Source organism: Helicobacter sp. 10-6591 (genome assembly GCF_003288805.1).
Lineage (GTDB): Bacteria > Campylobacterota > Campylobacteria > Campylobacterales > Helicobacteraceae > Helicobacter_F.
Map to the genome: position 1 here is coordinate 57,672 of NZ_NHYK01000004.1, position 42,555 is coordinate 100,226.

At 38.3% G+C, this 42,555-nt stretch carries 42 protein-coding genes (1 of these 42 cut by a window edge); 26 read left to right on the forward strand and 16 right to left on the reverse strand.

Going from position 1 to position 42,555, the window contains the following annotated elements; translation table 11 throughout:
* The 6 genes from CCY97_RS08550 to efp all read left to right on the forward strand — a co-directional run.
* Window positions 1-1,450, forward strand: partial view of a methyl-accepting chemotaxis protein gene (locus CCY97_RS08550; RefSeq protein ID WP_112063852.1) — the 3' portion only. The gene continues 80 nt to the left of window position 1, outside the view; only the last 1,450 of its 1,530 coding nucleotides appear in the window; the start codon falls outside the window, past its left edge; its stop codon occupies window positions 1,448-1,450.
* Window positions 1,451-1,526: 76 nt separating this feature from the next.
* Entirely contained in the window at window positions 1,527-2,045 is a 519-nt protein-coding gene (locus CCY97_RS02175) for a DUF308 domain-containing protein (RefSeq protein ID WP_112063853.1), read from the forward strand.
* Window positions 2,042-2,710 carry a uroporphyrinogen-III synthase gene (locus CCY97_RS02180; protein ID WP_112063854.1) on the forward strand — a complete coding sequence of 223 codons (669 nt, stop codon included), beginning with the start codon at window positions 2,042-2,044 and terminating at the stop codon, window positions 2,708-2,710. The genes CCY97_RS02175 and CCY97_RS02180 overlap by 4 nt, the downstream gene beginning before the upstream one ends.
* A gap of 62 nt (window positions 2,711-2,772) precedes the next feature.
* Window positions 2,773-3,603 (forward strand): peptidyl-prolyl cis-trans isomerase, encoded by an 831-nt coding sequence (locus tag CCY97_RS02185; RefSeq protein WP_112063855.1) that lies wholly within the window; start codon window positions 2,773-2,775, stop codon window positions 3,601-3,603.
* 26 nt (window positions 3,604-3,629) lie between these two features.
* On the forward strand, window positions 3,630-4,553 hold the full coding sequence (locus tag CCY97_RS02190) for a class II fructose-bisphosphate aldolase (protein WP_112063856.1): 924 nt from the start codon (window positions 3,630-3,632) through the stop codon (window positions 4,551-4,553).
* 23 nt (window positions 4,554-4,576) lie between these two features.
* The gene (gene efp / locus CCY97_RS02195; RefSeq protein WP_112063857.1) at window positions 4,577-5,140 is read left to right on the forward strand and encodes an elongation factor P; all 564 of its coding nucleotides are present in this window, start codon (window positions 4,577-4,579) and stop codon (window positions 5,138-5,140) included.
* 130 nt (window positions 5,141-5,270) lie between these two features.
* Here efp and CCY97_RS02200 read toward each other — a convergent pair whose 3' ends face one another.
* The 9 genes from CCY97_RS02200 to tatB form a co-directional block, all read right to left on the reverse strand.
* Window positions 5,271-8,762 carry a glycosyltransferase gene (locus CCY97_RS02200; RefSeq protein ID WP_112063858.1) on the reverse strand — a complete coding sequence of 1,164 codons (3,492 nt, stop codon included), beginning with the start codon at window positions 8,760-8,762 and terminating at the stop codon, window positions 5,271-5,273.
* Between the two features lie 30 nt (window positions 8,763-8,792).
* Window positions 8,793-9,776: a nucleotide sugar dehydrogenase gene (locus CCY97_RS02205; protein ID WP_258456865.1), complete on the reverse strand. Its 984-nt coding sequence runs from the start codon at window positions 9,774-9,776 to the stop codon at window positions 8,793-8,795.
* A complete protein-coding gene (locus CCY97_RS08440; RefSeq protein ID WP_258456867.1) occupies window positions 9,706-10,083 on the reverse strand; it encodes a 3-hydroxyacyl-CoA dehydrogenase NAD-binding domain-containing protein in 378 nt (125 codons plus the stop codon). The genes CCY97_RS02205 and CCY97_RS08440 overlap by 71 nt, the downstream gene beginning before the upstream one ends.
* Window positions 10,084-10,300: 217 nt before the next feature.
* Entirely contained in the window at window positions 10,301-10,684 is a 384-nt protein-coding gene (locus CCY97_RS02210) for a hypothetical protein (RefSeq protein WP_112063859.1), read from the reverse strand.
* A gap of 8 nt (window positions 10,685-10,692) precedes the next feature.
* Window positions 10,693-10,914 (reverse strand): PP0621 family protein, encoded by a 222-nt coding sequence (locus CCY97_RS02215; protein ID WP_112063860.1) that lies wholly within the window; start codon window positions 10,912-10,914, stop codon window positions 10,693-10,695.
* A 24-nt stretch (window positions 10,915-10,938) separates the two neighbouring features.
* Window positions 10,939-11,523 (reverse strand): 16S rRNA (guanine(527)-N(7))-methyltransferase RsmG, encoded by a 585-nt coding sequence (gene rsmG / locus CCY97_RS02220; protein ID WP_112063861.1) that lies wholly within the window; start codon window positions 11,521-11,523, stop codon window positions 10,939-10,941.
* Complete coding sequence (gene queA, locus CCY97_RS02225; RefSeq protein WP_112063862.1) at window positions 11,520-12,575, reverse strand: tRNA preQ1(34) S-adenosylmethionine ribosyltransferase-isomerase QueA; 1,056 nt, start codon at window positions 12,573-12,575, stop codon at window positions 11,520-11,522. Before queA ends, rsmG begins: the two co-directional genes overlap by 4 nt.
* A gap of 8 nt (window positions 12,576-12,583) precedes the next feature.
* Window positions 12,584-13,336: a twin-arginine translocase subunit TatC gene (gene tatC / locus CCY97_RS02230; protein WP_112063863.1), complete on the reverse strand. Its 753-nt coding sequence runs from the start codon at window positions 13,334-13,336 to the stop codon at window positions 12,584-12,586.
* 12 nt (window positions 13,337-13,348) lie between these two features.
* A complete protein-coding gene (gene tatB, locus CCY97_RS02235; protein ID WP_112063864.1) occupies window positions 13,349-13,891 on the reverse strand; it encodes a Sec-independent protein translocase protein TatB in 543 nt (180 codons plus the stop codon).
* 132 nt (window positions 13,892-14,023) lie between these two features.
* Between tatB and serS the strand changes: the two genes are divergently transcribed.
* Window positions 14,024-15,295, forward strand: coding sequence for a serine--tRNA ligase (gene serS, locus CCY97_RS02240; protein ID WP_112063865.1), 1,272 nt, complete (start codon window positions 14,024-14,026; stop codon window positions 15,293-15,295).
* Window positions 15,296-15,311: 16 nt separating this feature from the next.
* Window positions 15,312-17,726, forward strand: a complete 2,415-nt coding sequence (locus CCY97_RS02245) for a tetratricopeptide repeat protein (RefSeq protein ID WP_112063866.1) — start codon at window positions 15,312-15,314, stop codon at window positions 17,724-17,726.
* A 325-nt stretch (window positions 17,727-18,051) separates the two neighbouring features.
* Here the strand turns inward: CCY97_RS02245 and CCY97_RS02250 are convergent, their stop codons facing one another.
* Window positions 18,052-18,813 carry a pseudouridine synthase gene (locus CCY97_RS02250; protein WP_112063867.1) on the reverse strand — a complete coding sequence of 254 codons (762 nt, stop codon included), beginning with the start codon at window positions 18,811-18,813 and terminating at the stop codon, window positions 18,052-18,054.
* 91 nt (window positions 18,814-18,904) lie between these two features.
* On the opposite strand from CCY97_RS02250, the gene CCY97_RS02255 reads away from it, so the two are divergent.
* The 3 genes from CCY97_RS02255 to tsf all read left to right on the forward strand — a co-directional run bounded on the left by CCY97_RS02255 (window position 18,905) and on the right by tsf (window position 21,124).
* On the forward strand, window positions 18,905-19,108 hold the full coding sequence (locus CCY97_RS02255) for a hypothetical protein (RefSeq protein ID WP_112063868.1): 204 nt from the start codon (window positions 18,905-18,907) through the stop codon (window positions 19,106-19,108).
* A gap of 178 nt (window positions 19,109-19,286) precedes the next feature.
* Window positions 19,287-20,057: a 30S ribosomal protein S2 gene (gene rpsB / locus CCY97_RS02260; protein ID WP_112063869.1), complete on the forward strand. Its 771-nt coding sequence runs from the start codon at window positions 19,287-19,289 to the stop codon at window positions 20,055-20,057.
* Between the two features lie 2 nt (window positions 20,058-20,059).
* The gene (gene tsf, locus CCY97_RS02265) at window positions 20,060-21,124 is read left to right on the forward strand and encodes a translation elongation factor Ts (protein ID WP_112063870.1); all 1,065 of its coding nucleotides are present in this window, start codon (window positions 20,060-20,062) and stop codon (window positions 21,122-21,124) included.
* A gap of 73 nt (window positions 21,125-21,197) precedes the next feature.
* Here tsf and hemE read toward each other — a convergent pair whose 3' ends face one another.
* A complete protein-coding gene (gene hemE / locus CCY97_RS02270) occupies window positions 21,198-22,223 on the reverse strand; it encodes a uroporphyrinogen decarboxylase (protein WP_112063871.1) in 1,026 nt (341 codons plus the stop codon).
* Window positions 22,220-23,242 carry an aspartate-semialdehyde dehydrogenase gene (locus CCY97_RS02275; RefSeq protein WP_112063872.1) on the reverse strand — a complete coding sequence of 341 codons (1,023 nt, stop codon included), beginning with the start codon at window positions 23,240-23,242 and terminating at the stop codon, window positions 22,220-22,222. The genes hemE and CCY97_RS02275 overlap by 4 nt, the downstream gene beginning before the upstream one ends.
* Window positions 23,243-23,398: 156 nt before the next feature.
* Between CCY97_RS02275 and trmD the strand changes: the two genes are divergently transcribed.
* The 6 genes from trmD to CCY97_RS02305 all read left to right on the forward strand — a co-directional run bounded on the left by trmD (window position 23,399) and on the right by CCY97_RS02305 (window position 27,642).
* The gene (gene trmD, locus CCY97_RS02280; RefSeq protein ID WP_112063873.1) at window positions 23,399-24,145 is read left to right on the forward strand and encodes a tRNA (guanosine(37)-N1)-methyltransferase TrmD; all 747 of its coding nucleotides are present in this window, start codon (window positions 23,399-23,401) and stop codon (window positions 24,143-24,145) included.
* The gene (gene rplS, locus CCY97_RS02285; protein ID WP_112063874.1) at window positions 24,135-24,521 is read left to right on the forward strand and encodes a 50S ribosomal protein L19; all 387 of its coding nucleotides are present in this window, start codon (window positions 24,135-24,137) and stop codon (window positions 24,519-24,521) included. The genes trmD and rplS overlap by 11 nt, the downstream gene beginning before the upstream one ends.
* 101 nt (window positions 24,522-24,622) lie before the next feature.
* Window positions 24,623-25,618 (forward strand): UDP-3-O-(3-hydroxymyristoyl)glucosamine N-acyltransferase, encoded by a 996-nt coding sequence (gene lpxD / locus CCY97_RS02290; RefSeq protein ID WP_112063875.1) that lies wholly within the window; start codon window positions 24,623-24,625, stop codon window positions 25,616-25,618.
* Complete coding sequence (locus CCY97_RS02295; RefSeq protein ID WP_112063876.1) at window positions 25,618-26,604, forward strand: hypothetical protein; 987 nt, start codon at window positions 25,618-25,620, stop codon at window positions 26,602-26,604. Before lpxD ends, CCY97_RS02295 begins: the two co-directional genes overlap by 1 nt.
* Window positions 26,591-27,016, forward strand: coding sequence for a diacylglycerol kinase (locus CCY97_RS02300; RefSeq protein WP_112063877.1), 426 nt, complete (start codon window positions 26,591-26,593; stop codon window positions 27,014-27,016). The genes CCY97_RS02295 and CCY97_RS02300 overlap by 14 nt, the downstream gene beginning before the upstream one ends.
* An 80-nt stretch (window positions 27,017-27,096) precedes the next feature.
* The gene (locus CCY97_RS02305; RefSeq protein WP_112063878.1) at window positions 27,097-27,642 is read left to right on the forward strand and encodes a YceI family protein; all 546 of its coding nucleotides are present in this window, start codon (window positions 27,097-27,099) and stop codon (window positions 27,640-27,642) included.
* 64 nt (window positions 27,643-27,706) lie between these two features.
* Here the strand turns inward: CCY97_RS02305 and CCY97_RS02310 are convergent, their stop codons facing one another.
* On the reverse strand, window positions 27,707-28,624 hold the full coding sequence (locus CCY97_RS02310; RefSeq protein WP_146744490.1) for a hypothetical protein: 918 nt from the start codon (window positions 28,622-28,624) through the stop codon (window positions 27,707-27,709).
* 328 nt (window positions 28,625-28,952) lie between these two features.
* Here CCY97_RS02310 and CCY97_RS02315 point away from each other — a divergent pair, with 328 nt between their 5' ends.
* The 6 genes from CCY97_RS02315 to CCY97_RS02340 all read left to right on the forward strand — a co-directional run bounded on the left by CCY97_RS02315 (window position 28,953) and on the right by CCY97_RS02340 (window position 34,366).
* Window positions 28,953-30,119: a NifS family cysteine desulfurase gene (locus tag CCY97_RS02315; RefSeq protein ID WP_112063880.1), complete on the forward strand. Its 1,167-nt coding sequence runs from the start codon at window positions 28,953-28,955 to the stop codon at window positions 30,117-30,119.
* Between the two features lie 21 nt (window positions 30,120-30,140).
* Window positions 30,141-31,121 (forward strand): iron-sulfur cluster assembly scaffold protein, encoded by a 981-nt coding sequence (locus tag CCY97_RS02320; RefSeq protein ID WP_112063881.1) that lies wholly within the window; start codon window positions 30,141-30,143, stop codon window positions 31,119-31,121.
* An 8-nt stretch (window positions 31,122-31,129) separates the two neighbouring features.
* Window positions 31,130-31,858 carry an RluA family pseudouridine synthase gene (locus CCY97_RS02325; RefSeq protein WP_112063882.1) on the forward strand — a complete coding sequence of 243 codons (729 nt, stop codon included), beginning with the start codon at window positions 31,130-31,132 and terminating at the stop codon, window positions 31,856-31,858.
* Between the two features lie 116 nt (window positions 31,859-31,974).
* Complete coding sequence (locus CCY97_RS02330; protein ID WP_112063883.1) at window positions 31,975-32,994, forward strand: flagellar basal body P-ring protein FlgI; 1,020 nt, start codon at window positions 31,975-31,977, stop codon at window positions 32,992-32,994.
* Window positions 32,991-33,299, forward strand: coding sequence for a rod-binding protein (locus CCY97_RS02335; RefSeq protein WP_112063884.1), 309 nt, complete (start codon window positions 32,991-32,993; stop codon window positions 33,297-33,299). The genes CCY97_RS02330 and CCY97_RS02335 overlap by 4 nt, the downstream gene beginning before the upstream one ends.
* Window positions 33,299-34,366 carry an ATP-binding protein gene (locus tag CCY97_RS02340; protein WP_112063885.1) on the forward strand — a complete coding sequence of 356 codons (1,068 nt, stop codon included), beginning with the start codon at window positions 33,299-33,301 and terminating at the stop codon, window positions 34,364-34,366. Before CCY97_RS02335 ends, CCY97_RS02340 begins: the two co-directional genes overlap by 1 nt.
* An 8-nt stretch (window positions 34,367-34,374) precedes the next feature.
* Here CCY97_RS02340 and CCY97_RS02345 read toward each other — a convergent pair whose 3' ends face one another.
* Window positions 34,375-35,019, reverse strand: coding sequence for a tetratricopeptide repeat protein (locus CCY97_RS02345; protein ID WP_112063886.1), 645 nt, complete (start codon window positions 35,017-35,019; stop codon window positions 34,375-34,377).
* Window positions 35,020-35,148: 129 nt separating this feature from the next.
* Here CCY97_RS02345 and traF point away from each other — a divergent pair, with 129 nt between their 5' ends.
* The 3 genes from traF to CCY97_RS02360 are packed head-to-tail and all read left to right on the forward strand — an operon-like array spanning window position 35,149 to window position 39,417.
* On the forward strand, window positions 35,149-37,032 hold the full coding sequence (gene traF / locus CCY97_RS02350) for a conjugal transfer protein TraF (protein ID WP_112063887.1): 1,884 nt from the start codon (window positions 35,149-35,151) through the stop codon (window positions 37,030-37,032).
* Between the two features lies 1 nt (window position 37,033).
* The gene (locus tag CCY97_RS02355) at window positions 37,034-38,764 is read left to right on the forward strand and encodes an AAA domain-containing protein (RefSeq protein WP_112063896.1); all 1,731 of its coding nucleotides are present in this window, start codon (window positions 37,034-37,036) and stop codon (window positions 38,762-38,764) included.
* Window positions 38,765-38,766: 2 nt separating this feature from the next.
* Window positions 38,767-39,417 (forward strand): hypothetical protein, encoded by a 651-nt coding sequence (locus CCY97_RS02360; RefSeq protein WP_112063888.1) that lies wholly within the window; start codon window positions 38,767-38,769, stop codon window positions 39,415-39,417.
* Here the strand turns inward: CCY97_RS02360 and CCY97_RS02365 are convergent.
* Both CCY97_RS02365 and CCY97_RS02370 read right to left on the reverse strand, forming a co-directional pair.
* Window positions 39,414-41,303, reverse strand: coding sequence for a menaquinone biosynthesis decarboxylase (locus CCY97_RS02365; protein WP_112063889.1), 1,890 nt, complete (start codon window positions 41,301-41,303; stop codon window positions 39,414-39,416). The two genes, CCY97_RS02360 and CCY97_RS02365, sit on opposite strands and share 4 nt — an antisense overlap.
* A gap of 98 nt (window positions 41,304-41,401) precedes the next feature.
* On the reverse strand, window positions 41,402-41,938 hold the full coding sequence (locus CCY97_RS02370; protein WP_112063890.1) for a hypothetical protein: 537 nt from the start codon (window positions 41,936-41,938) through the stop codon (window positions 41,402-41,404).
* Window positions 41,939-42,555 lie beyond the last annotated feature (617 nt).

Sequence of the window (42,555 nt, forward strand, 5' to 3'; positions counted from 1 at the left end):
ACGCGAACGCACACTCTTAAAAGATAATCTACAAACAGCTCAGGGGATCTTGCATGAGATTAGCAATGACACAAAGTTCTCAGATTCTCTTGCTTATAGTCAAGACTTGCTTGACCAACTTGATTTTTTAGGGCAGATAGACAAACATCTCTCAGCTCTCTTACTTCAGCCAAATGATAAGCGAAGTCTTGCATTAGTCGTTGCTATGACAAGAAGTTGGAATGAAAGTTTTGTAAAAAGTGATATAGATGCAAAAGCTTATCATGCACAAATAGCAAATTTGCTTGAGAAAAATCCCAAAATGCTTGCAAAAGGCTTACAAGATGTATTTATGAAAATACATGCGCTTTTGCTTAATAGAATATATGAGCATTTCAATCTGCTAATAGCAGATTCCCAAGAAAGTATCTTTGATACATCTTTACAGCAAATAAAACAAGACAATCGATTGTTACATTTCATTTTTATAGCTCTTATGGGATTTCTAGGGTTTTTTATCGTAGGGCTTATGGTGAGTGTGATAAAACATCTCAAAACTTTCACACAAACTATTGACTGGACTACAAACAAACTTACTGAGATTGTACAATCAACTCAAAGCCCACGATCTCTAAGTTCTCAAAATACACAGTCTGCACATGTTTCTAATCCATCCAAACATATCCAATCCTTGCTGCAAGCCATAGATACAAACATACAAGCACAACGATGTACAGATAAAGAAAAGACACAAAAGCTCACACAGCTCTCCAGCCAAATCATGCAATTAGAATCTCAACTACAAGGTATTTACAAACAGACAAAAACCAATATAACCAAAAATACAAATCGTATAAGAGATATAGAATCTGCGACAACTAAACTGAAAGATTCTTACAATCAACTCACTAACGAACATTTCAACAATACACATAGCACTTTAGAAAGCTTATTAAATAAGCTTGATTCAAACTTTCAGAACCAAAATGAGCTTAGTATAAAACTCCATAGCCTCTCATCAAGCATTGAGCAAATAAAAGGCGTGCTTATGTTCATTAACAATATCGCGGGTGAGACAAATCTCTTAGCGCTTAATGCTACTATTGAAGCTGCTAGAGCTGGAGAGCATGGACGGGGCTTTGCAGTAGTAGCTTCTGAAGTAAATAAGCTAGCCCAGTCTACACAAAAGAGCCTCAAAGAGATTGAAGTAAGCATCAAGCTCCTTACAACAAATATCGATGAGATAATGGTTTTATACGGTGATCATACAGACATGTCAAATAATCTCATCCAAGATAGCAGACAGTCACAAGAAAGCTTGCAGACTATGAAGGATTATATAAACACGACTAGGAAAAACCTCAATATACAAAGCGAAGATACTTTAGAGATTTGCAAAATAAGTCAGGAATTGTGCCAAGAGTTTGATAGCATTACTTTCCAACTAGAATCCAGTCTGCAAAAATTCTGAAAAGACGCTACAGTTTGTAAAAAATCCAACAAAGCTTTTCACAAGTATGCTAGGTTTATTGCAAGGAGGCTTATAAATGACGAAATATTTTTCACTCTTAGGATTTGTGTTTGGTTGTTTTCTTGTAGGGTTAGGAATAGTCTGCATGCTATATCCGACCAAGACAATGCTTACCATCAGTCTTTTTGCAGCATTTTTGGTGTTTCTTGTTGGTATAGGATATGTCTATTATTATTTCCATAGCTTTAGACGCTTATATTGGATTCTTATCGATGGGATAGTTTCTATTGTCTTAGGGTTTGTCCTTATGGTTACATTGTTTTTTGGCGGTGATTTTGGTGAAAATCTGCTTTGCATTGTACTTGGATTCTGGAGTATTTTTAAAGGTGTTGTATGGATATTGGTAGCTCTAAATTTACGATACTCTACTGGATTTATCCCATCCCTTAGTGTGGGAATAATTTTGAGTGTCTTAGGATTAATTTTTGTGGTATTTCCTGAGATTTTGGCATTTTTGCTTAGCGTCGTGATTGGCTTGAGCTTGATTATTTTTGGTAGCGTGGTATTTGGATTCAGTTTTAGGAGAAAAATTTGAGAGAAATAGTGCTTGTAGGAACAAGATCTAGCCAAGAGATAAAAAGCCTTGTTGTGAGTGAGATTGCTCTCAATGAAATACCACCAAATGCTTTACAAAATATCGATAGCTTAATTTTCACTTCCAAATATGCAATCACAAGCTTGATAGAGTCTGCAAAGAAACATCCAGATTTGCAAGTTTGGAAAGATCTGCCAAGCTATGTAATTGGTGGTGCTAGCGCAAAAGAATTAGAACTTGTTGGTGCGAATATTGCATATATTGGCAGTGATGGATATGGGACGAGTTTCGCACAAGAGCTTACTGCTTTGCTTGAGAATAAATCTCCATTATACTTGCGGGCGCAACATATCGTCTCAAAGCTTGACGAAAAACTTCTTGGTGCAGGTGTTAGGCTTAGGCAAATCATTGCTTATATTAATCAACCAAAAAAATTGCCCCCTTCTCTGAGGCCTAAAAGTCATAGTGTGCTTATTTTTGTTTCACCCAGTGCATTTGTATTTTTTAAACAGATATTCGGGTGGGATGCAAATTACATCGCAGTGGCTATTGGGATGACGACTTTTAGCACATTTGATTCTGATATCATGGCTTTTGTAAGTTCGCGTAGAAGCATTGATGCCTGTATAGAGATGGCCAAGGATTTAGCCCAGAGGATACCTTAAAGCCTTATTAAGATTCATAAGAATACAATTTGCCCCTACACTTTAAAATCCGGAGCAAATCAATGAAAAAGATACTTGTAAGTTTGGTACTGGTCGGGATTCTCTCTCCTGTATTGCTTGAAGCAAAAACATATGCGACTATAAATGGCAAAGCAATTACAGAGAAAGATTTTGAATCGATCAAAGAAGAGTTTCCAGGGTTTGATTTTGAGAAACTCTCCACACAGGAACAACAAACAATAATCAACCAACTTATCGAAGAGCGTTTGGTAGTCAATGCTGCAAAGGCAGAAAAACTCGACACAACTAAAGATTTCACCAATAAACTTGAAATCTTTAAGAAACGCCTACTTTTGGATACATGGATGCAAAAACAAGCGCAGACTATCCAGATGCCAACTCCTAGTGAGGAACAACTCCGCCAAATATACAAAGAGAATGAATCACGATTTATTGACCAAGAAGGCAAAGCAAGACATATTGTGGTGGAGAGTGAAAATGAGGCAAAAGAGATTGTTACTGCACTCAACAAAGTGAGAGGTAAGATCGAGCCAAAATTTATCGACCTAGCAAACCAAAAAACAATCGATCCTGTTGGTAAGCAACAACAAAATGGTGGGGATTTGGGTACATTCCATCGGGCTCGCATGGTGCCAGAATTTTCAAAAGCAGCTTTTGATCTTAAGCCTGGCACATACACTAAGACCCCTGTGAAAACACAGTTTGGCTACCATGTGATTTACCTAGAAAGTAAAACTGAGCCAAAAGTTATTCCTTATGATCAAGCCAAACAAATCATTCTCCAAGAAATGCAAATGCAAGCTTTCAATCAGGCAATCGGAATCAAAATACAAGAACTACGCTCTAAAGCAAAGATTGAAATCGCAAAATAATTTAACACATCAGCCAAGGACAGATTATGCTAGTAAGTGGTAGTGAGATTTTATTAAAGGCGCACAGGGGAAATTATGGCGTTGGTGCATTTAATTTTGTCAATTTTGAGATGCTCAATGCAATCTTTAATGCTGCATTAGAAGCAAATTCGCCAATCATTGTGCAAGCAAGCGAAGGAGCAATCAAGTATATGGGTATTGATATGGCGGTGGGGCTTGTCAAAAACTTTAGCGATCGCTATACACATATCCCAGTGGCACTTCATTTAGATCATGGTACAAGTTTTGAATCTTGTAAGAAAGCTATTGATTCTGGTTTCACATCGGTAATGATTGATGCTTCGCATCATCAGCTTGAAGAAAATGTTGCTATGACCAAGGAGGTTGTGCAATATGCTCATGACAATGGAGTGACTGTAGAAGCAGAGCTTGGACGACTTATGGGAATCGAGGACAATATATCCGTAGATGAAAAAGATGCTGTTTTGGTCAATCCCCAAGAAGCAGAGTATTTTGTTAAAGAAACAAATGTTGATTATTTAGCGCCTGCTATTGGGACTAGTCATGGAGCTTTTAAGTTTAAAGGTGAGCCGAATTTAGATTTTGTGCGATTGCAAGAGGTCAAGCGTAGAACAAATATTCCCCTTGTTCTTCATGGAGCAAGTGCCATACCTGATTATGTCAGAGAATCTTTTCTCGCAACGGGCGGAGATCTTAAGGGTAGTAAGGGTGTGCCTTTTGGATTTCTTAAACAAGCAGTAGAAGGCGGTATCAATAAAGTTAATACAGATACAGATTTGCGTATTGCCTTCATGGCAGAAGTGCGCAAGGTAGCTAATACTGAGCCTACGCAATTTGATTTGCGCAAGTTTTTTGCTCCAGGAATGCAGGCGATGCAAAAGGTTATAGTTGAGCGTATGCAGATATTAGGAAGTGCTAATAAGATCTAGTCAACCAAAATTAAGGAGAATTTATGGCGATTAGTATGGGTGATTTGAAAAAGGGCTTGAAGATCGAGATTGATAAAATTCCTTACAGAATCGTAGAGTATCAACATGTCAAACCAGGCAAAGGAGCAGCCTTTGTAAGAGCAAAGATAAAATCTTTTCTCGACGGCAAGGTGATTGAGAAGACTTTCCATGCAGGTGACAAATGTGATGAACCAAATCTCCAAGAAAAAACAATGCAATATCTTTACCATGATGGTGATACTTTCCAGTTTATGGACAATGAGACTTATGACCAAATAGCATTGAGTGACGCTCAAGTAGGAGATGCTTCTAAATGGATTGTGGATGGGATAAATGTACAAGTGCTTTTTCACAATGACAAAGCAATTTCTGTCGATGTACCACAGGTAGTGGAGCTCAAAATTATAGAAACTGCGCCAAATTTTAAGGGCGATACATCAAGTGCTGGAAAAAAACCAGCTATATTAGAAACAGGTGCAGTGGTACAGATTCCATTCCATGTATTAGAAGGTGAAGTTATTAGAGTAAATACTGAAAGTGGTGAATATTTAGAAAAGGTCAAGTAGAGGCACGCTTGATCTAAATATCAATACAGATGGTCTCAGTGTAGATCCAACGGTAATCTGATCTGATTATTGTCTGGCCTCTATTTGGTTTTAATCCCATCCCACTTTACATCCATTAATTCCCACCCAACTACTCATCTCTCATCCTATGTCTTTTTATTATTCTCCACATTGCTATTGGGAAATTCAATGGAGATGTCACAAGGGCATAACCCAGTTTATAGCTTAAAGTGGCTCTAAGCATATTTGATTCGTGATAATCTGAATAGGTATCGATTGTTTTAGGGTATCTATCAGGATAAAGTTCATACACAGCTTCTAGGATATTTTTTCTTGATCGGTGAGAAAGCACAAGAGACAAGAAAGTGAATGGAAAGATACAGATTCTTAAATTTCCTCTGCATTTTGCAAGTTCTCTACCAACTTTATAAAAGAGATCATTTTTGATTATATTGACTGCACCAATAGGTTTTTTATACCCTGGCTGTAAAAGCTCTTGGTTTTCTACTAGTTCTTTGTATTCATCTTCTTCTAAAAGCTTTTGGGCCTGGTATTTGAAGTTTTGTTTTTGGAAATCTGTGCACTGGTTTAATTCATAGGCGATATGTCCTTTGAATTGTTTTTGGAAAACTAGTTTGTAAGCATTCCCCAGATGGAAATTGTTAATGGTTGCTTGCAAGGCTTTGAGAGCTTTGATGATATTTATTGCATTTTCACCTCTTGTAGCAGTGATATTCTTATAAGAATTTGTTCTGTAAGTGATAAAGAGCTCTTCCATCAAACTTATCTTAGATGCGAGCATAAGAGTGCTATAAGTAAAGGTTAAATCATTACAAGTACTCAAAGCTTCAAATTTCAATCCTTTTTGAAGTAAAAACTCTCTTTTATAGAGCTTATTCCAGGTAGCAGGATTTGAGATTGCAAGGATATTGGCTTTGTATACTTTTGGATCAATAGGCGAGAGAGAAAGTGCATGATAGCTTATACTTCTTTCTGATATATAGTTTTGCAATTGTTCATCATATACTCTATGCCCGCATACTACAATATCACTTCCATCTTTCCTAGCTTGCGCATACATTCTCTTGCACATATTCAAATCAAACCAATCATCACTATCTACAAACTGTATATATTCTCCTTTGGCTACTGCTAATCCAGCATTTCTGGCAGTACCAGCATAGAGATTAGTTTGTGTGAGGATGCTTATACGCTCATCTTTGCTTGCATATTCTTTGAGAATCTCCAGACTATTATCAGTTGATCCATCATCTATACAGATGATTTCTATTTGCTTGAGAGTTTGATTGGTTACAGAATCAAGACATTCTCTTAAGTATTTTTGGGAGTTATATACAGGAATTATTATTGATACTTTTATGGAATCAGATTTACTCCATATTCTTCTAAGATACAGTAATACAATCATGAAAGCAAAACTCAATGGATAGCTAGTTACTACACGACCAAGTTTATAACTCAAGCTATTTTGTATTTCTAAAGCTTGGGGATAGTCTTGGTATCTGCTAAGTTCTAATGGTCTTTTGGATGGGTCAATCTCATGGATAATAGAGAGTATATTTTCACGTTTGTTGTGTCTGATACTAAGAGCTAGAAGGGAGAAGGGCAGAGTAAGGATATTGAGAGGATTCTTGCATTTAGCAAACTCTCTTCCAAATTTGTAAGCAAGATGGTTCTTTACAAGATTGATTGCGCCAATGGGCTTTGAGATAAGGGGAGTTACTTTGGCTTGTGTTTGCAATGTTTCTAAAAGTTTGGGATATTTGGCAAATATCGCTTTGAGTTGCTTGTCATTTTTATTATTGCCCATATTCTTATAATATAAAGCTTCTAGTTGCGTACCTGGGATTAGGTTTGCTTGCACAGCCAGATTTTTCAAAGCATATTTAGGTATACCAATCCTACGATTTGCTAGGACTAAATGCGCCCAGAACCATATATCATCAGCGCTTGGACATAGCTCTAATGCCTTCTTTTCATTTAAGATTCCCTTATCAAAGCAGTTTGGCGGATATAATACGCCGCCTCCACTGGTTGCAAAATTCAAAAATGAAGGCTCATACCCTGTAACGCAATTACCCCATTTATTGTAGGGCAAGATTTCTTGCGCATCTTGATCAAAGACTATTCTATGTACCCTATGTGCCCAAATAGTTTCTCTATCTTTCACATAAGATTTGAACAAAATTTCAGCCCAATCTCGTGGGTAATTAATATCATCATCAGCAGTGATAATCAAAGCATCTGGATATTTTTTGAGCGTTGGTATGAGTTTTTTATAACTTCTTATATTGCTACACCATTGTATATCTAACCCTTCTTGTTTGAGTTGCAACAAATGCTGCGGTAAATCATCTTCACGGTTTGGGAATTGCTCTTTAGCAAGCCATAGTATAAGTTTGTCTGGCTTTAGTGATTGGTTTAGTAAAGTTTCTATACATAAATGCACACTATTTATTCGGGTAGGGTAGGAGGTGAGCGAGATTATAAGTGTGTTTTGTACCCTTATATAATTTTCTAGCTTTTCTATTGTCTGCCTGTCAAAGGCTCTATCATCAATGTACTTGGCCTTCGCAAAGACTTCCGTGCTTTTCTCAAGGAATTCTATCCTATCAGAATCAGTGATTTCTTGGATATTCAGACTTGACTTGTATCTGTCATTAATTCTCCAGGACATCTTCTTTAGCGCCTCTATATAATCTCGTTCATCACATTCTATGTTGTTAAGAAAATCAATCATGTGTGCGTGTATAGTAGGAATTGTTTTAAACTTTTGACTATGCATCATACTTAGCTTTGAAGATTCTCTACGATAATGCACGTAAGTACCAACGACTGGAATAATTTTGTTTGCTAAAAAAGTTGTTTTCAATGTAAATTCTACATCTGCAGCAACAAAAGTATCTTCTCTAAAATAGATATTGTTTTTGGTTATCAAATCGCTTTTATAGATTGTCGCCCAAATGACAATGCTATTTTCATTCACCTCTAAATTTTCACCATTGTCGTATCGGGTTTGGATTGTAGTATTGATCCCATCAGGAACAACTTTATCTTTGTAGTGGTGGAGATATTGCGACTTTGCCATATCTGCGTTAGATTTACTTACAGCTTGGTACATTTTCTCAAGGAAATCCAAGTCTATCCAATCATCAGAATCTAAAAACACAATGTAATCAGCAAGACTTTTTTGGAGACCTTTATTTCTCGTAATAGATTGTCCCTTATTCTCCTGTCTGATTATCTTTATCCTTGTGTCTTTGCTCGCATATTCTTTGAGAATCTTTGGACTCTTGTCGGTTGATCCATCATCTACACAGATGATTTCTATTTGCTTGAGAGTTTGGCTGGTTACAGAATCAAGACATTCTCTTAAATATTGCTCTACATTATAGACAGGTATTATCACAGACACTTTTGGAATAGAGTTTGTGCTTTTATTGGTTTTTTTTGGGTGCTTTTTCTTTTTGTGGTTTTGTTTTATAGATTGCAGTTTTTCTAATTTGTCTTTGGCTTTTTGTGTTTTGAGTTGGAGTTTTTGGAGTTTCTTTTGTACTTTGTATTCTTGTGTGTTTTTTTTCTTTTGTGTGATGTTTGGCATTTCTATCCTTAAGAGGTTGGGTGGAAGTTTTTATCGCCCTATACCTTGGTATTGCAATCCAAGTTCTAAAGCTCTCTTTTTATCGAGCATATTTCGTAAATCAAATACAAAACTGCCTTTCATCAAAGTCTTAAAACTCTCAAGACTAAGAGCGGAAAATTCCTGCCATTCTGTCAGTATGGCTACTGCATCTGCTCCTTGCAATGCCTCTTGTGCACTGGATGCATACTCTACACGCTGGGCTAAAAATTCTTTGGCTGAATCCATAGCTTTAGGGTCAAACGCTCGGATTCGTGCGCCTGATTTGAGCAAATTTTTCACTATTTCAATCGCTGGACTTTGTCTGCAGTCATCTGTACCACCCTTAAAAGCAAGCCCTAAAATCGCAATGATTGGTTTTTGGATGTTTACAAGCTCTTTTAATATTTTGTCGCTCATGGCTTTGGTATGCATCGTATTTGCTTGTATGCTTGCATCTATTAAGTCTAGATTCGCATTATATTTCCTGCCTAGCAAAGAGAATGCTAATGTATCTTTAGGAAGACAAGATCCTCCATACCCTGGACCTGGAGTAAGAAATTGTTCACCTATTCTAGGATCCATTCCTATACCCTTAGCAACTTCAAGTATATCTGCATCTACTTTCTCACATAAATTGGCTATTTGGTTGATAAAAGAGAGTTTCATCGCAAGAAAAGAATTGGCAGCATATTTGATCATCTCGCTGCTTGTGCGGGTAGTAAATAGGAGTTTTTGCTCTGGTATAAAGGCTCCATAGAGTTGTCTTAATGCTTCTTGAGCACGAGCACTATTTGTACCTATAATCACTCGTGATGGTTCAAAAAAATCCTTAAGAGTAAAACCTTCTCGAAAAAACTCAGGCAAAGATACTACATCAAAGTGTGCTTGTTGGTGAGATTCCCTAAGGCATTTCTCTAATAAATCACATGTACCAACAGGAACTGTGGATTTTACAGCAATGATAGTGTAGCCATAGGGGGGGGGGTAAACCATTAATGGCTTCAAAAAGAAAATCAAGATTTACTTCGCCATTCTTAGTACTGGGCGTACCTACTGCTAAGATGATAAGCTCTGCATCTTTTGTAGCCTTTATATCAGTTGTAAATCTCAGCCATTTGGTGTTGTAGTATTTTTTAAAAAGTTCATCCAAGCCTTCTTCATAAAGTGTGAGCTTGCCTTTACTTAGAGCAGTTATTTTCTTTTTGTCTGTATCTATGCAAACAACCTCATGTCCCAAATGAGCAAAACATATACCAGTAGGCAATCCAACATAACCCGTCCCAATGACCGCTATTTTCATTCCAATCCTTAGAAGTTTTTGCTTAATATCCGTTTTTTTTTTTTTTTTAACAAATAAAATGGCGTCTATTCTAACTGTAATTTATGTTTAAAGCGATGATTCTATAAAAAAATACATATTACATCGATTTGAGGATTACTATTATAAACAGTCACTAAGGTAAGCAAATATAAAAAATATGGGATATTGAGACTATCTCAAAATTCTGATTGAAGTATTACATCCCTAAAGCATCTTCTAATACCACCCCGTCAATGCCTTGTGTGCCAAGTCTTTCAATCTCGCTGATGTTTTTGATGATACACAAGACTTTGGAATCAAGCAAATAAGAATCTGCAAGGCTTTGATAAACTTGTGGATTCTCTCTTACAAGCAAGAATTGTGGGGCAAAATGCGCACAGAGCAAAAAATCTATGGCATTTTCTACAAGAACTGCACATGCTATCTCATGGTGGATACAAAACTTAAGTAGCGAGAAATCTCTATCGCTAGTATGGTAAAACCACACAATGCAGTCATTCTTAGAATCTTGTATATCCTCAGATGAGGAAATAAAATGCAGTTTTTTAGAATCCAATCCTTGGTATCCGAAAATAAGCATGGCCTAAACTAAGACCTCTCCATACATTCTTTGGAGCAAAACACCTTGCCCCTTTGAGTAAGTGCGTCATTTTGGGAGATAAAACTTCCACATGTCTCACACTCCAGCATCAATTCGTCTTTGAGACTTTTTTGGTTACTAGAATTTTGGGCACTTCTTTTCATACTTGGGCGCAATAAGACAAACCACACAAATGCCAATGCGACGGCTATAAATATCAGAAGTTTCATAATTTCCCTTGTTTTAGATTTGGCTTAGTTGCGAGCCTGGCTGCTTTTGTAGAAGTAGATTCTATCAGATCTTACAAAACACTCGCTTTTGGTTACGCCTGGCATTTCTTGAGAAAAATCCAAGCCTTTGTAGAAAAGATAATATCCCTGTGGGCTTAAGAATCTCTTAGAATAAGCTATGAGTTTTGGAGCACTCATTACAGCTCTTGAGGTGATAAGCTCTACTTTATCTCTCTGCGGTATATCTTGTAAGCGTGCGCAGATGAGCTCTATATTTTTTAGATTAAGTTGGGCGCATACATTTTGCAAAAATCCAAATCGCTTCAATCTTGGCTCGACAAGAATAAAATGTGTATTTTCTAACACTATGCTTAGAGGCAATGCAGGGAATCCACCCCCACTTCCAACATCAAGCGCACTTTGGAAAGGATAGATAAAAGTGAGCGGATACAGAGAATCCAAGATATTTTCTTGCACACTTTGTGTGGTTTTTGCCCCTGTGAGATTGTGGATTGCATTCCACTGCAAGAGGAGGTGTGTATATTGGTCTAAAAGATCGCATTGCTTGGAGCTAAGGTTTAGGCTTTGGATGAGAGTTTGGAAAGTCATAAGATAAGCATCCCATCGCCAAAAGAATAGAATCTATACTCATGCCTGATGGCTTCTTGGTAGAGATCTAGCGCGGTTTTACGACCAAGCAATGCACTTACCAGCATCAAAAGCGTGGATTTGGGTAGGTGGAAGTTTGTCAAAAGCGCGAAATGAGAAATCGGCGGGTTATGCGGGTGCAAAAAAAGATCACACTCTCCATAGGTCTTGTGGTAGCGCGCATAAGATTCCACAACACGGGCGCAAGTCGTACCGACACAAAGGACTTTGGTAGTATCTAGTGCGTGAGATAGGATTGCTTGCGAGGAGCTGCTTATATGAAACCGCTCTGTGTGCATAACATGCTCTCTAATATCTCTACTCTGCACACTTTGGAATGTCCCTGCTCCTATATGTAAGGTAACAAAGCAGATTTTATATCTCTCTTTTAGTCTCTGGAAATCTCTAGTACTAAAATGCAGACTTGCTGTGGGTGCTGCGACCGCACCGAGATTGCATGCAAAAACACTCTGATAATCGATATTATCTTGCTGCGTGCTTTGTCGTTTGATATAAGGAGGCAGCGGGATTGTGCCATGGGATTGCAGAATCTCTAAGACCTCATCATAGTTCAAGGGTAGGGCATTCCTCTCAAACTCCACTACGCGCAAGCCATTATCCAAAAGCTCCAGTACATTGACTCTTATGCTTGCATCGTTTTGTAAAATAATGCGATCGTGCCTTTTGATTTTGCCTTTGATTTGGACTAAGAATTGTGTGCCTTGCTGTGGTTTGTGGAAGAAAATCTCCATTCTTTTCTGGGTGTTCGCAGAATCTTTGAAGCCAAAAAGCCTCGCTTTTAAGACTTTGGTGTCATTGCATACAAGCAGATAATCACTTGGCACAAGAGAGCAGAAATCCTTAAAGTAGCAGTGCCTGATACTCTGGCTTTGGCGTTCATATACCAGGAGCTTAGCGCTACTTCTAGGCTTACTTGGAGATTCAGCTATAAGATGTGCTGGCAAGAGATAATCATAGGAATCTAAAAGCAGATCTTGTGCATTTGCTTGCATTGGAAGTTTTATATTTCTTTGTCTTGTGAATCCTGCTCATCTAAACTCGCTGGATTGACGAATTTTGCAATCAAAATAGAAATCCCATATAAGCCTATGAGCGGTATAGCCAAAAAGATTTGGGAAAGCACATCAGGAGGCGTGATAATAGCTGCAATCACAAAGATAATCACTACAGCATATTTAAAAAAGCTTTTCATAGATGCATCGGTAATCATGCCCACAAGTGCTAGAAAATAGCTAAGTACAGGAAGTTCAAACGTTATCCCAAAACCCACAATAAGACGTGTAAAAAACATCACATAATTATCCGCGCTGATATTGCCTTCAAACTTCCCACTCCCAAAGAGCAAGACATTTTCAATCACGACAGGAAGTACGAGATAATACGCAAAAGCCACACCCACAAAAAACATCATACTTGCAAATGCAACAAATGGCAGCACTACCTTTTTTTCATGCTTGTAAAGTCCGGGAGCAATGAAAAGCCAAAATTGCCAAAAAATTACTGGCATAGAGATTGTAAGCGAAGCAAAGAGTGAGACCTTAAGTGCGACAAAAACGCTCTCTAAGATCGCAAGCTGTGAAAGTTTGGCGTTTATGGTGTCTTTACTTAAGGCCTTGTTTATAGGTGCTGCGACAAAGTCAAAAATCACTTCCCAAAAGCTAAAACATATACAAAACGTTATAACAAGCGTGAGTGTAGAAATAATAAGGCGCTTACGTAAATCTTGCAAATGTGGCTTGAGATCTTCAAACATCGCATTCTCCCATCAAAGTCTTTGTACTGTGTCTTGCAGATTCTTGGCAGAATCTGCAGCTACAACGGGGGGATTTGATTCTTGCGTGAATAAACCATTTTGTTCTTGTGTGTTTTGCTGTTTTGTATTTTCTTGCTCTTGGCGCTGCTGTGCTTTGTATTCTTGTAGTTCTAAATCTAGGGCATCGCTTTGGAAATTAAGACTTTCAAGAGCCAAAGTTTCTGGGCTCTTTTGTATGTTTTGGGAGTCTTTAGAATCCAGTTTTTTTGAATCCAGCTCAAGTCTTTGCGCCACATCATTTGCAATGTCTTTTGGGAGTGAAGTGAGGGAATTGAAATCTTTGGATAAAGATTCTTTATATTCTAGGGCTTCTTTTTTAATCTCACTGAGACGGACTTCATTATCAAAACTTTCTTTTGCGTCATCAATGGTCTTTTTCACTGTGCGTATAAATTTTGCTAGATCTATGGCTGCCTGGGGTAGCTTGTCAGGTCCTAGAAAAATCACTGCCACTATAAGAATCACAAGAATCTCAAAAATACCTATACCAAACATTGCCCGCCTTAAAATCTCTATAACGCGCAATTCTAACCCAAAAATCTTTAAAAAATATTAGCAGGCATGCGCAAGAGTGGGAATACAAAATGCTTTAATCTATGAAAATCTTGCGTTTTCTAAGGAATATAAATGATTGATACAAAGGCTTTGCTTGATAATTTTGATGCTGTTGCCCAACAGCTGCGCATTAAGAACATCGATGAAAGTCTTCTTAAAACTCTCTATGAGCTTAGTATCAGATACAAACAAAGCAAGCAACACTTAGAATCCCTGCAGGCATTCCAGAATAAAAACTCGAAGATTTTTGGAAGTTTGCGCGCAAAAGGGGAGGATACTACTGCATTAAAAACAGAGCTTGATTCAAACAAGCAAGAAATATTAAAAGCCCAAAGAGAGCTTGAAATCGCACAATCCCTTCTTACAGATATAAGCTATAAGCTCCCCAATCTACCTGATTCTAATACACCAAAGGGCCAGAGCGAGGAATACAACCAAGAAATAGCAAAGATTCTCAAGCCAAGGAACTTTCACTTCGCTCCCAAGGAGCATTGGGAATTAGCAGAGCAAAATGGCTGGATAGACTTTGAAGCGGGTGTGAAACTGGCAAAATCGCGATTTAGCGTCTTGCGCGGAATGGGTGCTAAACTCAATCGCGCTCTTATAAATTTTATGCTTGATTACAATCAAAATGCAGGCTTTGAAGTCGTAGTAACCCCTGTGATTGCTAATGCAAAATGTCTCTTTGGCACCGGACAATTGCCAAAGTTTGAAGATGATATGTTCAAGCTTGCCTCTACAGAATCTGAGGGTAGTGAGGCTTGCAATGAGCTTTATCTCATCTCAACTTCAGAAATCACACTCACAAATCTCTATAACGATATGATTATCCCTGAATCTGAGCTTCCTATCATGCTCACGACACACACACCCTGCTTTCGCAAAGAAGCAGGAAGTGCTGGGCGCGATACAAGAGGAATGTTTCGTCAACACCAGTTTGATAAAGTCGAGCTTGTAGCTATCACACGACCACAAGATAGCGACCTTATGCAAGAAAAAATGCTACAAACTGCAAGCGGTATCTTAAGAGAGTTAGAACTCCCACATCGCTTTGTACAGCTATGTGGAGGGGATCTTGGCTTTAGCGCGAGTAATACAATAGATATTGAAGTATGGCTGCCTGCACAAGCTCGCTACAGAGAAGTAAGCTCTGTGTCTAATACCCGTGATTTCCAAGCAAGGAGAGCAAAAATACGCTACAAAGATGGAAACAAAAACACTCTAGTGCATACACTCAATGGCAGCAGCCTAGCAGTGGGACGCACACTCATTGCACTTATGGAGAATTACCAGAATCCTGATGGTTCAATTAGTATTCCAAAAATCTTAGAGAAATACCTCTAGCTTTAAGGTTGGAATCGTGGCTAATGATGTAAATAAAGCAACTTTAGATGGGCAGGCTGATACTACTGAAAACAAAGATTCCAAACAAAGTCTCAAAGATAAACTATCCCTTTTCTTATCCTCTAAACTCCCACGACTCAAAATCCCTAATCTTGAAGAACTAAAACAAGACAAAAAGAAGCTACTGATAATCGCAGGAGGACTTGGGGCTTTTGTGCTTGTACTCATCATTACAAGTGTAGTGCTTTTAATGAAAAGTCCAAATACACAAGATTCTCAAATACCAGCCAAATCGCAATTCACCCAACCACAAAAATTCCAAATACCAAATCTTGAGCAGCTCAACAAACGAGGGAATATGGATGATAGTGAGCTAGCCGAAATGATAAAAAAAGCAAATCTCCTCTACGATCAAGGCAACAAAATGGAAGCACTTGATTTATTTGAACATATTGGGATTTTTTCCCAATCGCTTGCAAGCTACAATCTTGGAGTGATTAAACTCAAAGAAGGACGTTATGATCAGGCTTTAGCATCATTTGATAGCGCTATAAGCACGGGTGAGGATGTAGCAATGAGTGCTATAAACGCAGCCTATTGCGCATATAAACTCAACCGCCAAGATTTAACCCAATACTATCTAGGCATCAGCTCATCGCATTTGTTTGAATCCAACAGGCAACCACTGTATTTTTATCTTTATGGCTTGCTGAATATGTCTAAGGGATTTTATTTTGAAAGTCTCTCTCCATTACTACATCCAAATTCTGCCCGATACCAGAGAGAGACAAACAAAAACACAGCGAGACTCTTTTTGCTCTTTAATGATGACTTCAATGCACTTTCATCTCTTAAAAAACTGCCTTCTCTCAAAGACAATCTCCCAATAGGACTATTACACGCAAGGCTTGGTGAATACGACAAAGCAAAACAATATCTCCAAGAATATCTTTCACATTTTCCTGAAGATCCGCAAGCACTTATGGCATTGCAACTTGTAAAAATAAAGTTGAGCGATTTTAAAGAGAGTGCTTTGATTCTAAAACGTATGATGAAAAAGGATGAATACAATCCAAATCTTGAGATTTATCCTATCAACATCAAACTCAAAGCAGATCTTTTCAATGTCAATATCGCACAAGAAAACTTCTGGAATCGTAAGTTTGAGCACAAGCAGATTCTGAGCTATAAGATTTTGTATTACTATGCTCCATTGAAAGTTTTTAATGTCAAGCAGGTAGTAGAGGCCATCCAAAACAGAGCTATAGACACAAAACTCCATAATATAGAAGTGGCTAAAAGCGGTTTGAGTGAAGGTGCTGGTATAGCCAGTGTGAATAAAAATATCACACCGGGTTTGCGAGAGCTCAGTGAAAATAACTTACGCAAATCACTCAGCTATCTGAAACAAGCTGTGCAGATATATCCAAACCACGCAGTTTTGCACTACAACACAGGTGTATTGTATGCGCAAAGTGGTGATTTTGACAATGCCTATATACATTTCTTGCGCGCATACCACTTAGATAGCAGCGATATCTTATCAGGACTATTTGCAGTGATGGCAGGCAAGCTCACCTATCGCAACACAGACAGAATCTTTAATACAATCAGCACAAACTTTGCAGATCTTGATTTTGATGATTCTAACAAGCGTGATTTTTTGCTCTCAATGATCAGATATCTCAATGATTCTCCTATCGAGGATTTTAGTTGGGTGAAAAATGCTAAGAGAGCTATGCCAATCTATCATGCCTTGCAGAGTGTGTATGCAATAGGGAGGGATAATATTCCTTTGGCTATGGAAGCTTTTGGGAGTCTGAAAAAAATCTATCCACAAGATGTTGTTGCAAATATTATGTATGACTTATCAAAGTTTTATAAGCAAAATCTTAGGGATGCAGCACTTGAGCTTAATAGTATGTTTGCAACACAAAAGCTTGATATGAATAGCATTTATTTTGGCCCAAATATTGCAAGAGAACTCTATGTGTATGTGGGATTTATCACTGGAATGCTCCCTAAAAGAGAGAGCGAACTTGAGAAAAAACTTCTGAGTGAGAATGATAATCCCGCTGGAATCTTGCAGGCACTAGGACTGCTTAATATTTATAATGGGGATTTTGAAAAGGCCTTTGTGTATTACAACACGCTTATTGACAATATCAAAGAGGATGATTCAAATACGAGATTTCTAGGAGCAGTAGCAGCACTTGGCGCAGGTAGGCATGAGAATGCTGTGGCTCTCTTGCAACTCTCAAAGCTTGAATCACCCACAAATCTCGAAGCAAAATTCGCCCTAGCTTTGCTCTACCAAGAGACAAAAAATTTCAAGGCTGCAGCAGATCATTATGAAAAAGTAAGCAGACAAGATTTTGTTTCAGAATATTTTGATTTTGAGATAGATACAAGAAAGTTGTTGGTAGAGTAGAACCTCTTCAACGCTTAAAAACACGCTTAATGTGCAGTAATTTTTAAGAGTGCTTTTTCTTGTAATTTTGTACAAACGCCTTGGATCACAATCATGCAACATAAGGTATAGCAGATACAGCAGAGATTGTATTATTGCAACGAGGTTAAGCGGCAGCTATTTTGACTTGAACTTTATATACCACAGATAAAGATAGTGAGTACAAAATAGAGATAGGCCTTGGGTTAAGCTAGGCAGGGATTGGTTGGAATCTTGGTACTCCAAGCTTTTGGGCAAATTTGGGACATTTTAAAACCAAGCGATGCCACAGCACAAAATCTTTGCTTTAAAGACTACTAGAGTGCAAAAACTCTCTTAGCTTCTTGTATTCCTCCTTGCTGAAATACCGCCACTTCCTACAAGGCAAGGAATTAAGCGAACAAAATCCATAACTTATACGACGCAAATCCAAAATTTCATAACCAAATTGCGCAAAAAACCTTCTTAACTCCCTGTTTTTCCCTTCGCTTAAAGTAACACGCACTCGAGGAAAATGAGAATCTCTTAATACTTGAAAATCCACAAACGGCTGCAAAGTAAGGTTTTTTTGTCTATTTTTGGCATGCGCGCCTTTCGTGTTGCTAATCACAAAAGCAGATTGCAAGACTTGCTCTATAGAATCAAGGAGTTTACTATTCAAGGGTTTGCTAAGTTTAAGATTATAGACACGCGCGAGATTGGAGCTACTGAGCGCATGCACAATCTGTTTGCTATCACTTAGAATCAAAAGCCCCTCACTTGCATAGTCCAATCTCCCCACATAGCTAAAGCCACCAAAACGCGCCCCTAAGCTGTCATAAATCACTCGTCTGTGGCGATCATCAGATTTGCTCACAAGCTCACCTTTTGGCTTATGGTAGATAATGGCTGTATATTCCTGTGTGGGTCTTAAAAGTCTGCCATCGACAAACACTTTATCGTGAGGTAAAAGTTTTGTATGGGTGTTTGCTAGAGTGTGCCCCACTTTCACGCGTCCAGATTCTATGAGTTTGTCTGCTTGGCGACGCGAGAATCTACAGTGATGAGCAATGAACTGATTAAGACGCATAAAAATCCTTATCTCAAAGTGGGTGGGCAATTGTAACAAAGCTCATAGGACATAAAATGCTAAAATCCAAGTAAAACTTAAAAGGACAAATATGCGATACAAACTTGTGATGTTTGGATTTAGCGCGGTATGTGTCAGCCTCCAAGAAGTGCGTGATAGACTAAAAATCTATCCTAGCGAACGTTTCATGATAGAAGGCAAGAACCAATGCTATCTCATAGACTTGCAAGATGGCAAATACTATCTCATAGATTTGGATTCTCAAGGAAAATATGTTATCAAAGGTCTCGATTAAAGTATGTCTATGTACTTAGGCATTTAACAAATGCTTAAGTATGCTTTTATTACAATTGCCCGCTTTTTTAGCAAAGCATCTCTACATTAGCTCACACATACCAATTCCTGTCGGTTGCATTTCACTTACTAAATGCTAAGGGGTATGGCGGCAAAACCAAAGACACAAAGGGGAACCTATGATTACAATGAAAGACTTACTAGAGTGCGGTGTGCATTTCGGGCATCAGACAAGGCGTTGGAATCCAAAAATGAAACGCTTTATTTTTGGTGTACGCAAAAATATTCACATTATCGACCTACAAAAGACTTTGCGCTATTTCAGATATACCTACAATATTGTAAGAGATGCTGCAAGCGAAGGCAAAACTATTATGTTTGTAGGGACAAAAAAACAAACAAGTGAAACAATCAAACAGTACGCAGAATCTATCAACGCTCCTTATGTCAATTATCGTTGGCTAGGGGGAATGCTCACAAACTTCGCGACAATCAAAAAATCTGTGCGAAAACTTGAAGTGATAGAACAGATGGAGGAAAGTGGGCAGATTGATCTGCTAACCAAAAAAGAAAGACTCATGCTTATGCGCAAAAAAGAAAAACTCACAAAATATCTTGGTGGTGTGCGTCATATGAAAAAAATCCCAGATATGATTTTTGTAATTGATGTCGTAAAAGAAAGGATTGCAGTAGAGGAAGCTAGAAGACTTGGAATACCGGTAGTAGGACCACTTGATACAAACTGTGATCCAGATAAAGTGGATTATCCAATCCCGGGCAATGATGACGCAATCCGATCGATTCAATTATTTTGTAGAGAAATCACTGAAGCAATCAACGAAGGCTATAGCCAAAACAAAGATGGAATCCAAGAGACAGAGGAACAAATTCCGGCAAGCGAAGAGGAAAAACAAGAAGTCTTAAGCGAACTACAAGAAGAGGGAGAATAAAAATGGAGATTTCAGCACAGCTTGTCAAAAAACTTCGAGATATGACTGATGCAGGTATGATGGACTGCAAAAAGGCACTTATAGAAACAAAAGGTGAGATAGAAAAAGCTATAGAGTATCTGCGTGAAAAAGGCCTAAGCAAGGCTGCCAAGAAAGCAGATAGGATTGCTAGTGAGGGAATAGTAAGTGTGAAAGTGGCAAGCGATTTTCAGAAGGCAAGCTTGCTTGAGATAAATTCTGAAACAGATTTTGTAGCGAAAAACGACACTTTTAAAAATCTTGTAGAAAAAAGCTCTATGCTTGTGTTTGACAGTGCATTAAGCGATATATCGACTTTGCATACAAAAGAAATTGATGGTGTGAAGTTTGAAGAGTATCTGCAACAAAACATCGCAAAAATTGGCGAAAATATTGTTATCCGTAGGCTTGAGACAATCCAAGTGGCTGGCAATGCGGTAGTAAATGGCTATGTGCATTCAAATGGGCGAGTTGGAGTGCTTATCGCAATGACTTACAAGAAAGAAACTTCGAAGGCAAAAGCGGCTGATCTCGCAAGGAATCTGTGTATGCACGCAGCTGCTATGAAACCCCAGGTATTAAGCTACACTGATTTGGATTCTGAATTTATAAAAAAAGAAAAGATTGTTCTTATTGCTGAGCTGACAAAAGAAAACGAGGAATTCAAAAGACTAGGCAAACCTCTACATAAGATTCCCAAATACATTAGCCGTAGCGAACTCACACAAGAAGTTTTATCTCAAGCAAAAGCAGATTTTGAAGCGGAGTTAAAGGCTCAAGGCAAACCGGAGGCAATTTGGAATAAGATTATCCCAGGTCAGATTGAGCGTTTTATCGCGGACAATACACTTATAGATCAGCGTCTGACACTTTTAGGGCAGTTTTTTGTGATGGATGATAAGAAAACAATAGCCCAGGTATTAAAAGCAAAAGGCGAAGAGCTCAATGATGAGCTAGAGATTATCAAATATGTGCGCTTTGAGCTTGGTGAAGGGATTGAAAAAAAGACAGAGGATTTCGCCGCAGAAGTAGCATCGCAAATGCAATAACAAACGCATCAAATTCTTGTCTCAGACTACTAGATAATATTTAAGTGGTATTCCTCCTATACCGCCTACGAATCTATGGCTTTCTTGTTTTTTCTCGCACGATTTTGACAAGCTCGATTGCATTTTCTCGTGGCAAGTCTGGAGTCATTCCATGTCCTAAATTAAAAATATGCCCATTGTCTTTGCCCATAGTAGCTACTATTTCCTCTACGCCTCTTATCATGCTTTCTCTATCATACAATCTTGCAGGTTCGAGATTCCCTTGTAAAACATACTTATCTCCTAATATCGCTTTGGCTAATGATAATGGCGTACTCCAATCCACACCAAATACATCAAATTCGCCATCAATGGAATCCAAAAATCCAGAAATCCCCTTAGGAAAACACAAAATAGGTATATGCGGATATTTTGCTTTCAAAAAATGCGCTATGTCTTTGATGTACTTCCAGCCAAACTCCAAATATGCATCCTTTTCCAATGCGCTAGCCCAACTATCAAAAATCTGCACTGCATTTGCACCCGCTTCTATTTGCGTGCTCAAATATCCTTTGATTTCATTTGTAAGCCTCTCTAGCAGCAGATGTAATAACGCAGGATTTGCATAAAGCATTCTCTTGCTTCTGGCATAACTCTTGCTCCCTTGTCCTTCTATCATATAAGTAGCTAATGTCCATGGTGCGCCAGAAAATCCAATAAGCGCTTTGTCTTTTGGTAGCCGTGTACGTATAGTGCTTAATGTGTCATAGACATAACTGAGATTTTTATACGCTCCAACTTCTAGACTTCCAATATCAGCACTGGATTGTATTGTGCGTGAAAATTTGGGTCCCTCGCCTGCCAAAAATTCTAATCCCATGCCCATCTCGTAAGGCACAACCAAAATATCGCTAAATAAAATTGCTGCATCAACATCTAAAATCTCAACAGGTTGCAATGTAACCTCTGTAGCGAGTCTGACATTCTTACACAGATCTAAGAAACTGCCTGCCTGCCTGCGCACTTCCTTGTATTCATTTAAATATCTGCCTGCTTGTCGCATAAGCCATATCGGTGTATAAGGCGTTGGTTTCCTAAAACATGCATCTACAAAAATCATAGTTCTATCCATTTTTGTGCGATTCTCACCGCATTTGTAGCTGCACCTACGCGAATCTGATCAGCTACACACCAAAGATGGAGGATATGCTTATCGAAATTATCTACTCGTATCCGACCCACATAGGTTTCGTCAGTATCTGTAGCATTGAGTGGCATAGGATAAAGTTTCTTGCTTGGCTCATCAAGCAGCACAATATTTGGTGCGTTTTTGAGAATCTCGCGCGCAAGATTTGCATCTGCTGGCTTCTTAAACCTGATACTTAAAGATTCGCTATGACTTCTTAAAACAGGTATTCGTACACAAGTAGCACTGATAGCAAAATCTGTATGCATGATTTTGTTTGTTTCTTTTATCATTTTCATTTCTTCCTTTGTGTAGTCATTATCCATAAATACATCGATATGCGGAATCACATTGAGCGCGATTCTATGAGCAAAGACTTTTGGCTCACAAGACTCTAACTCGAAAGCAAAAAACCGCTGCATTTGCGTCACCAACTCTTCCATACCACTTTTACCAGCGCCAGAGACTGCTTGGTAAGTGCTTACATCTACGCGTTCAATTTGGAATTGCTTATGCAATGGGGCAAGCACTTGTACCATCTGTATTGTTGAACAATTAGGATTTGCAATGATTTTGCTGGTCTTTGCCAATGCGATATCTTGCGGGTTGACTTCAGGCACAACTAATGGAATGCCTTCTTGCATCCTAAAAAAACTTGTATTATCAATCACTAAAGCCCCAGAATCTACAGCAGATGGAACAAAACGCTCGCTCACACTTCCACCAGCAGAAAAAAAGGCAATCTCTATTCCTTCATCTTTGAACACATTATCAGTAGTCTCAAGTATCGTGTATTGCTTGTTCTTAAAGTTTATTTGCTCTCCGCTACTGCGCGCACTTGCTAATGGGACAAGTTTTCTGACAGGAAAATCCTGCTCATCTAGAATTTTCAGAATCTCCTCTCCCACAGCCCCACTTGCACCTACTACACCAACGACAAATTCTTTTTTCATTACCCATATGACCTTTGGATTGAGATTTTTAAGAAGCAGCGATTATACAACACAATCTTGGTTTGAAAAACAACCAAAAACGCACAAATCACGAGAATTAAAGGCTCTATTAGTTACAATAATTTTCATAAGACTTTATTTTGGAAGGAGAGATATTTGAAATTTAACTTTTTGACGCTTTTTCCGCAATTCCTCATATCATATTTTGAATATTCGATTCTCAAACGTGCAATCGCTAAGAATCTCATTGAGGTTTCATGTATAGATATACGCGAATTTGGTATCTCGACACATCTAAAAGTAGATGCCCCACCAATTGGTGGTGGTGCAGGACAGGTGTTGCTTTTTGAGGTATTACAAAATGCTTTAGAACAAGTCAAAGATTCTCATATCATATTTTTAAGCCCATGTGCTAAGCGCTTTTGCCAAAATGATGCAATCAGACTTGCCAAAAAATCTCATATTAGCTTTGTATGTGGTAGATATGAAGGCTTTGATGAGAGACTAATTGAGTGTTTTGCTGATGAAGTTTTTAGTGTTGGAGATTTTATTATGAGTGGTGGAGAACTTGCTGCATTAAGTCTCTCTGATAGTATCGCTAGACAAATCAAAGGTGTGCTTGGGAATGCGGATTCTCTTAAAGGTGAAAGTTTTGAATTTCATCTACTTGAAGCGCCAAATTTTGCTAAAAACTCCACGCAGACAGAAAAAATTCTCAAAAACTTCGAGTATCTCGCAACACCTTCAGGGTATTCAAAGGGAAACCACAATAAAATCGACGCTTTGAAATTAGACCTTGCAATCGCGAAGACAAAATATTTTCGTCCAGATTTATATCTTTCTTACAAAACCCAACAATGCAGGTTAAGTGATTCATACCAAGGAGTAGATTATGAAAAATAGATATATCGAGAGTTTCCAAAAAGCCCAAATCGGGGATAAAAAAGTCCCGACCTTTAAAGCAGGCGATACTATCAGGCTTGGTATCAAAATAATGGAGGGTGATAAAAGCAGAATCCAAAATTTTGAAGGTGTGTGTATCTCTATACGAGGCAATAGCGTGGATAGAACTTTTACTGTGCGCAAGATTGGCGCAAACAACATAGGTGTAGAAAAAACTTTCCCGCTTTATAGCGATAGCCTAAATAGCATCGAAGTTTTGCGCATCGGTCGCGTGCGTAGGGCAAAGCTTTATTATCTACGCAACAGAAAAGGTAAAGCAGCGCGTATCAAGGAGCTTCGCAAGCAAGATTCCCATAAAACCAATCCTAAAGCATAAATTTGTGGCTTTAAGATTTGGATATTAATAACCCCAAAGCTTCTTTGAGAATGCAAAACAATCAACCAAAATTTTTTGATTTTAGTTTTTAAGGCAGGTTTATGAATCTCACGGAAGTCATAAAGTTTCTAGAATCCAACCAACTCACAGTCCGTCATTCCCACAAAAATGAAGATTTCATAATAAAGGAGATAGCTCCATTAGATAGCGCAGACAAATCAGACATAAGCTATGTGAATAAAGATAAGTATTTATTAGATCTTACGCGTACTAATGCTGGTGCTGTGCTTGTGAATGCAAAATTTGCCAAATATGTTCCAACACACACACAAATCTTAGAAGTAGAAAATCCTTATCTTGCTTTTGCCTATCTTACACATCTTTTTGCTAAACCAGAATTTGCTAATCCCAAACATAATTTTGGGCTAGATTTTCCAAATCCTGCAGTGACAATCGCACACAATGTATTTATAGGGAGCAATGTCAATATCGGGGATAACACCCATATAATGCCTGGTGTATGCATAAGCGATAATGTAAGCATTGGCGAGAATTGCAAAATTTATCCGAATGTTGTGATCTATCGTGATACAAAAATCGGGGATAATGTAAGAATCCATGCAGGAAGCATCATAGGAAGTGATGGCTTTGGATATGCACAGACAAAAGATGGCAGACATATCAAAATCGAGCACAATGGCCGGGTCATAATAGAGAATGATGTAGAGATTGGAGCTAACAGCACAATTGATCGCGCTGTATTTGGAGAGACACTTGTAGCACAAGGAGCAATCATTGATAATCTTGTGCAAGTAGCACATAATTGTAGGGTAGGAGAGAATAGTATTCTAGTTGCCCAGACTGGACTTGCTGGCTCTAGTATATTAGGACGTAGTGTTATTATGGGTGGGCAGTCTGGAACAGGAGGGCATATCAATATTGGGGATTTCGTCCAAGTGGCTGGACGTGGAGCCGTAGGTAAGAATCTCCCAGCAAATACTAAATGGGGAGGACATCCACTTATGGAACTCGAAGAGTGGATGAAATTCTATGTCAATCTACGGAGATTCTTAAAACAAAAACTCAAGGAACGATAATGAATAAAAAACTTGTATATGGAATCATTGGATTTGGAATAGTGGCTGTAATAGTGCTTGTGATTGCACTACGAGTAATATCGCATCGTCTTAGCACACAAATAGAACAAGAGCTTAATGTGTTCTTGCAAGAGAGTGCCCAAAACCAAGATTCTGCAATCATTGATTTTGAACCCTTCCACTGTTTTGGCATGAGCAGTATTACCTGCGAAGGAAAGAGCATCAGATTTGGCTTCAAAGATACCCTCAATGATGTCCAATCCGATGATGATATAAACACTTTTGTAAACACCCAAGAACAAGGTAGCTTAGAAAACATTAGGATTCATCTTAGTGGGCATGATACAAAAGCAAATATCAATATCCAAACACTTATCAAAAGTACTGGGATAACTTTTGACGCACAATGTGAGAATACCTTCACACTCAAAAAGAGCTCCCAAGAACTTTCAAGCGAACTTGCTTGCCAAACTACAAATGAAGAATTTGCATACAATCAAGATACAAAACTTGGAATCACATTCTTTCATGAAGAGTTTTTTAACAAAACTCTCAAAGATGCTTTTTTCTTGTTTAAAAACAACGATGCAGAAAGTTTAAAAAAACTTGGGATAAGATTGGATTCTTTTGCGAGTTCTCTTAAAGCCGATAATTTGCAAAGAGCGATTTTAAAGGCTGTAGGAGAAGAGGGAAATACACAAAATCTTAGTATGCTTACCTTTATGAGTATGATGTTTATCAATATGCTAGAAAAGGACGAACAAAAACAAACAGATGAAGAGATCAAAGAGCTTGATAGGAATCTTGTGAAATTTTTCAATAACTTGATGGATGTACTTAATGGAACTTCACATAGTCTAGAGCTTATTGTAAGTACAAAAACACAAGTAGATCCTATTTTGCTACCAGACATAGAACAAACAGTTACCCAAGAATGGATTGCCAAAAATTACTCGTTCCATACACACCAGAATGCAAAACCTTAAATACCCTATAGATTCCCAAGAGCAACCACCCTTAAGAAACAGTCAAAAAGGAAAGAAAGGTTTCAAGCGCATTATCCAAGCTTTTTTTTACTCGCTTGATGGATTTAAGGCAGCGTGGAATGATGAAACTGCCTTTAGACAAATTGTAATTTTATTTTGTGTTTTTACTCCACTTGGCATTTATCTTGCAAAGGATTGGAATGAGGGGGTTTTACTCTTACTTCCTTGTTTTTTAGCTCTTGGCTCTGAGCTGATAAATTCTGCCATTGAAAATGCTATTGATTTTACTAGCACAAAAACGCATCCACTAGCCAAGAAAGCCAAAGACATGGGTAGTGCATTGCAACTTGTGGCACTTATATTCTGGATAGTCGTATGGGCATGGTACCTTATGGAAAGATTCTTGGATTGACTGGCTGTTTATTTTGCAAATCTATAATCGCGGCTTGCTCTTAATAAGAGGTATGAATATTAGATTTTTAAGGAGGAAAAATGAGAATTTTTTCATTTATAGCGGCTTTTGCGTTAGCAGGAGGTTTGAGTGCTGCAACTTTTGAAGTAGATACAACACATTCTTCAGTAGGCTTTGAAGTAAAACATCTCATGTTAAGCAAGGTTAAGGGTGATTTTAAAAAGTTTAATGGAGAAATTGAGCTTGATGGCAAGAATTTAAAAAAATTAGAAGGAGAAGTAAGTATTACTGAGATTAATACAAACAATGACAGCAGAGATAAACACCTTAATGCACCAGATTTTTTTGATTCATCAAACTTTCCAACAGCCACTCTCAAAATGACAAAAGCTACAAAAAAGAAGCTTTATGCGGATTTAACGATACGCGGTATCACAAAAAATGTCTCTTTTGATTTTGAAATGGGTGGTCCAGTCAAACACCCAAAAACAGGCAAAGATCTCATATCCCTCTCTCTTCAAGGTGTAATCAACCGCAAAGATTTTAAGGTCGGTGAAAATACAGGAGATTCAAGCGTGAGTGAAAAAGTCAATATCAACATCAATATTGAAGCAACTTCTAAATAACCTCTTGTGCTAACTCGCTAGCACAAGCTCTCTCTTTTATTTACAAAAATTTCAGCCCATTTCTCTAAAAACCATCTTGTTTCTTTTCTACAATCTCAAAAGGTGCCTCCCGTAAAAGTTTGCCAAAAGAGAAAACCATGCCAATGACTACATTGCTTCCACTTCTATCAAAATGTCTTCCCTTCAGAGTGTAGACTTTAAGGAATGGTGCGATGTTAAGATTCTTATACACGCTCAATTCGTAGCGCATCTCAAGTTCTAAAAAATATTTTGGATTATATGTACTTGAGGTGGTATTGAACACATAATCACGTACATTAGTCATATAGTAAAACTTTCCACCGTTTTGGAAGTGTTTTTCAAGTGCAAAGCCAAATTCCAATCCCAAGCTTTGTACTCCAATTTTTGGATTGAAATCTTTCTCGGTAAAAAGCGTGAGTGCAAAGTCTTTTAACACAACTCCACTAAAAAGCTTGATTCCAAAGTTTGCACGCCCAATCTGGCGTTTGCCCAAAGCACTTGATGCAACAAATTCGCTCTGGTAAGCAATCTTGCTGTAAGGTCCCAACTCAAAATACCAACCAGATAACCCCAAAAATCCATCAATCTCCCAAAGTCTTTGTGTGTAATCTGAGCTTAGAATAATCCTATCAAGCGTCTTGTTATCTACACTCGGAGCATTCTTGGGAAAGATGATTGTGCGTCCATATTCAGCCAAGAGCGTATTAAAAATCACAAAATTCCTTGTGTAATAATCCATACTAAGATGAAAATATCCTTGTGCTACTACTTGAGAATCCCCTCGCAAACGCGTATCTGCCGATATGTTATAGAGATCTTGATTCCGCAAGGTCGTAGAGGAGAAATTAAGAGAAATCCGTTTGAGTTCGATCTGCCATCCGATTTTTTGCTCTTTAAACATCACTTCATCTGTATACAAAACACCACATAAAAACACAAGATAGACTAAGAACCTCCTCACAACAAATCACCAAAAAGAATTGGTTTTCCTACTCTATTCAAGTAATGTTTCTTATTCATAAGATGCTAAATCCTTTGTAAAAACCTAAAAAATCTGTTAATTTTACTCAATTGATTTTCTAAAAATTACACAGTTATTTGCTCACAATTTCTCATTATTTTTTTCTTGGCATTTCCCAACCAGTCAGAAAAATTACGAGATTTCTACACAGATTTACAATATAGAAATAAATTAATAAACATTGTGTAAAATCCGGCTCGCTTCAAAATGGGTACTTTGAAATAAACCAATTAATATACAAAACAAATATTTAAGGCTAGGAGAAAAGATGAAAGGAATCTATTTGGATAATAATGCAACCACTATGGTTGATCCTAAAGTAAGGGAGCTTATGGATCCCTATTTTTGTGAATACTATGGAAATCCAAATTCTCTACATAAATATGGTACTACCACTCATCAAGCGATAACAGAGGCTATCGATAAACTTTACAGAGGGATCAATGCAAGTGATGAAGATGATATTGTCATTACAAGCTGTGCTACAGAATCTAATAATTGGGTGTTAAAAGGAATCTATTTTGACCTCATCCACAACGGAGAGAAAGATCATATCATCACCACAGAAGTAGAGCATCCAGCTATTGGCTCAACTTGCAATTTTTTAGAATCTTTGGGTGTCAAGATCACTCGCTTGCCTATCAATGCAAATGGCAATATCTCAGTAGATCAAGTCGCAGAAGCTATCACAGATAAAACTGCACTTGTAAGCATTATGTGGGCCAATAATGAGACGGGTTTGATTTTCCCTATTGAAGAAATTGGCGTGCTTTGCAAGCAAAAAGGTGTGCTTTTCCATACAGATGCTGTGCAAGCGATTGGCAAAATCCCTGTAGATGTCAAACTTGCAAATGTAGATTTTTTGAGCTTTAGCGCACATAAGTTCCATGGACCAAAGGGCATAGGTGCGCTTTATGTCCGCAAAGATGTTGCTCTCACTCCTTTATTACATGGAGGGGAGCATATGCGCGGCAGACGAAGTGGTACGCTTAATGTCCCCTATATCATTGGTATGGGTGAAGCAATGAGACTTGCTGTAGAAAGTTTGGAGTTTGAGGGAAAAGAAGTTCGCAGGATGCGAGACTATCTAGAAAATGAACTCTTAGCAATCAAAGATGTGTTTGTGATAGGCAGCAGAGAAAATCGTGTGCCAAATACTACGCTTATAAGTGTTCGTGGGATTGAAGGCGAAGCAATGCTATGGGATCTCAACAAAGCTGGGATTGCTTGCTCAACCGGCAGTGCATGTGCTAGCGAGGACTTAGAAGCAAATCCTGTGATGGTAGCAATAGGTGCAGATAAAGAGCTTGCGCATACTGCGATTAGAATCTCACTGAGCAGATTTACAACACAAGAAGAAATAGATACGATGATAGAAGTATTCAAAAAAGCCGTAAAACGTTTGAGAGAAATCTCTAGCTCATACGCAGAGTAACGATACAAAAAAGGAAAGATGATGGCAAAAAATGATTTATTAGGTGGCGCGCTTTGGGATGCGTATTCAAAAAAAGTAAGCGAGAGAATGGATAATCCAACGCATCTTGGTGTCCTAACCCAAAAAGATGCGCAAGCAAGAAATGCAAAATTGGTAGTCGCTGATTATGGCGCAGAATCTTGCGGTGATGCTGTGCGGTTATATTGGCTTGTGGATTCAAATGATGTAATAATCGATGCAAAGTTTAAAAGTTTTGGTTGTGGGACGGCTATTGCAAGTTCGGATATGATGGTAGAACTTTGTCTTGGCAAAAGAGTACAAGATGCTGTGAAAATTACAAATCTTGATGTTGAACATGCGCTACGTGATGATCCTGACACACCTGCTGTACCCGGGCAAAAAATGCACTGCTCTGTGATGGCGTATGATGTGATCAAACAAGCCGCGGCACAATACCTAGGAAAGAATCCAGAGGATTTTGAACACGAGATTATCGTGTGTGAATGCGCACGAGTAAGTCTAGGGACGATCAAAGAAGTTATCAAACTCAATGATCTGAAAACCACTGAGGAGATCACACAATACACAAAAGCCGGTGGATTTTGTAAAAGCTGTATAAGACCAGGTGGGCATGAAAAGCGCGAATATTATCTTGTGGATATTCTCTCAGAAGTCCGCTCTGAGATGGAAGAACAAAAGCTCAAAGACAATGCCCAAAAGAGCGCGCAAGGCACACTTGCATTCAAAGAAATGACATTGGTGCAAAAAATCAAGATTGTAGATTCTGTCATTGATGAAAAGGTACGACCAATGCTAATGATGGATGGTGGGAATATGGAGATTCTAGATATCAAAGATAGCAGTGATGGGCATGTAGATGTTTATATTCGTTATATGGGGGCTTGTGATGGTTGCTCTAGTGCAGCTACTGGCACACTCTTTGCAATCGAAAGTGTTCTGCAAGAAAATCTCGATTCAAGTATCCGTGTCTTTCCAATCTAAAAATACAAATGGACAAAGCCTACAAGATTCTCGCTAAGACAAAAAATTTCTCGCATAATCTCGCAAAAGACCTTATAGACAAAGGACTTGTGCGCGTCAATGGTATCCGTATCAAGCTTGCTCGCACACTGGTCCCTTTAGATTCTCACTTTGAAATCCAAGAAATCACAAAACCCAAAATTTTGCTTCAAGACAAAGATTTATTAGCGCTACACAAACCTCCATTTACAGAATCCTATGAGCTTGAAAAATTCTACAAAGGATTTGTTTTACTCCATAGACTTGATAGAGAGACAAGTGGGGTGATTCTACTTGCAAGGGAAAATAGTGAATTTTCTCATCTTGCAAAAGAAGCATTCAAAAAACGAGAAGTTTATAAAGAATACCGTGCATTGGTCAGTGGGATTGTCGCAGAATCCATGCAAATTGATAAACCCATCTCTACAAGCAAAAAATATGGTTTTGCAAAATCCCGCATTGATAAAAATGGTAAGAGGGCATCTACTTATATCGAGCCTTTAGCTGTAAGTGGCAAAAAAAGCCTCTTAAAAATCATCATTACCACAGGCAAAACGCACCAAATACGTGTGCATCTTAGCCACATAAACCACCCAATTATAGGAGATACAATCTATGGCGGCGCGAATGCAAAACGTTTGATGTTGCATGCACGCTGCATAAAACTACTAGGATATACGATTATCTCCCAGCCGCCACAAGAATTAGAATTGCAATAACCCCATTGACTTGTCCCAGCAATACCTCCTCTCCAATCTAATGCAGGAATATCTTTTGCTTTAAATATCGCCTAGAGGCTAACTATCTCAACAAATCCTTTCTCAAGGAAACTTGTATGAAATTGCTTTTTGTTTGTTTGTTTGTATTGTCACTTAATGCTTATGCACAGAAAATATCTGAATTAGCACAAATCGTAGGAATCCGAGAAAACTCTCTTGTGGGTTATGGTCTAGTAATCGGACTTAAAGGCACAGGAGACAAAAATGGATCAAAATTTACCGCGCAAAGTATGGCAAATATGCTAGAGACGATGAATGTCAAGCTTTCAGCAAGTGATATCAAATCTAAAAATGTCGCTGCCGTGATGGTAACAGCGAGCATGCCTCCTTTTGCAAGACAGGGCGATAAGATTGATATACAAGTATCCTCAATAGGTGATGCAAAATCCATAAGTGGCGGTACGCTTGTACTAACGCCGCTTAGTGCAGTTGATGGCAATATCTATGCGCTTGCACAAGGACCTATTACACTTGGTGGAAGTGAAAATACACTCTCTGGCACGTTGAGTAATGGTGCAACGATTGAGAAAGAAATAAATTATGGAATCTCACAACTTGAAAACATCACATTAAGCCTCAAAAAATCCGACCTACAAAGTGCAGTAAAAATCCAAAAAGCCCTTAATGACAGTTTCAATGCTAATGTAGCAAATGCGCTAGATTCTCGAACTATCAAGCTCAAGAAACCAGAAAATATGAGTATGGTGGAGTTTTTAGCACTTGTAGAGAATGTAGAAATAGACTATCTCCAAAAGCAACGCGTAATAATAGATGAGAAGAGCGGGACAATTATCGCAGGACTTGGAATTACAATTGAGCCTATCATCCTTACACATGGCGAACTCACACTCAAAATATCTGAAGATATACAAGAAGACCCAGAAGCTCTCAATCTAGGCGATGGTATAAGTGTCTCACGCACACATAATACACTTTCAACTAATGGCAAAAAGCCAACCCTTGCAAATGTCGTCCGTGCATTGCAAAAAATGGGAGCGAGTCCAAAAAACATCGTTTCGATTCTAGAAAGCATGAAACGTAGCGGTGCAATCACAGCAGAAATCGAGGTCATATGACAATAAACAATGCAATTGCGATATACCAAGCTACGCATAATAAAATAGAAAATTTACAAGACACACAAACTCCATTACAGCAGGCAAAAAAAGATGACAAAGCCTTAAAAGAGCAAACTGATAATTTTGAAGCTATTATCTTGCAGCTTATGCTAAAAGACACTATAAAAAATGACAATCCCCTCTATCCCAAACAACCCGGTAGCGATATTTACCACTCTATGTATCTTGAAAATCTCGCAGACAATCTTAGCGGCTCATTTGGGTATTCAGACCTGCTCTATAACTATCTTAAAAACTTATAATGCTAGAAAATCCCAGCGACAGCCTTATTAATAAAAAGCTTATCAAAAACTTGGATTCCCAAGATAAGCAAAAGGTTATGGATTCTCTTACTGAGATTATTAATATTAGCTATAAGCTTGAATTTGACTTTCATGAACTCAAAGAGTTCTACCATAAATTCATCGAGATTCTGCCTCAGGCTGTTTGGGTCTTAGAATCTGAGGGTGAAATCTTCTATCAAAATAGCAAAACCCATGAATTCGCTGGAGTATTTAGCATCATAAAATCAAGGCTGTTTGTAGCAGATGTCAAGATAGGGCAATCATATGAAAGCGAATTGGAATATAAGGACAATGCCTATCTCTTCAAAATCAATTATCTCAAAGACAAAATCATCGTTACTGCCACAGATATAACAAAGCAAAAGCGTCAAGAACGTCTAGCCTCTATGGGACAAGTATCAGCACATCTAGCGCACGAAATCCGCAATCCCGTAGGTTCTATATCCCTACTTACATCAAGCTTACTCAAAAGCAACGAGCTGCAGACCCAAAATATTGCTATCGAAATAAAAAAGTCCATTTGGAGAATCGAGCGGCTTATCAATGCTACCTTGCTCTTTTCAAAAGGTATGAACACCATCTTAAAGAAAGTGAAACTCAAGATGTTTAAAGATGAGCTTGAGACTTGTATCTCTTATTACACTTACCTTAAGAATATCGATTTTATTTTTAGTCCGAGTTTTGATAGCGAGCATGAGGTGATGCTTGATTTTGATCTCTTTAGTATTGTGCTACAAAACTTTGTCTTTAATGCCATTGATGCTATCGAAGAGAATGACAAAGAATCTGGGGTGATAGAAATTGGTTTTTGCCAAAAGCAAAAGGAGAGCATATTTTCTATAAGTGATAATGGCAAACATATCGAGGATAAAACCATACTTTTTGAAGCATTCAAGACTACCAAGCTCAAAGGCAATGGCCTAGGGCTAGCACTCAGCAAACAAATTATACAAGCCCACAATGGCAAGATAGAGCTGGAAGAACATAAGAACAAAAAGGTTTTTGTGATCAAGATTCCACAATGACAGATAACCTATCTGTATCTGCTCAAAGCAAGTTGTTTCAACGTGAGTTCCTTATATCTATTACATCCCTCTTGGAATCCAAAGTCACAAGAAAGCCCAAAATATTCCATCCCAACTTCCATATCTCTTTTAGTGCCTTTACCATGAAACACGAGAAATCCTAAATTGTAACAACCTTTAGCGCTTTTACCCATACACGCATCTGTGTAATAAAGCCCAGCTTGGACATAATCTCTTTTTTCACTAACATAGCCATTCTCAAACATCACGCCTAGATTATTGCATGCATCTGCGTTGCCGTTGTGGCATGCTTTGTCATACAATTCCAGACTTCTCAGATAATCTTGCCTCACGCCAGTTCCTTCAGAAAACATCACTCCTAGATTATTGCATGCACTAAATATCCCGCCATTGCAAGCATTTTCGTAGTAATTCATACTTTTGTGGTGGTCTTTTTGTACTTTCTCTCCTTTGCTATACAAAACCCCAAGTTCATAGCACGCAGCATAATCCCCGCTTTCACAAGATTTGTTAAACAAATATAAAGCCTGTTTGATATTGCCTTTGATTAAATGCTGCATTGCCTTTGTATCAATCGCACCTAAACTCCCAAAAACATGACATAAAATAAAATACACCAAAAACCTTTGCATTTATTGCTCCTCCATATTGCTTAGTCCATCTCAAAATCGCCATTAAACGAATTTTTTATAAGCTTTAGCTACAATTGGGTGCATACCATAAATGGATAATTAATAAGAATGATCAAGTAGGGATTCCAAATGGAAACAAGAGATTCAAAAAAACCCACACGCGAACTTTATAAATACAAAATACCAACAATACTCCTAGTGTGCTTTTTATCCATAATGCATGCGCTTGAATTTGGTTCTATGGGTCAGGTGTCTGCGAGTATTGGAAATGCTGGTGTAGCACTCAAAAACTCTGCTTGGGCGGTGTATTACAATCCCGCACTCCTAGGTGCTGACAGACGCTCTAAAATAGCATATAGCTTTGGTGCACAATTCCAAGAGACGAATATATTGGAAGTGGCGACTTTGGATTTCAAGACATTGGCAAACTCTTCAGAAATACTTGGAAACAAACTGATGGGTAAAGATACAAAGGGTCTCACAAAAGCTGTGTTAAATGCAAATATCAATGTGGGAAGTCTAGGAAGTCTAGGAGATATATTCACACAAATGGGAATCAAAAACAACAATGGCACCATCACAGATAATGATCTCAAAAATTGGGTAAAACAAGATCTAGGATGTCAGAATTGTGACAATAACAACGCAAGTGTAAGCGAGGTGGTAAAAAACCTCCAGCAAGATTCCGATGCACTTAATAAATTCCAACAAAAGCTCACTACAGCAGCAGATTCAGTAGGCAATCCGCTTATCTCTAGTATCATCAAAAATACCGATCCTAAAGCCTTGGTAGGTCTTGTAGCAGGAGTGGCAGATGGCAATACAGATCCAGCAAAACTCACACAAGAGATTCTCAAAATAGCAGGGGAGAGTGGTATCGTACTAGCAAAAGGCGCAGATCCTGATATAGATAACATCATCAATGCCTTCAATGCCCTCAATAAGACGATACAAAAAAATGACCTCATGCTTACAAGCCAAAATGGCATCGTGTTCCAAATAGGAGGCAGAGAACCCACTAAGAGAATAGAAGTTGATAATATAGGTGCCATAACCCTACGAGATCCTGACAATGGGCGCGGTGCTATAGCTGTGGGTGTTTTCGCTCAAGCTTTTGCAGGCGCTTCAGCAAATATAAGTAAGACCCACAATCGCTTGATTATAGGAGTGGGATGTGATATGAAAGATTCAAGCAGTTATGACCAGTGTAATTTCATAGAAGCAAAGATAAACGCTGATAACATCACCTTAAGCTTCATAGGCACTCCAAATCAACAACCACCACAACAAAATCAAGTAGGCAAAGACACATTTCTCAACCACTCTGTCTTAAGTCCGAATGCCAAACATGAACTCAATGCCACAGCCCTAGCACTTATAGAGATACCAGTAGGCTATGGGCATACTTTTTTCACAAATGTTGGTGATATTAGCGCGGGATTGAATTTCAAGTTTATCCGAGCCTTTGGCTATACCTTCAAAGAAGAAATCAACTACGCGAAGTCCCAAATAACAATGCCAAAAATCGATGATATTATCTCTACACAAACTTTTGGAGTGGATTTGGGGATTCTCTACACGCCTATTTTTGCAAAAAGATTCAATCTTGGGTTGGTTATCAAAAATCTCAATACCCCAGTTATCAAAACAAATAAGAATAGTATAGAGCTAAACCGCCAGCTCCGGACAGGTATAAGCTATGAATTGTCAAAATCTCTCACAATTGCTTTAGACTACGATCTTTTGCCAAATGACACACTCAGCACAGTAAATCCCCAATCCCAAATGCTAGGTGGCGGTATTCTCATCAACCTCAAATATATAGATTTTCGAGTTGGTGCCATGAAAGATCTTGAAATTGCGGATAATGGCGTCATACTCACAGGTGGTTTCAACCTACTTGGATTTTTGGATATAGCACTCCAGTATGGATTGGGAAATGTCGTGAAACTCTATGGTTTTCCTGTTTCTAGTTATATGGCATTAAAAGTTGGTGGGCAATTTAGCTGGTAAAGTGAATATACACGCTCAAGCTTTAATAGATTCTGCAAAAAGTTACTACCAATATCTTTTGGATTCTAATCTGGGACTTGATGAAATCAGAATTTTACGCGTTGTGCTCAAAGAGCAAATACTCATTTTGCAGCTTGGCAAGCGACTTTTTTCTCAAGAAATCCTCATGCTAGAGGTTACAGTAGATGGAAAATCAAAGACTTATGAATTAAACACAAGCTTAGAATACAACGAGGAATTATCACAACTGAGTATCACTCTAGATTCTGAGCTATCAGAAGATTTGCACAATCATCTAAAAAACAGCACACTAAGACTTTTTAGTGACTTAAAATTTTTGGTGAAGAATGTTTGGGAGTTTTATGAGAAACACCGAGATTCTCTTGTATTGCCTAATGCGCAACCACTTGTAATCAAAGATATTCCACACTATCTTAGCGACCACCAAAAAGAAGCGCTTAAACTCGTATTTTCAAAACCACTAAGCTATATCTGGGGGCCACCTGGTAGCGGGAAAACACAGGTTGTCCTCTTTGAAGCCCTATATGCTTATGCCCAGATGAACAAACGCGTATGCGTTATAGCACCTACAAACTCAGCACTAGAGCAGATTTTTATCACTCTCTTAGAACACTTCAAAAAAATGGATTTTGAGCTTAGCAATCTTTTGCGTCTTGGCATACCTACACAGAGATTTCTCTCACTTTATCCTGAATGCTGTGATACAAATATCCTCAAGCAAAACCAAATCTCTTTATTCTCTCAACCCATAAGTTCCAAAGAGCGTTTAAAAAATGCCCTGATTATTGGGATGACACTCGATGGATTTATCAAACGCTATGATAGTTTGGAAATAAAGTTTGCGCATTTTTTCTTGGATGAATGTGCATTTACTGCACTTGCTAAAGCTTGCTCTATTCTCATAGGAGGATCTCCTATCACGCTTTTTGGAGACCATAAGCAACTCATGCCAATCTGTGAAATGCCACAAAAAGAGCTAAAAAATCGTCCTGAAGTCAATCTATGGAATCTCTCCGCGCTTTTTATAGAGGAGTTTTTCAAAGCATCAGATTTCACGAAATTACAAGAAAAGACACCAAGCCATACCCCCGAACTCTCTTGTGTTGCTAAACTCTGCTTTACCCATCGCTATGGAGACAATCTCGCCAAGCTTTTAGATTCTTATATATACCAAATGGGTTTGCGCGGTCAAGATGAGATGATGGAGATCTATTGCATTGACAGCGGATGCAAGAAAGAAGCTGATAATAATATAAGTGAAAATGAGATACGCACTATAAAAATCCTGTATGGATATTTATCAAGAAGTAACTTCTTGGATTCACTCAAATCTCCGCAAAATACAAATAACATCACAGATTCTCTAGCCATAATCACTCCCTTTGTCAAACAACGCAAAGAATTGCAACAACAACTTAGCTCCATAGAAGTTTTGACAATACATGGTTCGCAAGGAAGGGAATGGGAGAATGTGATTTTTTCCCCTGTAAGTCTTAATTACTATCTCACAGATTCCCGCCAACAAAACGCACTTTTTGGCTTAAATGTAGCCATAAGTCGTACCAAAAAACGCTTATTTGTTGTTTGTGATTTGGCCTTTTGGCTTGCGCAACAAAACCAATTCTTGCGCGATCTTTTGCTCCAATCCACAAAAATTAACCTCCCCGGCCTTTCATCACCAAACAAGCTACAATCACACTTCCAAGGATAAACATGCAAAAAGACACCATAGAAATAACATTAGAAAACCAAACTCTCAAAAATACTAAAAACCTGATGTTTTTCTCTACCCTAGCTTATATTATCTGCTCTTTTGTGAGTGCGTTTAGCTTACTTGGCGCAATTGGATTACTTGCTTGCGTGATTATGGGGCTAGTTGGCTTGTACAGATTTAGCAAACTGGCACAAACCTTTGTCTTTAAATATTGCTGCTTTATTTTTTTGGCTGTTTTTGCCTATGTGCTAAGCAGTGGATTTGTCTTATTGTTAGCACTAGATAACCCTTTCCATAGTTTGCTATTTGCCATAGGTGGATTTGTCATTGTGGCAATTGTCTGTGTGTATTGGGCGTATTGCATTGCATTTGAGATGAGCGCACTCACAGGCCGCAAAGAGTTCATCACTGCATTCAAGCTCTATATGGGAGGGCTTGTGGGGATTTTAGCGCTCATTATCACTAATGAAAGCACCAAAGCCGTCAGTATAGAGCAAAGTGGGGTAAGCCTGTATGCAAGTTATTATGTTGTTTTCAACTCATTTGCTTTTATGATGCTAGCAGTTATGTTGCTTGCACAGATCCTGGTAGCACTGGGAATCTATAGAATAGAAAAAATCATAGTCAAGAATCCTCAAAGTTCTGCCTAGCGCGAACTGGATTCTATTTGGAAAAATTTCAAAAACCCATCGTGTATATCTTCTAGCAAACCTAACTCACGCAGCTTTTGTATCACTTCAGGCGAGCAATCAGTCTCTTTAGGCCATTGTCTGTAGTGATTATCCATAGCTGCTTTATCGCTTGCATCGACAAACACGACATTCTCTTGCACCCAAATATCTCGCTTAGCATCAATGCTATTAACTATACGCCAAGTGAGCATATAAGGATTGTGCAAGTCGTTTTTTGCAAAATCTAGCAAAAACACAATACGCAAAGCCCTGGCTAATTCACCCAAAGCCACCGCTTGTATCAATTCCTTCAGACTAGTATCACTTTTTTGCACAGCTAGCATACACAGAGGATTTATAGTTGCTATGCAGTATTGCTTCAAATCTTTCACAAAACCAAATTTCTGCTCTACAAGAGTGAGCAATTCAGAATCAGAATGCAGTATAAGACTAGAGCGAGTGATTTCTTTGCCAATTGCACAAACCCCAAGCTTACCGCCAACAGCAAAATTCGGACTTGCATGATCGAGCGCATCACAAACCCCCTCGCTAATCAACAGATTATCAGTACTAAAGCGATTGAGGATGTAATGTGCTAGGCTTTCATAATCCTGCAAATCTGGCGCATCCCAATCCACAAAAATAGCATGCTTGACAAAGCTCATTTGTCCTACCCCCCAAAAAGCATGCATAAGCTGCATAGCATGGGCTGGATACTCTGGAGCAATTTTGGCAAAAATAAGATTATGAAAAACGCCATTTTCAGGCATATGATAATCAAGTAGGCCATGTGTGGTGCTTTGCAAAAGTGGCAAAAAGATACGTTCTGTCAAATAGCCCATATACTTATCCTCTAAAGGTGGCTTGCCAACCACACTCGCAGGAAAAATTGGAGAATTTTTCATTGTGATTGCACTCACTTCCAATACAGGGTAGGGCTCCTGAGAGGTATAAAAACCTGTATGATCGCCAAAAGGACCTTCAAGTTCCATCCTTTGCGGATCGACAAAACCCTCAATGACTATATCTACATCGGTAGGTATATAAAGCTCATTTGTAAGACATTTGCACACACGTGGATTCTTCCCGCGCAAAAAACCATATAGCAGTAATTCATAAATGCCAAGTGGAAGCGGAGCTTGGGCACACCAAATATAAAGCGGATCACCACCAAGAGCTATACTCACAGGCATTTTTTTGCCTGCTTTTTTGTATTGGTGGAAGAAATGATTGGAATCTTTATGTATCTGCCAATGCAAGCCTAAATGCGATTTGTCATAGACTTGCAGGCGATACATGCCCAGATTTTTTTGTGTCCCATCAAGGCTTTGTGTATAGACTTGCCCCATAGTGATAAAGGGCGCAATATCTCCAGGCCAAGTCGTAAGGATTGGAAGCTCATAAAGATCTGGGGTAGATTGGATTCTCTCCTGACAAGGTGGCATGCCAAAACGATGATATTTAGGAAACACTTTGCGCAATGCAAAGAGTTCTTTGAGCTGTAAAAATTTGGATTTTAAGTCTTTTTTAGGGGCAAATTTCAATAGAGACTGGATGCTTTCTGTAATCTCTGCAATAGGCCTTTGCACAATAGAATCAAGTCGAGAAAACGACCCAAATACATTCATCAAAACAGGTATATCAAAACTTCTGTTGTTTTTTTTGTCTATTGGATAGGTGAAGAGCAAAGCCTTTCCGTATTTTTTTTTCACTTCAAGGTAGGCAAGATGTGGAATCTCAAGATAAATATCAAGCGGTTCATCAATGATTTTTAATTCACCGCAGGATTGCAAAAATGCTAGAAATTTTTTGCTATCACCAAACTCTTTGAAGTTTTGTTTATGTGCAATCTTGTGAGTATGCATATTTACTCCAAAATTTTGCTTTGATTAGAGAAAGAAGGCAGGAAGAGACTTACTGTGATTTAGGGGTTCTAAGTGTTCTTGCACTTAGAAACCTGTATTTAGAAATGCAAACCAATCATAAGTTGGATATTGCTCATTGTCGTGCTGTGCTTAGGGCTTACACCTTTGACTTCAGGTTTTTGGTAAGTATATTGCAAGCTCACAGCAAGAGGAAGAACAGCAGGTGTAACCTTAAGGCCCACACTATAAGCAAAGGTATCTTTGTAGATTTTATTAAAGCTTGAACGGCTAACCCCAAGATAAGGTGTCAGGCGCATAACGACAAGCCCAAAGTTTGTTCCAAGATTCAAACCATATTGTGCATTCGAAAACCCACTATGACCGCTGCTCTTGCTGTAAAAATCATATTTGACTTGTGGTGCTAGCACAATCCCGAATGCACCAACCCATACTCTCCCATAAAAGCCATAATTGCTAGGTCCATAGGAAGAATACACAGTATTTTGTTTCAAGCCATTTTTGATGCTGGCTTTACCAAAATCTACACCAAACTCTGGGCTAACTTCTACTAGACCAAGATTGATGCCAAAAACTGAGCTTACGCTGAATACTAAAGTCAAAAGCACTTTTTTCATAATTTCTCCTTTTAAGTAAAAATTTCACAATGAACTTCTTTCCAAATATCTGAATTTTGTAAAGAAATCCGCGAAACAAAAGCGCCTATTGTAGCAACACAAAGACAGAAAATCAACTTGCTTTCATGTGTATAAAAAAAGACATCCAGATTCAGTTTATTTATCCTACTGGCTTTGGATACTCAGTATCCAAAGCCAATTTAGAATCCAACCTAGTTTCTAGAGGGGATTGTTTCAAGAGAGAAAAGAGAAGAGAGAAGAAATACAAAAGCTAGGAGTAGCTCCTAGCTTAGTGAAGAAGTCGCAAGATTTTGCTGTATTACCTACAAGCTCCTACCACGCTTAGTGAAGTTATAAGATTTTGCTTTGATTCTTTAGAATCTGATGAGCCAGAGTGTTTTGTGAATGAAGTGTTTAATAAGAATTAAGAAAAGACTAAAGAGATCTAGATTTCTTTAGTCTTCTATCTACCACATAACTTTAGTCTTCTACCTACCACATAACTTTAGTCTTCTATCTACCACATAAAATTCAACTTCATATAACCAGTATGCTGTGTAAGCTTAGAGTTAAAGGTAGTGTTGTAGTTAAATGTTATATAAAACCTTTCATCCAAA

Bases quoted from the DNA above. Each gene is read 5' to 3' on its own strand.
- CCY97_RS02360 (WP_112063888.1), top strand. From the start codon at position 38,767: ATGCAAAAAGACACCATAGAAATAACATTAGAAAACCAAACTCTCAAA.
- CCY97_RS02325 (WP_112063882.1), top strand. From the start codon at position 31,130: ATGGACAAAGCCTACAAGATTCTCGCTAAGACAAAAAATTTCTCGCAT.
- CCY97_RS02250 (WP_112063867.1), bottom strand. From the start codon at position 18,813: ATGCGTCTTAATCAGTTCATTGCTCATCACTGTAGATTCTCGCGTCGC.
- CCY97_RS02370 (WP_112063890.1), bottom strand. From the start codon at position 41,938: ATGAAAAAAGTGCTTTTGACTTTAGTATTCAGCGTAAGCTCAGTTTTT.
- serS (WP_112063865.1), top strand. From the start codon at position 14,024: ATGATTGATACAAAGGCTTTGCTTGATAATTTTGATGCTGTTGCCCAA.
- hemE (WP_112063871.1), bottom strand. From the start codon at position 22,223: ATGATTTTTGTAGATGCATGTTTTAGGAAACCAACGCCTTATACACCG.
- CCY97_RS02345 (WP_112063886.1), bottom strand. From the start codon at position 35,019: ATGCAAAGGTTTTTGGTGTATTTTATTTTATGTCATGTTTTTGGGAGT.
- CCY97_RS02340 (WP_112063885.1), top strand. From the start codon at position 33,299: ATGCTAGAAAATCCCAGCGACAGCCTTATTAATAAAAAGCTTATCAAA.
- rsmG (WP_112063861.1), bottom strand. From the start codon at position 11,523: ATGACTTTCCAAACTCTCATCCAAAGCCTAAACCTTAGCTCCAAGCAA.
- queA (WP_112063862.1), bottom strand. From the start codon at position 12,575: ATGCAAGCAAATGCACAAGATCTGCTTTTAGATTCCTATGATTATCTC.
- CCY97_RS02210 (WP_112063859.1), bottom strand. From the start codon at position 10,684: ATGCTTATTTTCGGATACCAAGGATTGGATTCTAAAAAACTGCATTTT.
- CCY97_RS02300 (WP_112063877.1), top strand. From the start codon at position 26,591: ATGCAAAACCTTAAATACCCTATAGATTCCCAAGAGCAACCACCCTTA.
- lpxD (WP_112063875.1), top strand. From the start codon at position 24,623: ATGAATCTCACGGAAGTCATAAAGTTTCTAGAATCCAACCAACTCACA.
- tsf (WP_112063870.1), top strand. From the start codon at position 20,060: ATGGAGATTTCAGCACAGCTTGTCAAAAAACTTCGAGATATGACTGAT.
- CCY97_RS02215 (WP_112063860.1), bottom strand. From the start codon at position 10,914: ATGAAACTTCTGATATTTATAGCCGTCGCATTGGCATTTGTGTGGTTT.
- tatC (WP_112063863.1), bottom strand. From the start codon at position 13,336: ATGTTTGAAGATCTCAAGCCACATTTGCAAGATTTACGTAAGCGCCTT.
- CCY97_RS02255 (WP_112063868.1), top strand. From the start codon at position 18,905: ATGCGATACAAACTTGTGATGTTTGGATTTAGCGCGGTATGTGTCAGC.
- CCY97_RS02205 (WP_258456865.1), bottom strand. From the start codon at position 9,776: ATGGTTTACCCCCCCCCCTATGGCTACACTATCATTGCTGTAAAATCC.
- rpsB (WP_112063869.1), top strand. From the start codon at position 19,287: ATGATTACAATGAAAGACTTACTAGAGTGCGGTGTGCATTTCGGGCAT.
- CCY97_RS08440 (WP_258456867.1), bottom strand. From the start codon at position 10,083: ATGAAAATAGCGGTCATTGGGACGGGTTATGTTGGATTGCCTACTGGT.
- CCY97_RS02305 (WP_112063878.1), top strand. From the start codon at position 27,097: ATGAGAATTTTTTCATTTATAGCGGCTTTTGCGTTAGCAGGAGGTTTG.
- CCY97_RS02330 (WP_112063883.1), top strand. From the start codon at position 31,975: ATGAAATTGCTTTTTGTTTGTTTGTTTGTATTGTCACTTAATGCTTAT.
- tatB (WP_112063864.1), bottom strand. From the start codon at position 13,891: ATGTTTGGTATAGGTATTTTTGAGATTCTTGTGATTCTTATAGTGGCA.
- CCY97_RS02365 (WP_112063889.1), bottom strand. From the start codon at position 41,303: ATGCATACTCACAAGATTGCACATAAACAAAACTTCAAAGAGTTTGGT.
- CCY97_RS02295 (WP_112063876.1), top strand. From the start codon at position 25,618: ATGAATAAAAAACTTGTATATGGAATCATTGGATTTGGAATAGTGGCT.
- CCY97_RS02315 (WP_112063880.1), top strand. From the start codon at position 28,953: ATGAAAGGAATCTATTTGGATAATAATGCAACCACTATGGTTGATCCT.
- CCY97_RS02335 (WP_112063884.1), top strand. From the start codon at position 32,991: ATGACAATAAACAATGCAATTGCGATATACCAAGCTACGCATAATAAA.
- rplS (WP_112063874.1), top strand. From the start codon at position 24,135: ATGAAAAATAGATATATCGAGAGTTTCCAAAAAGCCCAAATCGGGGAT.
- CCY97_RS02190 (WP_112063856.1), top strand. From the start codon at position 3,630: ATGCTAGTAAGTGGTAGTGAGATTTTATTAAAGGCGCACAGGGGAAAT.
- traF (WP_112063887.1), top strand. From the start codon at position 35,149: ATGGAAACAAGAGATTCAAAAAAACCCACACGCGAACTTTATAAATAC.
- CCY97_RS02200 (WP_112063858.1), bottom strand. From the start codon at position 8,762: ATGCCAAACATCACACAAAAGAAAAAAAACACACAAGAATACAAAGTA.
- CCY97_RS02275 (WP_112063872.1), bottom strand. From the start codon at position 23,242: ATGAAAAAAGAATTTGTCGTTGGTGTAGTAGGTGCAAGTGGGGCTGTG.
- CCY97_RS02185 (WP_112063855.1), top strand. From the start codon at position 2,773: ATGAAAAAGATACTTGTAAGTTTGGTACTGGTCGGGATTCTCTCTCCT.
- CCY97_RS02175 (WP_112063853.1), top strand. From the start codon at position 1,527: ATGACGAAATATTTTTCACTCTTAGGATTTGTGTTTGGTTGTTTTCTT.
- efp (WP_112063857.1), top strand. From the start codon at position 4,577: ATGGCGATTAGTATGGGTGATTTGAAAAAGGGCTTGAAGATCGAGATT.
- CCY97_RS02320 (WP_112063881.1), top strand. From the start codon at position 30,141: ATGGCAAAAAATGATTTATTAGGTGGCGCGCTTTGGGATGCGTATTCA.